Annotated in this window: 36 protein-coding genes, 1 other RNA gene and 1 other annotated feature (1 of these 38 running past the window's edge); of the genes, 21 read left to right on the forward strand and 16 right to left on the reverse strand. The window is 51.5% G+C overall.

Annotated elements, in window-relative coordinates:
* From cof to amtB, 6 genes are all read left to right on the forward strand, one after another.
* Nucleotides 1-283: the end of an HMP-PP phosphatase gene (cof, locus tag A1SC_RS01050; protein WP_001515892.1), read on the forward strand. The gene continues 536 nt to the left of window position 1, outside the view; the window shows 283 of its 819 coding nt (coding positions 537-819); its start codon lies beyond the left edge, outside the window; its stop codon occupies nucleotides 281-283.
* Nucleotides 284-435: 152 nt separating this feature from the next.
* Complete coding sequence (gene decR / locus A1SC_RS01045) at nucleotides 436-894, forward strand: DNA-binding transcriptional regulator DecR (RefSeq protein ID WP_000884589.1); 459 nt, start codon at nucleotides 436-438, stop codon at nucleotides 892-894.
* A gap of 29 nt (nucleotides 895-923) precedes the next feature.
* Nucleotides 924-2,696, forward strand: a complete 1,773-nt coding sequence (locus tag A1SC_RS01040; RefSeq protein ID WP_016263000.1) for a SmdA family multidrug ABC transporter permease/ATP-binding protein — start codon at nucleotides 924-926, stop codon at nucleotides 2,694-2,696.
* A complete protein-coding gene (locus A1SC_RS01035; RefSeq protein WP_001256183.1) occupies nucleotides 2,689-4,470 on the forward strand; it encodes a SmdB family multidrug efflux ABC transporter permease/ATP-binding protein in 1,782 nt (593 codons plus the stop codon). The genes A1SC_RS01040 and A1SC_RS01035 overlap by 8 nt, the downstream gene beginning before the upstream one ends.
* A 180-nt stretch (nucleotides 4,471-4,650) precedes the next feature.
* Nucleotides 4,651-4,989 (forward strand): P-II family nitrogen regulator, encoded by a 339-nt coding sequence (glnK, locus tag A1SC_RS01030; RefSeq protein ID WP_000780338.1) that lies wholly within the window; start codon nucleotides 4,651-4,653, stop codon nucleotides 4,987-4,989.
* Between the two features lie 29 nt (nucleotides 4,990-5,018).
* Entirely contained in the window at nucleotides 5,019-6,305 is a 1,287-nt protein-coding gene (gene amtB, locus A1SC_RS01025) for an ammonium transporter AmtB (protein ID WP_000685045.1), read from the forward strand.
* A 181-nt stretch (nucleotides 6,306-6,486) separates the two neighbouring features.
* Here the strand turns inward: amtB and tesB are convergent, their stop codons facing one another.
* On the reverse strand, nucleotides 6,487-7,347 hold the full coding sequence (gene tesB, locus A1SC_RS01020) for an acyl-CoA thioesterase II (protein ID WP_000075873.1): 861 nt from the start codon (nucleotides 7,345-7,347) through the stop codon (nucleotides 6,487-6,489).
* Nucleotides 7,348-7,565: 218 nt separating this feature from the next.
* Here tesB and A1SC_RS01015 point away from each other — a divergent pair, with 218 nt between their 5' ends.
* Entirely contained in the window at nucleotides 7,566-8,138 is a 573-nt protein-coding gene (locus A1SC_RS01015) for a YbaY family lipoprotein (protein WP_000779815.1), read from the forward strand.
* Between the two features lie 30 nt (nucleotides 8,139-8,168).
* On the opposite strand, the gene A1SC_RS01010 is transcribed toward A1SC_RS01015, so the two are convergent.
* Nucleotides 8,169-8,480: an MGMT family protein gene (locus A1SC_RS01010; protein ID WP_000409903.1), complete on the reverse strand. Its 312-nt coding sequence runs from the start codon at nucleotides 8,478-8,480 to the stop codon at nucleotides 8,169-8,171.
* 162 nt (nucleotides 8,481-8,642) lie between these two features.
* Here A1SC_RS01010 and ffs point away from each other — a divergent pair.
* An RNA gene (ffs, locus tag A1SC_RS22945) (signal recognition particle sRNA small type) lies at nucleotides 8,643-8,739 on the forward strand.
* A gap of 120 nt (nucleotides 8,740-8,859) precedes the next feature.
* Entirely contained in the window at nucleotides 8,860-9,213 is a 354-nt protein-coding gene (locus A1SC_RS01005; RefSeq protein ID WP_000878149.1) for a DUF1428 domain-containing protein, read from the forward strand.
* A gap of 36 nt (nucleotides 9,214-9,249) precedes the next feature.
* Here the strand turns inward: A1SC_RS01005 and A1SC_RS01000 are convergent, their stop codons facing one another.
* The 7 genes from A1SC_RS01000 to acrA all read right to left on the reverse strand — a co-directional run bounded on the left by A1SC_RS01000 (nucleotide 9,250) and on the right by acrA (nucleotide 17,812).
* On the reverse strand, nucleotides 9,250-10,800 hold the full coding sequence (locus A1SC_RS01000) for an EAL domain-containing protein (protein WP_001515896.1): 1,551 nt from the start codon (nucleotides 10,798-10,800) through the stop codon (nucleotides 9,250-9,252).
* A gap of 163 nt (nucleotides 10,801-10,963) precedes the next feature.
* A complete protein-coding gene (locus tag A1SC_RS00995) occupies nucleotides 10,964-11,434 on the reverse strand; it encodes a YlaC family protein (RefSeq protein ID WP_001515897.1) in 471 nt (156 codons plus the stop codon).
* Between the two features lie 114 nt (nucleotides 11,435-11,548).
* Nucleotides 11,549-12,100 carry a maltose O-acetyltransferase gene (gene maa / locus A1SC_RS00990; RefSeq protein ID WP_016263001.1) on the reverse strand — a complete coding sequence of 184 codons (552 nt, stop codon included), beginning with the start codon at nucleotides 12,098-12,100 and terminating at the stop codon, nucleotides 11,549-11,551.
* A 171-nt stretch (nucleotides 12,101-12,271) separates the two neighbouring features.
* Nucleotides 12,272-12,490: an HHA domain-containing protein gene (locus A1SC_RS00985; RefSeq protein ID WP_001280991.1), complete on the reverse strand. Its 219-nt coding sequence runs from the start codon at nucleotides 12,488-12,490 to the stop codon at nucleotides 12,272-12,274.
* A 4-nt stretch (nucleotides 12,491-12,494) separates the two neighbouring features.
* A complete protein-coding gene (gene tomB / locus A1SC_RS00980; RefSeq protein ID WP_000344801.1) occupies nucleotides 12,495-12,890 on the reverse strand; it encodes an Hha toxicity modulator TomB in 396 nt (131 codons plus the stop codon).
* 556 nt (nucleotides 12,891-13,446) lie between these two features.
* On the reverse strand, nucleotides 13,447-16,596 hold the full coding sequence (gene acrB / locus A1SC_RS00975) for an efflux RND transporter permease AcrB (protein WP_001132495.1): 3,150 nt from the start codon (nucleotides 16,594-16,596) through the stop codon (nucleotides 13,447-13,449).
* Nucleotides 16,597-16,618: 22 nt separating this feature from the next.
* Nucleotides 16,619-17,812, reverse strand: coding sequence for a multidrug efflux RND transporter periplasmic adaptor subunit AcrA (gene acrA, locus A1SC_RS00970; RefSeq protein WP_001515899.1), 1,194 nt, complete (start codon nucleotides 17,810-17,812; stop codon nucleotides 16,619-16,621).
* Between the two features lie 141 nt (nucleotides 17,813-17,953).
* On the opposite strand from acrA, the gene acrR reads away from it, so the two are divergent.
* Together acrR and mscK are read left to right on the forward strand one after the other, a co-directional pair.
* Nucleotides 17,954-18,607, forward strand: coding sequence for a multidrug efflux transporter transcriptional repressor AcrR (gene acrR, locus A1SC_RS00965; RefSeq protein ID WP_016263002.1), 654 nt, complete (start codon nucleotides 17,954-17,956; stop codon nucleotides 18,605-18,607).
* 121 nt (nucleotides 18,608-18,728) lie between these two features.
* On the forward strand, nucleotides 18,729-22,091 hold the full coding sequence (gene mscK / locus A1SC_RS00960) for a mechanosensitive channel MscK (RefSeq protein ID WP_000177768.1): 3,363 nt from the start codon (nucleotides 18,729-18,731) through the stop codon (nucleotides 22,089-22,091).
* Nucleotides 22,092-22,294: 203 nt separating this feature from the next.
* Here the strand turns inward: mscK and rsmS are convergent, their stop codons facing one another.
* Together rsmS and priC are read right to left on the reverse strand one after the other, a co-directional pair.
* On the reverse strand, nucleotides 22,295-22,462 hold the full coding sequence (rsmS, locus tag A1SC_RS00955; protein WP_000051145.1) for a pleiotropic regulatory protein RsmS: 168 nt from the start codon (nucleotides 22,460-22,462) through the stop codon (nucleotides 22,295-22,297).
* A gap of 13 nt (nucleotides 22,463-22,475) precedes the next feature.
* On the reverse strand, nucleotides 22,476-23,003 hold the full coding sequence (gene priC / locus A1SC_RS00950) for a primosomal replication protein N'' (RefSeq protein WP_000858960.1): 528 nt from the start codon (nucleotides 23,001-23,003) through the stop codon (nucleotides 22,476-22,478).
* Between the two features lie 69 nt (nucleotides 23,004-23,072).
* On the opposite strand from priC, the gene A1SC_RS00945 reads away from it, so the two are divergent.
* The 8 genes from A1SC_RS00945 to hemH all read left to right on the forward strand — a co-directional run bounded on the left by A1SC_RS00945 (nucleotide 23,073) and on the right by hemH (nucleotide 31,193).
* The gene (locus A1SC_RS00945; protein ID WP_001188908.1) at nucleotides 23,073-23,441 is read left to right on the forward strand and encodes a DUF454 family protein; all 369 of its coding nucleotides are present in this window, start codon (nucleotides 23,073-23,075) and stop codon (nucleotides 23,439-23,441) included.
* Nucleotides 23,442-23,602: 161 nt separating this feature from the next.
* Complete coding sequence (gene apt / locus A1SC_RS00940) at nucleotides 23,603-24,154, forward strand: adenine phosphoribosyltransferase (RefSeq protein ID WP_001515901.1); 552 nt, start codon at nucleotides 23,603-23,605, stop codon at nucleotides 24,152-24,154.
* A gap of 118 nt (nucleotides 24,155-24,272) precedes the next feature.
* Nucleotides 24,273-26,204 (forward strand): DNA polymerase III subunit gamma/tau, encoded by a 1,932-nt coding sequence (gene dnaX / locus A1SC_RS00935; protein ID WP_000122048.1) that lies wholly within the window; start codon nucleotides 24,273-24,275, stop codon nucleotides 26,202-26,204.
* Nucleotides 25,537-25,601: a sequence feature (DnaX frameshifting element), on the forward strand. It overlaps the preceding gene by 65 nt.
* A 52-nt stretch (nucleotides 26,205-26,256) precedes the next feature.
* On the forward strand, nucleotides 26,257-26,586 hold the full coding sequence (locus A1SC_RS00930) for a YbaB/EbfC family nucleoid-associated protein (protein ID WP_001515903.1): 330 nt from the start codon (nucleotides 26,257-26,259) through the stop codon (nucleotides 26,584-26,586).
* On the forward strand, nucleotides 26,586-27,191 hold the full coding sequence (gene recR, locus A1SC_RS00925; protein ID WP_001195021.1) for a recombination mediator RecR: 606 nt from the start codon (nucleotides 26,586-26,588) through the stop codon (nucleotides 27,189-27,191). Before A1SC_RS00930 ends, recR begins: the two co-directional genes overlap by 1 nt.
* Before the next feature lie 110 nt (nucleotides 27,192-27,301).
* On the forward strand, nucleotides 27,302-29,176 hold the full coding sequence (htpG, locus tag A1SC_RS00920; protein ID WP_000678206.1) for a molecular chaperone HtpG: 1,875 nt from the start codon (nucleotides 27,302-27,304) through the stop codon (nucleotides 29,174-29,176).
* Between the two features lie 219 nt (nucleotides 29,177-29,395).
* Nucleotides 29,396-30,040, forward strand: coding sequence for an adenylate kinase (gene adk / locus A1SC_RS00915; protein WP_001313630.1), 645 nt, complete (start codon nucleotides 29,396-29,398; stop codon nucleotides 30,038-30,040).
* A 190-nt stretch (nucleotides 30,041-30,230) separates the two neighbouring features.
* The gene (gene hemH, locus A1SC_RS00910) at nucleotides 30,231-31,193 is read left to right on the forward strand and encodes a ferrochelatase (protein WP_016263003.1); all 963 of its coding nucleotides are present in this window, start codon (nucleotides 30,231-30,233) and stop codon (nucleotides 31,191-31,193) included.
* Here hemH and aes read toward each other — a convergent pair.
* On the reverse strand, nucleotides 31,168-32,136 hold the full coding sequence (aes, locus tag A1SC_RS00905; RefSeq protein WP_016263004.1) for an acetyl esterase: 969 nt from the start codon (nucleotides 32,134-32,136) through the stop codon (nucleotides 31,168-31,170). The genes hemH and aes overlap by 26 nt on opposite strands.
* A 151-nt stretch (nucleotides 32,137-32,287) precedes the next feature.
* On the opposite strand from aes, the gene gsk reads away from it, so the two are divergent.
* The gene (gene gsk / locus A1SC_RS00900; RefSeq protein ID WP_000671588.1) at nucleotides 32,288-33,592 is read left to right on the forward strand and encodes an inosine/guanosine kinase; all 1,305 of its coding nucleotides are present in this window, start codon (nucleotides 32,288-32,290) and stop codon (nucleotides 33,590-33,592) included.
* Nucleotides 33,593-33,709: 117 nt separating this feature from the next.
* On the opposite strand, the gene ybaL is transcribed toward gsk, so the two are convergent.
* Nucleotides 33,710-35,386, reverse strand: coding sequence for a YbaL family putative K(+) efflux transporter (ybaL, locus tag A1SC_RS00895; protein WP_000546244.1), 1,677 nt, complete (start codon nucleotides 35,384-35,386; stop codon nucleotides 33,710-33,712).
* A 238-nt stretch (nucleotides 35,387-35,624) separates the two neighbouring features.
* A complete protein-coding gene (gene fsr / locus A1SC_RS00890) occupies nucleotides 35,625-36,845 on the reverse strand; it encodes a fosmidomycin MFS transporter (RefSeq protein WP_001251628.1) in 1,221 nt (406 codons plus the stop codon).
* A gap of 220 nt (nucleotides 36,846-37,065) precedes the next feature.
* Between fsr and ushA the strand changes: the two genes are divergently transcribed.
* Complete coding sequence (gene ushA, locus A1SC_RS00885) at nucleotides 37,066-38,718, forward strand: bifunctional UDP-sugar hydrolase/5'-nucleotidase (protein WP_001515906.1); 1,653 nt, start codon at nucleotides 37,066-37,068, stop codon at nucleotides 38,716-38,718.
* 36 nt (nucleotides 38,719-38,754) lie between these two features.
* On the opposite strand, the gene ybaK is transcribed toward ushA, so the two are convergent.
* The gene (ybaK, locus tag A1SC_RS00880) at nucleotides 38,755-39,234 is read right to left on the reverse strand and encodes a Cys-tRNA(Pro)/Cys-tRNA(Cys) deacylase YbaK (protein ID WP_000186624.1); all 480 of its coding nucleotides are present in this window, start codon (nucleotides 39,232-39,234) and stop codon (nucleotides 38,755-38,757) included.
* A 202-nt stretch (nucleotides 39,235-39,436) separates the two neighbouring features.
* Nucleotides 39,437-40,231: a TraB/GumN family protein gene (locus A1SC_RS00875; RefSeq protein WP_016263005.1), complete on the reverse strand. Its 795-nt coding sequence runs from the start codon at nucleotides 40,229-40,231 to the stop codon at nucleotides 39,437-39,439.
* Nucleotides 40,232-40,444: the final 213 nt, after the last annotated feature.

The raw sequence follows: 40,444 nt of genomic DNA on the forward strand, positions 1-40,444 counted from the left end.
CCTGGAAGTACTGCCGGTGGGGTGCAATAAAGGCGCAGCGCTGGTGGTGCTGACCCAATATTTAGGTTTTTCGCTGCGCGACTGCATGGCCTTTGGCGATGCGATGAACGATCGTGAAATGTTAGGCAGCGTCGGCAGCGGCTTTATTATGGGCAATGCGATGCCGCAACTTCGCGCGGAACTCCCCCATTTACCGGTGATTGGACACTGCCGAAATCAGGCTGTCTCTCACTATTTGACGCACTGGCTGGACAATCCACATCTACCTTATTCCCCCGAATAACGAGATCCCTTCCAGCGCCGGGCAATAGCCCGGTTTTTTTTGCTTTGAATTTGTCATTTTGTGCAGTGGCGTTTAAACCGCACAGAATAAATTGTCGGTATTTGACCTTTAAAATAGAATGAAAAGAGAAAATAATTCTCTGTGGGTGGGCTATGTTAGATAAAATTGATCGTAAGCTGCTGGCCTTGCTACAGCAGGATTGTACCCTCTCTTTGCAGGCTCTGGCAGAAGCCGTTAATCTGACAACCACGCCTTGCTGGAAGCGTCTGAAACGGCTGGAGGATGACGGTATCCTTATCGGCAAAGTTGCCTTACTGGACCCGGAAAAAATTGGCCTCGGGCTGACCGCTTTTGTACTGATTAAAACGCAACATCACAGCAGCGAATGGTATTGCCGCTTTGTCACGGTGGTAACGGAAATGCCAGAAGTGCTGGGGTTCTGGCGCATGGCCGGTGAATACGATTATCTGATGCGTGTCCAGGTTGCCGACATGAAACGCTACGACGAGTTTTATAAGCGTCTGGTAAACAGCGTGCCAGGGCTGTCGGACGTTACTTCCAGTTTCGCGATGGAACAGATTAAATACACCACTTCTTTACCCATCGAATAAATATCCAAAATCAGGTCAGGACACAACGCGTGCGATTATTTGCTCAACTAAGCTGGTATTTCCGTCGGGAATGGCGTCGCTATCTCGGGGCTGTGGCCTTGCTTGTCATTATCGCGATGCTGCAACTGGTTCCGCCGAAAGTAGTCGGGATTGTGGTCGATGGCGTGACGGAACAACACTTTACGACCGGACAGATCCTGATGTGGATCGCCACTATGGTGCTGATTGCAGTCGTGGTTTATCTCCTGCGTTATGTCTGGCGTGTACTGTTGTTCGGTGCGTCTTATCAACTGGCTGTTGAACTGCGTGAAGATTATTACCGCCAGTTAAGCCGCCAGCATCCAGAATTTTACCTGCGTCACCGGACGGGGGACTTAATGGCCCGCGCGACGAATGACGTTGATCGCGTGGTATTTGCCGCCGGGGAAGGGGTGCTGACGCTGGTGGATTCGCTGGTGATGGGCTGCGCGGTGCTGATTATGATGTCAACGCAAATTAGCTGGCAGTTGACCTTAATAGCGCTGCTGCCGATGCCGGTGATGGCGATCATGATCAAACGTAATGGCGACGCTTTACATGAGCGTTTTAAGCTGGCGCAGGCGGCGTTTTCCAGCCTCAACGACCGCACCCAGGAGAGCCTCACCAGTATCCGTATGATTAAAGCCTTTGGTCTGGAAGATCGCCAGTCGGCGCTATTTGCCGCAGATGCCGAGGACACTGGCAAGAAAAACATGCTTGTGGCACGTATTGATGCCCGTTTCGATCCGACCATCTATATCGCTATTGGGATGGCGAATTTACTGGCGATTGGTGGGGGAAGCTGGATGGTTGTGCAGGGCAGTTTAACGCTGGGACAGCTCACCAGTTTTATGATGTATCTTGGCCTGATGATCTGGCCGATGCTGGCGCTGGCATGGATGTTTAACATTGTGGAACGCGGCAGCGCGGCGTACAGCCGTATTCGAACGATGCTGGCGGAAGCGCCGGTCGTCAAAGATGGTAGCGAAAGTGTGCCGGAAGGACGCGGTAAACTGGATGTGAATATTCGCCAGTTTACCTATCCGCAAACTCACCATCCTGCGCTGGAAAACGTCAGTTTCGTATTGAAGCCCGGTCAGATGCTGGGCATTTGCGGGCCGACCGGTTCCGGCAAAAGTACCGTGCTGTCACTCATTCAGCGTCATTTCGACGTCAGCGAGGGGGATATTCGCTTTCATGATATTCCTCTGACGCAGCTACAACTCGACAGTTGGCGTAGCCGCCTGGCAGTCGTCAGTCAGACGCCGTTCCTTTTTTCCGATACCGTGGCGAATAACATTGCGCTGGGTTGCCCGAATGCTACCCAGCAAGAGATTGAGCACGTAGCGCGTTTGGCCAGTGTGCATGACGATATTCTTCGTCTGCCGCAAGGTTACGACACAGAAGTGGGCGAACGTGGCGTGATGCTTTCCGGTGGCCAAAAACAGCGTATCTCCATTGCCCGGGCGTTACTGGTGAATGCGGAAATCCTCATTCTGGATGATGCGCTTTCTGCGGTGGACGGACGCACAGAGCACCAGATCCTGCATAACCTGCGCCAGTGGGGACAGGGGCGAACGGTCATCATCAGCGCCCATCGTCTTTCTGCACTGACAGAAGCCAGTGAAATAATTGTGATGCAGCACGGGCATATCGCTCAACGCGGCGATCATGATGTGCTGGCGCAACAAAGCGGCTGGTATCGCGATATGTATCGCTATCAACAACTGGAGGCGGCGCTTGACGATGCCCCTGAAATTCACGAGGAGGCCGTTGATGCGTAGTTTTAGCCAACTGTGGCCGACTCTGAAGCGCCTGTTAGCATACGGTTCGCCGTGGCGTAAGCCGCTGGGTATTGCGGTTCTGATGATGTGGGTTGCAGCAGCGGCAGAAGTGAGTGGGCCGCTGCTCATCAGCTATTTTATCGACAATATGGTGGCGAAAAATAATCTGCCGTTGAAGATGGTTGTTGGTCTGGCGGTGGCGTATGTTGGGCTGCAACTGCTTGCCGCCGGACTGCACTACGCGCAGTCGTTGTTGTTTAACCGGGCGGCGGTTGGCGTTGTACAACAGTTGCGTACCGATGTGATGGATGCTGCGCTACGCCAGCCATTAAGTGAGTTTGATACCCAGCCGGTCGGGCAGGTCATTTCCCGCGTCACCAATGACACAGAAGTGATCCGCGATCTCTACGTTACCGTGGTAGCAACCGTTTTGCGTAGCGCCGCACTTGTGGGGGCGATGCTGGTGGCGATGTTCAGTCTCGACTGGCGAATGGCGCTGGTGGCAATAATGATCTTCCCGGTCGTGCTGGTGGTGATGGTGATATACCAGCGTTACAGTACGCCGATTGTCCGCCGCGTGCGCGCCTATCTGGCGGATATCAACGACGGTTTTAACGAAATCATCAATGGCATGAGCGTTATCCAGCAGTTCCGTCAGCAGGCGCGATTTGGTGAACGTATGGGGGAGGCCAGCCGTTCGCACTATATGGCGCGAATGCAAACCCTGCGGCTCGACGGCTTTTTACTGCGACCACTGCTTAGTCTGTTTTCATCGCTCATTCTTTGCGGTTTGTTGATGCTGTTTGGTTTCTCTGCCAGTGGCACTATTGAAGTGGGCGTGTTGTATGCGTTTATCAGCTATCTGGGGCGACTTAACGAACCATTAATCGAACTGACCACGCAACAGGCAATGCTGCAACAGGCTGTTGTCGCAGGTGAGCGTGTATTTGAACTGATGGACGGGCCGCGCCAGCAATATGGCAATGATGATCGCCCGTTACAGAGCGGCACCATTGACGTCGATAATGTGTCGTTTGCCTATCGTGATGACAATCTGGTACTGAAAAACATTAATCTGTCTGTGCCTTCGCGCAACTTTGTGGCGCTGGTCGGGCATACCGGCAGTGGCAAAAGCACTTTGGCAAGTTTGCTGATGGGCTATTACCCGCTAACGGAAGGCGAGATTCGTCTCGACGGCCGTCCGTTAAGTTCGCTAAGTCACAGCGCGCTGCGCCAGGGCGTGGCAATGGTGCAGCAAGATCCGGTTGTGCTGGCGGATTCCTTCCTGGCGAACGTTACGCTGGGGCGTGATATCTCCGAAGAACGCGTCTGGCAAGCGCTGGAAACGGTGCAACTGGCAGAGCTGGCGCGCAGTATGAGCGATGGCATTTATACGCCGTTGGGCGAGCAGGGGAATAATCTCTCAGTCGGGCAAAAACAGTTGCTGGCGCTGGCGCGCGTGCTGGTAGAAACACCGCAAATCCTGATCCTTGATGAAGCAACCGCCAGTATTGATTCCGGTACTGAACAGGCGATTCAGCACGCCCTGGCGGCGGTGCGCGAACATACTACGCTGGTGGTGATCGCTCACCGCTTATCGACCATTGTTGATGCCGACACCATTCTGGTGCTTCATCGTGGACAAGCCGTGGAGCAGGGGACGCACCAGCAACTGCTTGCGGCTCAGGGACGTTACTGGCAGATGTACCAACTGCAACTTGCAGGAGAAGAACTGGCTGCCAGCGTACGTGAAGAGGAATCGTTGAGCGCCTGATTAGCGCAAAATTTCATCGTTGGTGCAAAAATGCAACGCACTGTGCACTGTCATAGTGCGTTTTTGTTTTCAATCACCTTTGCGTCCTGCTTTCCCTCTCGTTTTTCATTTCTGGCACACCGCTTGCAATACCTTCTTCGTGTAGCAGAACCATTACCGAATTCTGACCGGAGGGGATCTATGAAGCTGGTGACCGTGATAATCAAACCATTCAAGCTGGAAGACGTTCGTGAAGCGTTATCTTCCATTGGCATCCAGGGCCTGACCGTCACTGAAGTGAAAGGTTTCGGGCGTCAGAAAGGGCATGCTGAGCTGTACCGTGGCGCGGAATACAGCGTCAATTTCCTGCCAAAAGTAAAAATCGATGTGGCGATTGCCGATGATCAACTCGATGAAGTGATCGATATCGTCAGCAAGGCGGCTTACACCGGAAAAATTGGCGACGGCAAAATCTTTGTCGCTGAATTGCAACGCGTCATTCGTATCCGTACCGGCGAAGCCGACGAAGCGGCGCTGTAATCTCTGGCACACAGCAACAGGACTGAAAAATGAAGATAGCGACGATAAAAACTGGGCTTGCTTCACTGGCGATGCTGCCAGGACTGGTAATGGCTGCTCCTGCGGTGGCAGATAAAGCCGACAATGCGTTTATGATGATTTGTACTGCGCTGGTGCTGTTTATGACTGTTCCGGGTATCGCGCTGTTTTATGGTGGCCTGATTCGCGGTAAAAACGTGCTGTCGATGCTGACACAGGTGACCGTGACCTTTGCATTGGTTTGTATTCTCTGGGTGGTTTACGGCTACTCACTGGCGTTTGGCGAGGGCAACAACTTCTTTGGCAACATTAACTGGTTAATGTTGAAAAATATCGAATTGACCGCGGTAATGGGCAGTATCTATCAGTATATCCACGTGGCGTTTCAGGGATCGTTTGCCTGTATTACCGTTGGCTTGATCGTCGGGGCGCTGGCGGAGAGGATTCGCTTCTCGGCAGTGTTAATCTTCGTGGTGGTGTGGTTGACGCTCTCTTACATTCCGATTGCGCATATGGTCTGGGGAGGCGGTTTGCTGGCTTCCCACGGTGCGCTGGATTTTGCCGGTGGCACAGTGGTGCACATTAACGCCGCAATCGCCGGTCTGGTAGGCGCGTATCTGGTCGGTAAACGCGTGGGCTTTGGCAAAGAGGCGTTTAAACCGCACAACCTGCCGATGGTCTTTACCGGAACTGCCATTCTTTATATCGGGTGGTTTGGTTTTAACGCCGGGTCTGCGGGCACGGCAAACGAAATTGCGGCACTGGCGTTTGTTAACACCGTGGTAGCAACGGCGGCGGCAATTCTTGGCTGGATCTTCGGTGAATGGGCACTGCGCGGTAAACCTTCTCTGCTGGGGGCTTGCTCTGGTGCGATTGCCGGTCTGGTCGGCGTGACGCCTGCCTGTGGTTACATTGGTGTTGGCGGCGCGTTGATTATCGGCGTGGTAGCTGGTCTGGCAGGCTTGTGGGGCGTTACTATGTTGAAACGTCTGCTGCGGGTGGATGATCCCTGCGATGTCTTCGGTGTACACGGCGTTTGCGGTATTGTCGGCTGTATCATGACCGGAATTTTTGCCGCCAGTTCGCTGGGCGGTGTGGGCTTCGCGGAAGGTGTGACGATGGGCCATCAGGTGTTGGTACAACTGGAAAGTATCGCCATTACGATCGTCTGGTCTGGTGTGGTGGCGTTTATCGGCTACAAACTGGCGGATTTGACGGTTGGCCTGCGTGTACCGGAAGAACAGGAACGTGAAGGGCTGGACGTCAACAGCCACGGCGAAAATGCCTATAACGCGTAACCTGCAATCAAATACAAATTTGCCTGATGCGCTGTGCTTATCAGGCCGACAATAAAAATCACAATTTATTGAATTTACAAGAATTGGTAGGCCGGATAAGGCGTTTACGCCGCCACCGGCATCAACAAAAGCACGTTACCAACAATCTGACAGCCGGACGGTTTTCACCTCCGGCTGTTTTTTAATTGTGATTACGCATTACCCCTTCCTGAACGGTCGAGGCAATCAGCATGCCGTCCTGGGTATAAAACTCACCACGCACAAATCCGCGGGCACTGGACGCTGACGTGCTCTCCACGCTATACAGCAGCCATTCGTTTAAATTAAACGGTCGATGGAACCACATGGAATGGTCGATGGTAGCAATTTGAATCCCCGGTTCGAGAAAACCGATGCCGTGCGGCTGTAAAGCTACTGGCAAGAAATTGAGGTCAGAGGCATAACCGAGCAGGTATTGATGAACGCGCAGATCATCCGGCACGCTGCCGTTCGCGCGGATCCACACCTGACGATGGGGGGCTGCGACGTGGCCTTTCAGTGGGTTATGAAACTCCACCGGACGGACTTCCAGCGGACGATCACAGATAAATTTATCTTTCAGCACTGGCGGTAACAAGTGGGCCAGCGACTGGGCGATTTGCGTTTCCGAAGGCAGACCATCAGGCGCAGGGGCTGGAGGCATCTCTTTTTGGTGTTCGAAACCCGCTTCCGGTGCCTGGAAAGAGGCCGTCATATAAAAGATCGGTTTGCCGTTTTGAATAGCAGCCACACGACGGGCGCTGAAACTGTTGCCGTCGCGCAGCGTTTCGACATCGTAAATAATCGGCTTTTTACTGTCGCCAGGGCGAAGAAAGTAGCTGTGGAACGAATGCACCAGACGCTCTTCGGGAACTGTCTCTTTTGCAGCATACAGCGCCTGACCCACGACCTGGCCACCAAACACCTGGCGTAAACCTAAATCTTCACTCTGGCCGCGAAAGAGTCCTTCCTCAATTTTTTCCAGATTCAACAATGTCAGTAAATTTTTTAAGGCCTGACTCATATTAACTCTCCAGTAACAAAGCTGCCGCAGCAAGCCAAAGTGAGTTGAGTATAACGCAATTTTGTTACTGGTCCGATGGGTGCAATGGTCTGAATTACTGGCTAAATGCAGGCGTTAATACGTGACATGTGCCACACTTATTGACGTTACTATTTTGTTAACCACTCTTCCGGCGAGGAAAGTTAGCCCGCTGGTGCATTGATAATAAGGAGAAGTGAATGAAACTCGTGCACATGGCCAGTGGTTTAGCGGTTGCGATTGCGTTGGCGGCTTGCGCGGATAAAAGCGCGGATATCCAGACGCCAGCACCGGCTGCAAATACGTCTATTGCAGCGACACAGCAACCTGCTATACAACAACCGAATGTTTCCGGTACGGTCTGGATCCGTCAGAAAGTCGCACTGCCGCCTGACGCCGTGCTGACCGTGACACTTTCTGACGCGTCGTTAGCGGATGCGCCTTCTAAAGTTCTGGCGCAGAAAGCAGTACGTACCGAAGGTAAACAGTCACCGTTCAGTTTTGTTCTGCCATTTAACCCGGCAGACGTTCAGCCGAATGCGCGTATCCTGTTGAGTGCGGCGGTTACCGTCAACGACAAACTGGTGTTTATCACCGATACCGTTCAACCGGTGATCAATCAGGGCGGAACCAAAGCTGACCTGACATTAGTGCCGGTTCAGCAAACCGCCGTGCCGGTTCAGGCCAGCGGTGGCGCAACAACCACTGTACCGTCGACTTCCCCGACACAAGTGAATCCGTCTTCGGCAGTTCCAGCACCTACGCAATACTAAGCGCCATTAACCCTCTCCGTCCGGAGAGGGTTAATAAATCCAGCGATAACGCTGCAAGTCGATTTGCCCGCTTCCCGATACCATCACACCTTCTGCCAGCAACGCCTGCCGCTGACGCTGTAAATCTGGGCCGGTTAACGAAATTGTGCCATGGCGATTAACCACCCGGTGCCAGGGCAAGGTGCTGCCTTCGGGTAGGCGCTTTAACACAGCGCCTACCTGGCGCGCGGCGCGGGGTGATCCTGCCAGTTTTGCGACATCACCGTAGGTGGTGACATAGCCTTCGGGAATAGCGGCTACGATTTGCCAGACGCGTTGGGGAAATGAATCTTCTTTTTCCATCTTTTCTTCCTGAGGTAATTTTTCAGCATAATCTGGAAAAACGCCTGAGTGAAGCCGCATTGCGCAAGAAAGCAGCATCTGGCACGCAATGGGTTGCAATTAGCAGGGGCAGCAGTGATAATGCGCCTGCGCGTTGGTTCTCAACGCTCTCAATGGGGGCTCTGTTGGTTCTCCCGCAACGCTACTCTGTTTACCAGGTCAGGTCCGGAAGGAAGCAGCCAAGGCAGATGACGCGTGTGCCGGGATGTAGCTGGCAGGGCCCCCACCCATTTTTGTTTCCCCGCCGTTTCGTCAAAAAATCTCAATGTGGCTAAACTTTAATCACGACTGACGCTGCAGGAATTGCCTGACTGCGCAGTACGCTTCGGAGGAGTTTCTGATGAAGTATGTTGATGGGTTTGTTGTTGCTGTTCCTGCCGAAAATAAGGATGCCTACCGGGAAATGGCCGCAAAGGCCGCGCCACTGTTTAAAGAGTTTGGCGCGCTTCGCATTGTCGAATGTTGGGCCAGCGATGTGCCAAACGGCAAAGTGACCGATTTTCGCATGGCAGTGAAAGCGGAAGAGAATGAGGAAGTGGTGTTTAGCTGGATTGAATATCCTTCAAAAGAGGTCCGCGACGCTGCCAATCAAAAAATGATGTCTGACCCACGGATGAAAGAGTTCGGTGAATCAATGCCGTTTGATGGCAAACGGATGATTTACGGTGGGTTCGAGTCAATCATCGACGAGTAGCGTGACGGGCTGTGCGGCGTGCCGCCAGCCCCTAATTCAGAGATGCTGTTTTGCCCAGATAATGAAATCTTCTTTTGGCAAAGCTTTGCTGTACAACCAGCCCTGACCGTAGTGCACACCATGCTGGCGTAGCCACTCTTCCTGTTTGCTGGTTTCGATGCCTTCCGCCACCATTTTCAGCTTCAGCGTTTTTGCCATTTCGATGATATGCGGGGTGACATTTTTATATTCCAGTGCGTCAACGAAGGATTTATCTATTTTCAGAATATCGACATCCAGATCCTGCAAATAACTTAAGCTCGAATAACCAGTACCGAAATCATCCAGATAAATATCATGACCGGCTTCCCGGTAGCGAGAAATGATCGGAGCGCTGGTTTTCGGATCGGCAAACTCGCGCTCTGTGAGTTCAAGCGCGATCTGTTTAGGGTTAACCTGGTAGTGGTTGATCATTTTCCCCAGGAGTTGCGGAATTTTTTCCGATGTGAGCACAGTAGATTCCAGATTGATTGAAATATGCTGGTTCGGGTGTTGTCGCAGCCAGTCGCCCATATCTTCAAATACGTTTCTTATAATCAGCAGCGTCAGTGGTTCAGAAAGACCCGTTTGCTGTGCCAGCGGGATGAAACTATCCGGTGACAACCAGCTACCGTCCGTCTGTGGCCAACGTGCCAGTGCTTCGGCACCGACAATTTTGCCATTGGCTAAGGAGACAATCGGCTGATAATGTACGCAAATATCACGGTTTTCGATGGCATCTTGCAGTCGGTGATGCGGTGACTGGAGGCGGCGCAAAATACGAAGCACAAATATCGCTGCCAGCAGACCAATTAATAACCCAACAGGTAACCAAATAAAGACCTGCCGATACCAGCTTGTTTGCAACATTTTCGTTGGAGCCCAGGTGATGATGGAAATATTCATCTCCGGGAGGGGCTGGATGTCGTAAATAATTCCATTATTTTCGATATGCTCACCGGGCGTTTTTTGTAGTTGGGTAATAATGCCCCGGGCAATTTCATCGCTGCTGGTTATGACAGTATTATGGGCATTGCCAATAATGGCGGCATCAATTTGCCATGAGCTATAAGGAATTACGTCGATAAAGGAGGCAGGATCGATCATTACTACGTAATGTGCGGTTCCCATAGCAACCATGTAACGGGTGATACCTAAGTCGTTGTGCGAGGTTAACCAGACACGATAACCCTCTTTTGAAATCCTCCCCGGCTCCGGGAAGGTATCCGGTGGGCTTTCGTGTTCCAGAGAAGAGCACTGGGGAATGTTGTTATCGATATAGACCACTTCCTGAATATAGCGATAGCTGTATGAAACCCGGCGCATTTCCATGAGATGTTCTTCACTACAGGCTCCACCTTGCCATCTTTCCAGCTCTTGCAGCGCATCTTTTCCTTGCATCGCCACTTTATTGGCCCGAATAGCGACACGGGAAGAATAGGTATTCAACTCCTCAATAAATGACGCTTCTACCTGCTGATGGGCCAACCAGACGCTTAAGCCGACAGGCAGCAGTACTGAAAGTATAAGTACACCTGAAATCAGGCTGACCAGATGTCGTGTTCTCACCAGCATGTCCTTATTAACACAGTGTAGGGAAAGTATATCTGATCGTGAAAAAAGGCTGGCAAGAGATCAGTGGTTAGGACGGGGATTTCATGCAGTGACAGGTGGCAACGATCGTTGTCAATTGACCAGGCGTAGAGGTTTACGCCTGGTGGGAAAACCTAACTTAAGATGTTACTTCGGTGCGGGTGAGGGTGAATATATCGTAAAAAGACAGTTCACCTTTACGGGCGATCATTTTTTGCAGTTGTTCTTTGTGGATATTCGCGACACGCGGCGAGTTCAGTATGGCTTCAACCAGCGCAGCAGGGACAAATCGCGTGTTATACCATTCGCCGTTATAGCAAACCCGAAAATCGAGCACGTCGATATCTTCATAGCGGTAGCGTGGGTAGACATCGAAAAAGAAGAAACCGTTAAGCAGGATGAATAACACAACCAGTAGCCAGACTGAATCTGACAGCGTTTGGGACTGCAACATTACCGCCAGTGTGGCAAAAAAAGCAACATACATGCCGATAAACAGCCCCGGATGTTTGCGGATAAAACTGATACTAAAGCGGGGTTTGTTGTCGCGTTTTTCGCGCGTATTCAGAGAATCAATCGTTTCGGTTAGCAGGCGTTGTATTTCAGTCATCTTTTGCCTTCGTGGTATCTGCAACTTTCCAGTGAACACCCTATTTTAGCGTGGGAATGATATGAAGAAAGTAACAGGTTTGCCACAATTTTGCATAACAGTTGCAAATTGTAGTTACAACTTTTTAATGATTCTGGCTGGGTTGCCGCCCACGACGACGTTGTCCGGGATATCTTTTGTGACGACCGCACCTGATGCCACTACGACGTTATCGCCAATGGTAACGCCCGGGTTAATGATGGCACGCCCCCCAATCCAGACGTTATTACCGATAGTCACCGGTTTCCCCAGTTCACCACCAGCATTACGTTCTACAGGATCGACAGGGTGTGTAGCGGTATAAATATGAACGCCCGGAGCCAGAATGCAATTATCGCCAATACGAATAGGGCAGACATCAAGCATTACGCAATCGAAGTTTGCGTAAAACCCTTTACCGAGGAAAATGTTATAGCCATAGTCGCAACGAAAGGAAGGCTCAATATACGCATCCGCAACCTGGCCGAGTAAATCGGTGAGAATTTGTTGGCGTAGTGATTGATCTTCCGGCGCGGAATGGTTGTATTGGTGAATAAGCTGACGAGTGCGCAGGCGATCGCGAGATAAAGTCTCATCTGCCGAGCAATACAACTCACCAGCAATCATCTTTTCTTTTTCTGTGCTCATTACAAACATCCTGGTTGCTGAAAATGCGGCAACACAGTAATGCAAAAAGCCAATGAAGAGAACGTTCCCGTTACTTCTGTGTGATGGAGATCACATGAGGAATGCCTTCATGGAAAAAATAGAATATACTTAATAAACAGACTGTTATAGCCTGATTTTATACTAATTGAGTTATCGAATAAATTTCCACACCGAGGAAGGGATCTTGTCGTAAAGCTTATTCATGGTCAATTCTGCAAGGCGGTGATCTGCGGCTGAGTAAAATACCGCCAGTTCATTATCTGATAATTCGTATTTATTTTTCTCGATAACACGTTCCAGCGTGTCAATTGTCTGACAACGACGCAAACGCATCAAATAATCGGTTTTTGTTAAAGGTTTATCGGACATACTTCTACCCATGGTTGTAATAATTCGAACAAGATAAACTTGCAGGATTCTCTTTCGTGGCATTCACGAAACAACGGAACAGTCGGTTACCTGACTTCCGCCATTTCTGGAGATCCTGCATATTAATACCATAACTACTGAACAACATAAAGGTGTCGTCCAGATATTCATCTATCTGCTCAATGAGCTTATTGTCTTCATTATACTTAATTTTGTAATTAAGCGCGAAGGTTGCAATATGCTCAATGAGTTCATTAAGTTGCAGATTGATAGCCGAGGTAGGGTCGTTAACCCAACCATGATTGCTTTCTTCAAGGTTTGCAAGACAGTCATGATACAGGGTTTCGCAAAGAAACTTAAGCTGTGCAATATCATGTCTTTTTGGTGAGTATTCATCCATAACGCGTCCCCTTCTTAGCGATTGAACTAACGGACACCTTTCGGGATGGGAAAACTTACTGACCTGGACTTGCCCTCACATTTGTTAGATTAACTATAATCCACTCTTTGAAGGTTTTCATCGCATTATTACGAAAAATTACAATTAGGAGGAGGAGAGGGAAAAGGCTTACTTCTTCATCCTGGCACCAACCACGTAAAGCCTAAAGCAGTTAGTTTGATGCTATTCATAACGTAATCAGGATTCTCGCATCGCGGCTGATAAAATGGTATGGGAATTTGTCACACTAATACCCAGGATTGCTCTGATTATGATGTAATTGACATGAATAAATAAAGAATTGCCGCAAATAATTAAGAATAGCCTCTAGATGTCTATGGGTTATTATACCTATTAGCGCGACTTAATATAAATTAACTAACAATAGGCATTTTTTATGAATTTTATGCCGCGTTAAAACTACCCTCCGTTTGAAACCTTAGCTGTAAACATTGTGACTTTAAGATTATACGTATTAAAAAGGCCGCTTGCGCGGCCTTAGTGATTACGAGTTTTATCAATGATGATCGACAGTATGGTTGTGTTCGATATCTTCATTCTTGCGGCTAAAGCGGCGGCGAACCACCACAAAGAACACCGGAACGAAGAAGATCGCCAGTACCGTTGCGGTCACCATGCCGCCCATTACACCAGTACCAACTGCGTTCTGTGCGCCGGAACCAGCACCAGTACTGATAACCAGCGGCATAACACCGAGGATAAACGCCAGTGAAGTCATCAGGATCGGACGTAAACGCATTCGCACCGCATCCAGAGTAGCTTCAATCAGACCTTTACCTTCTTTATCCATCAAGTCTTTGGCGAATTCGACGATAAGTATCGCGTTCTTCGCTGACAACCCAATGGTTGTGAGCAGGCCCACCTGGAAGTAAACGTCGTTGGTTAAGCCACGGAAGGTGGCTGCCAGCAATGCACCGATAACCCCCAGCGGAACAACCAGCATAACGGAGAACGGAATTGACCAGCTCTCATACAGTGCCGCCAGACACAGGAACACGACAATCAACGAAATCGCGTACAGCGAAGGTGCCTGGTTACCGGAGAGGCGTTCCTGATAGGACATCCCCGTCCAGTCGTAGCCAACCCCCGTAGGCAGCTTACTCGCCAGTTGTTCCATCAGCGCCATCGCTTCACCGGTACTCTTACCCGGTGCCGCCTGACCTAAGATCTCCATGGATGGCAGACCGTTGTAACGTTCCAGACGCGGCGAACCGTATTCCCAATGTGAAGAGGAGAACGCTGAGAATGGCACCATCTGACCATCAGCAGCACGAACATACCAGTTACCGATATCTTCCGGCAGCATGCGGTATTTCGCTTCTGACATTACGTAAACTTTCTTCACACGACCGCGGTCGATAAAGTCGTTCACGTAGCTGCCGCCCCATGCAGCCCCCAGGGTGGTGTTAATGTCGTTAATAGAAACACCCAGTGCCTGAGCTTTTTCCTGGTCGATATCAATCTTAAACTGCGGCGTATCTTCCAGGCCGTTCGGACGCACGCTGGTCAGCAGATCAGGGTGCTTCGCTGCTTCGCCCAGCAACTGGTTACGTGCCTGGGTCAGTTTTTCGTGGCCGAGGCCCGCCTGGTCAATCAGCTCAAAGTCAAAGCCGGTTGCCGTACCCAGTTCCACAATCGCTGGCAGGTTAAAGGCGAACACCATCGCATCTTTAATTTGCGAGAAGGCACGCGTTGCACGCGTGGTAATCGCTTCAACTTTGTTCTCATCACCCGGACGGTCAGCCCAGTCCTTCAACGAAACGAACGCAATACCCGTGTTCTGACCACGTCCCGCAAAGCCGAAGCCGTTAACGGCGAACACCGATTCAACGTTGTTCTTTTCTTTGGTCAGGTAGTAATTCGTCACCTCGTTGAGCACTTTTTGCGTGCGTTCTTGTGTTGCACCTGCAGGCAGTTGGACCATGGTCATAAACACGCCCTGGTCTTCATCTGGCAAGAAGGAGCTTGGCAGACGCACGAACAGATAGGCCATGCCGACAACAATGATCAGATACAGCACCAGGTAACGCCCCGTACTGCGCAGAATACCGCCTACGCTGTCGGTATAGTGGTGCGTGCTCTTTTCGAACATGCGGTTAAACCAGCCGAAGAAGCCTTTTTTACCTTCCCCATGATCGCCTTTAGCGATAGGTTTTAGCATGGTCGCACAAAGCGCCGGAGTCAGGATCAACGCCACCAGTACTGACAATGCCATTGCGGAAACAATGGTAATGGAGAACTGACGATAGATTGCACCAGTTGAGCCGCCAAAGAAGGCCATCGGTATAAATACAGCCGACAGCACCATCGCGATACCAACCAGTGCGCCCTGAATCTGCCCCATTGACTTACGAGTGGCTTCTTTCGGCGGCAGACCTTCTTCTGCCATCACACGTTCAACGTTTTCTACCACAACGATGGCGTCATCCACCAACAGGCCGATAGCGAGCACCATCCCGAACATTGTTAGCGTGTTTATCGAGAAACCAAAGGCAGCAAGGACGGCAAATGTTCCCAGCAATACCACCGGTACAGCAATGGTCGGAATCAACGTCGCGCGGAAGTTCTGCAAGAACAGATACATTACCAGGAACACGAGGATGATTGCTTCGACCAGGGTTTTCACTACTTCGTGAATGGAGATTTTCACGAACGGCGTAGTGTCGTATGGATAAACGATTTTCAGACCCGACGGGAAAAACGGCTCCATCTTCGCCAGTTCAGCCCGGATTGCTGAGGCGGTATCCAGCGCGTTTGCACCGGTCGCCAGCTTGATACCCAGACCAGAAGCCGGTTGTCCGTTAAATTCCGCGATGATGTCGTAGTTTTCACCACCCAGCTCAATTTTCGCCACATCACGCAGCAGTACGCGGGAACCATCCTGATTCACTTTCAGCAGAATTTTGCCGAACTCTTCAGTGGAGGTCAGACGCGTCTGAGCAATAATAGAGGCGTTAAGCTGCTGGCCTTTAACCGGCGGCGTACCACCGAGCTGACCGGCAGCTACCTGGGCGTTCTGTGCTTTGATTGCGGTAATAACATCAACCGGCGTTAACTGGTATTTGTTCAGTTCATTCGGGTTCATCCAGATACGCATCGCGTACTGGGAACCGAACAACTGAACGTCACCGACGCCCGATGTACGGCTGATGGCATCTTTCATATTTGCCGCTACGTAGTCAGAGATATCCTCCTGCGTCATGGTGCCGTCGGTGTTGATAACGCCGACAACCATCAGGAAGCTACTGGAAGATTTCTCAACACTCACCCCTTGCTGCTGTACTTCCTGCGGCAGTAACGGCATTGCCAGTTGCAGTTTGTTCTGCACCTGAACCTGCGCGATATCCGCATCAGTACCAGACTCAAAGGTCAGAGTGATCTGCACAGTACCCGTGGAGTCACTATTGGATGACATGTACATCAGGTTATCGATACCGTTCATATTCTGTTCGATAACCTGTGTAACAGTATCCTGCACTGTTTTTGCATCAGCGCCAGGATAGGAAGCGGAGATCGTTACTGCCGGCGGTGCAATCGTAGGATATTGCGCCACCGGCAGTTTGAGGATCGCCAGCCCCCCTGCCAACATGATGATGATGGCGATCACCCACGCAAAAATCGGGCGATCAATAAAGAAATTAGGCATGTCTTAACGGCTCCTGTTTAAGTTAAGACTTGGACTGTTCAGGCTGAGCACCGCTTGCGTCTTGCTGGTTGTTATCAGCGGTTATCTCTTGTGCTTTCACCTGGACACCAGGACGCACTTTCTGCAGCCCACTTACTACTACGCGTTCGCCTGCTTTCAGACCCTCAGTCACCAGCCACTTATCGCCAATGGCCTGGCTGGCGACGATCGGACGAGTTTCCACTTTGTCATCCGCGCCAACCACCAGTACGGTAGCTTCGCCGCGTGGTGTACGAGTTACCCCTTGTTGCGGAACTAAAATGGCGTTTGGATTAAGCCCTTCTTCCAGACGTGCACGCACGAACATACCCGGTAGCAGGGTGTGATCCGGGTTCGGGAAAATGGCGCGTAACGTGATAGATCCGGTGGTCTGATCGACGGTAACGTCAGAGAACTCCAGCGTACCATCCTGCGGGAACTTAATACCGTCACTGGTGATCAGCGACACTTTAGCTTTGCCGTTCTCTTGCTTCAGTGTGCCGTTAGCGAGTTCCTGTTTCAGACGCAGGAAGTCGTTACTGGACTGAGTCACATCAACGTAGATCGGATCAAGTTGTTGCACGGTTGCCAGCGCAGTCGCCTGACCGTTTTGCACCAATGCGCCTTCCGTCACGTTCGATTTACCAATACGGCCGGTAATCGGAGAGGTGACTTTGGTATAAGCCAGATTGATTCGTGCGGTTTCAACCGCCGCTTTCGCCGCAGTGACAGCAGCATTTGCCTGTTGTGCATCTGCCAGTGCCTGATCGTACTCCTGCTTACTGATGTACTGAGTACCCAGCAGCTTCTGGTAACGATTAACAGTCAACTGCGCGATATTGGCTGCTGCTTGCGCTTTAGCCAGATCGCCTTTTGCACTATCGTAAGCTGCCTGGTAGGTAGCAGGATCAATCTGATAGAGAGATACCCCCGCTTCGATGTCGCTACCTTCTTTGAAATTACGCTTCAGGATGATCCCGCTAACTTGAGGACGAACTTCTGCGATCCGGAAAGCACTGGTGCGGCCCGGAAGCTCGGTTGTGATCTGCAGAGGTTCAGTTTTGACTGTTACTACCCCAACGGCGGGCATCTGCTGGCCACCTTGTTGGGCCTGTTTGTCGTCACATCCTGTAAGCGCTAAGCTGCCTGAGAGCATCAGAACGATCGCCAGAGGCGTAAACCCTCTGTTTTTGTTCATATGTAAACCTCGAGTGTCCGATTTCAAATTGGTCAATGGTCAAAAGTCGATAAACCCATTGCTGCGTTTATATTATCGTCGTGCTATGGTACATACATTCATAAATGTATGTAAATCTAACGCCTGTAAATTCACTAACATATGGCACGAAAAACCAAACAAGAAGCGCAAGAAACACGCCAACACATCCTCGATGTGGCTCTACGTCTTTTCTCACAGCAGGGGGTATCATCCACCTCACTGGGAGAGATTGCAAAAGCAGCAGGCGTTACGCGTGGTGCAATCTACTGGCATTTTAAAGATAAGTCGGATTTATTCAGTGAGATCTGGGAGCTGTCAGAATTCAATATTGGTGAACTAGAGCTTGAGTATCAAGCAAAATTCCCTGGCGATCCACTCTCTGTGTTAAGAGAAATACTAATTCATGTTCTTGAATCGACGGTGACAGAAGAGCGGCGGCGCTTATTGATGGAGATTATATTCCATAAATGCGAATTTGTCGGAGAAATGGCAGTCGTTCAGCAGGCACAACGTAATCTCTGTCTTGAAAGTTATGACCGTATAGAACAAACGTTAAGACATTGTATTGAAGCGAAAATGCTGCCCGCGGATTTAATGACGCGTCGCGCAGCAATTATTATGCGCGGCTATATTTCCGGTTTAATGGAAAATTGGCTGTTTGCCCCGCAATCTTTTGATCTCAAAAAAGAAGCCCGCGATTACGTTGCTATATTGCTGGAAATGTATCTCCTTTGTCCCACGCTTCGTGCACCTGCCGCCAACGAAAAATCCTGAATCAGACTCCAGGATTTATCCTGGACATTTTCGCTGTTGCTATTCTGGTTCTCCACGCCGTGCTATTCTAGCCGCTTGACTATTTCAGGTCGTTCTTCAGGTTCAGAAACCTTCACTCGTCATGACTATGTTCCAGTATTACAAACGATCACGACATTTTGTTTTTTCAGCATTTATTGCTTTTGTTTTGGTCTTGTTATGCCAGAACACGGCCTTTGCGCGGGCGTCATCGAATGGTGATCTACCGACGAAAGCGGATCTACAGGCACAACTTGACTCGCTTAATAAACAAAAAGATCTTTCTGCCCAGGATAAGCTGGTACAGCAAGATGTTACTGACACATTAGCCACTCTTGAGAAAATCGAGCGTGTAAAAGAAGAAACGGTGCAATTACGGCAAAAAGTTGCCGAAGCACCAGAGAAAATGCGCCAGGCGACTGCTGCGTTAACTGCGCTTGGCGATGTGGATAACGACGAAGAAACCCGTAAGACGTTGAGTACGCTGTCGTTACGTCAGTTGGAGTCTCGCGTTTCGCAGGCGCTGGACGAGTTGCAAAACGCACAAAACGATCTGGCTTCTTATAACAGCCAGTTGGTTTCATTACAGACGCAGCCCGAACGCGTGCAAAATGCGATGTATACCGCCTCGCAGCAGTTGCAACAAATTCGCAGCCGTCTGGATGGCACTGAGGTTGGTGAGGCGGCTTTACGTCCCAGCCAGAAAGTGTTGATGCAGGCGCAGCAGGTTTTGCTGAATGCCGAGATTGACCAGCAACGTAAAAGCCTGGAAGGGAACACCGTCTTACAGGATACCCTACAAAAGCAACGCGATTACGTGACGGCGAACAGCACGCGTCTGGAACATCAACTGCAACTGTTGCAGGAGGCGGTGAACAGCAAGCGCCTGACATTAACTGAAAAAACAGCGCAGGAAGCGGCAACGCCGGACGAAGCTGCGCGTATTCAGGCTAACCCGCTGGTGAAGCAGGAACTGGAAATTAACCAGCAATTAAGTCAGCGTCTGATTAGCGCCACAGAAAACGGCAATCAGTTGATGCAGCAAAACATCAAAGTTAAAAACTGGCTGGAGCGGGCGCTGCAATCGGAACGCAATATTAAAGAGCAGATTTCTGTCCTGAAGGGCAGCCTGCTGTTGTCCCGTATTCTTTACCAACAACAACAAACGCTGCCGTCGGCGGATGAACTGGAAAACATGACCAACCGCATCGCGGATTTGCGTCTCGAACAGTTCGAAGTCAACCAGCAACGTGATGCACTGTTCCAGAGCGATGCTTATGTGGCCAAACTGGAAGAGGGCCATGCTAACGAAGTCAACGATGAAGTCCGTGACGCACTGTTGCAAGTGGTAGATATGCGTCGTGAACTGCTGGATCAGCTAAACAAACAGTTGGGTAACCAACTGATGATGGCCATTAACCTGCAAATCAACCAGCAGCAGTTAATGAGCGTGTCGAAAAACCTGAAATCTATCCTGACCCAACAAATTTTCTGGGTGAACAGTAACCGTCCGATGGACTGGGACTGGATTAAGGCGTTCCCGCAAACGTTGCAGGATGAATTCAAGTCGATGAAAATTACGGTGAACTGGGAAAAAGCCTGGCCCGCCGTATTTATCGCTTTCCTTGCCGGTTTACCGCTGCTGTTAATTGCCGGGCTGATCCACTGGCGTCTGGGTTGGCTGAAAGCGTATCAGCAAAAACTGGCTTCCGCCGTAGGTTCCCTGCGTAACGATAGCCAGCTCAACACACCAAAAGCGATTCTTATCGACCTGATTCGCGCGCTGCCGGTATGTCTGATTATTCTCGCCGTTGGTCTGATTCTGCTGACCATGCAGCTCAACATCAGTGAATTACTGTGGGCGTTCAGCAAAAAACTGGCGATTTTCTGGCTGGTGTTTGGCCTGTGCTGGAAAGTGCTGGAGAAAAACGGCGTTGCGGTTCGTCACTTTGGTATGCCAGAGCAACAGACCAGCCACTGGCGTCGGCAGATTGTTCGCATCAGCCTCGCGTTGTTGCCAATCCATTTCTGGTCTGTGGTAGCAGAACTCTCCCCGCTGCATTTGATGGATGATGTGCTGGGGCAGGCGATGATTTTCTTTAACCTGCTGCTGATCGCCTTCCTGGTATGGCCAATGTGCCGTGAAAGCTGGCGTGATAAAGAATCCCACACCATGCGTCTGGTCACCATTACCGTGCTGTCGATCATCCCGATTGCGCTGATGGTGCTGACTGCAACAGGCTATTTCTACACTACGCTGCGCCTCTCCGGGCGTTGGATTGAAACGGTGTATCTGGTAATCGTCTGGAACTTGCTGTACCAGACAGTGCTGCGTGGGTTAAGCGTGGCGGCACGGCGTATCGCCTGGCGTCGTGCGCTGGCGCGTCGGCAGAATCTGGTGAAAGAAGGGGCCGAAGGTGCCGAGCCGCCGGAAGAGCCAACCATCGCGCTGGAGCAAGTCAACCAGCAGACGTTGCGTATTACGATGTTGCTGATGTTTGCGCTGTTTGGTTTGATGTTCTGGGCGATTTGGTCCGATTTAATCACCGTATTCAGCTATCTCGACAGCATCACCCTGTGGCATTACAACGGCACTGAAGCCGGGGCTGCGGTGGTGAAAAATGTGACGATGGGCAGCCTGCTGTTTGCGATTATCGCCTCAATGGTGGCCTGGGCGCTGATCCGCAACCTGCCAGGTTTGCTGGAAGTGCTGGTGCTGTCGCGGCTGAATATGCGTCAGGGCGCGTCGTATGCCATTACGACCATCCTTAACTACATCATCATAGCCGTTGGCGCGATGACCGTGTTTGGGTCGCTTGGCGTATCGTGGGATAAACTCCAGTGGCTGGCGGCGGCATTATCGGTAGGTCTGGGTTTTGGTTTACAAGAGATCTTCGGTAACTTTGTCTCGGGTTTGATCATCCTGTTCGAACGTCCGGTGCGCATTGGCGATACAGTAACCATCGGCACTTTCTCCGGGACGGTCAGTAAGATCCGTATTCGTGCTACCACCATTACAGATTTCGATCGCAAAGAAGTGATTATCCCGAACAAAGCGTTTGTTACCGAGCGTCTGATCAACTGGTCGTTAACCGACACCACCACCCGTCTGGTGATCCGCCTCGGTGTGGCTTACGGTTCTGATCTGGAAAAAGTACGCAGAGTACTGCTTCAGGCGGCGGCGGAGCATCCAAGGGTGATGCACGAACCCATGCCGGAAGTCTTCTTCACTGCGTTTGGTGCCAGCACGCTGGATCATGAGCTGCGTTTGTATGTTCGTGAACTGCGTGACCGCAGCCGCACTGTCGATGAACTGAACCGCACCATTGATCAGTTGTGCCGCGAAAACGACATCAACATTGCCTTTAACCAGCTTGAAGTGCATCTGCACAACGAGAAGGGCGATGAAGTGACTGAAGTGAAGCGCGACTACAAAGGCGATGATCCGACGCCTGCGGTAGGGTAATAACAAAAGGGGCAGCATTGAGTTGCCCCGAGATTACTGACAAAGTGCGCGTTGTTCATGCCGGATGCGGAGTGACCGCCTTATCCGGCCTACAAAACCGCGAAAATTCATTATATTGCAGGAGCGGTGTAGGCCTGATAAGCGTAGCGCATCAGGCAGTTTTGCGTTTACCAGCAATCTGCGGGGACATTTAGCGGCCCCATTTATTTATCACTTTTCGCCTCATCATCGTGCGTTAATTTCTTTTCATAATCGCGTTTTACAATATCCAGTGCGCGCAGCACGGTGCGGGCTGGGATCTGATTTTCTTCCAACAGAACAATCAAATCGACGGCCAGTTTCACATCGTCAGGGGCATTTTCCAGTGACATATTTTCTCCATTGTTAGCGAGTTAAACGCGCTAACCTGTTTTCGATTTTTTCCAGCGCATGGCGGCACCGAACCAGGCGTGCTTCATAGGCTTCAACCTCACGATGCAGCGTCTGCTGCTCGACTAAATCGGTCGCCTGTGCCAGACGTGCTTTACGCTCGGCAACCATCTCACGTAGCCGCCGCTCAAACTCCTGATGCTGAATGCGTTTACGCTGCCAGCGGGCGATTTTCGGCGGCGCGCTGTCCCATTCGCGCAGCGACCAGGACGCCGCTTCACGGGCAATTGCTTCCAGTTGAGCTGCCAGATGTTCCGCCAGCCAGGCCACTTGTGGCAGTTGTTGCCGTTCGACCGCGTGATGAAGCGCGGTCAGGTTGTCCCCAGCCTCAGCCAGACACGCCTGTAACGTCGTCGCGCGAGTCTGAAAAAGATGCCGGTCGAAACGGGCGCTTAGCGTGCCAAACTGCGCCACCGGGGCACAACGCTGGCGCAGCATGGCGAGCTGACCTTCCAGTTTTTCCAGCAGCAGGGTAGTTTTCACGATAAGACCTCAATGAAAATGATAATTGTTATGCTAAAGTAGCCACTCTGTAAGCTGACAACACTTAATATGCAACGAATCATTTTAATCATCATTGGCTGGCTGGCGGTAGTGCTGGGTACGCTGGGCGTGGTATTACCGGTATTACCGACGACGCCGTTTATCCTGCTGGCTGCCTGGTGTTTTGCTCGTTCTTCCCCGCGCTTTCACGCCTGGTTGCTGTACCGCTCATGGTTTGGTAGCTATTTACGCTTCTGGCAGAAATATCATGCAATGCCACGCGGTGCAAAGCCCAGAGCGATTTTACTGATCCTCGTAACCTTTGCGATTTCGTTGTGGTTTGTACATATGATGTGGGTACGCATCCTGCTATTGATCATCCTCGGTTGTTTGTTGATTTTTATGTGGCGAATCCCGGTGATTGATGAAAAGCAATAAAAACGGCGAAGCACAACAATCGCTGTTGCAATTATCGCCCACAGCCAGTACATTCTGGCGTTTTCGAGCACAGGCGCAGGCGGTCAAAGGTTAAACAAAAGTTACTTTTGATACGTTTAAAACGCGCCGTGAGTACCACCGTAACAAGCAGGCATACACTTATGACCGCGACTGCACAGCAGCTTGAGTATCTCAAAAATAGCATCAAAAGCATTCAGGACTACCCAAAACCCGGCATTCTGTTCCGTGATGTCACCAGCTTACTGGAAGACCCGAAAGCTTACGCTCTCAGCATCGACCTGCTGGTTGAGCGTTACAAAAATGCGGGTATTACCAAAGTTGTGGGCACCGAAGCACGTGGCTTCTTGTTTGGTGCTCCGGTAGCATTGGGCCTGGGCGTAGGTTTTGTACCGGTACGTAAACCGGGCAAATTGCCGCGCGAAACCATCAGTGAAACTTACGAACTGGAATATGGCACCGATAAACTGGAAATCCATGTTGATGCCATTAAACCAGGCGACAAAGTGTTGGTCGTAGACGATTTGCTGGCAACTGGCGGCACCATTGAGGCGACCGTGAAGCTGATCCGTCGTCTGGGTGGCGAAGTCACCGACGCTGCGTTCATCATTAATCTGTTCGATCTCGGCGGTGAACAGCGTCTCGAAAATCAAGGCATCACCTGTTATAGCCTTGTCCCGTTCCCGGGCCACTAATTTTTGCCAGCCCGCGTCGTGGGCAGTACAAGATGTACATTCAGCCTCGCCGTTCTGACGGGGCTGTGTTAGCATTACCCCTTCGTGAATCCACCTTCCAGCGTTTCAGAGCCTGCCAATGAGTTATCAGGTCTTAGCCCGAAAATGGCGCCCACAAACCTTTGCTGACGTCGTCGGCCAGGAACATGTGCTGACCGCACTGGCGAACGGCTTGTCGTTAGGGCGTATTCATCATGCTTATCTTTTTTCCGGCACCCGTGGCGTCGGAAAAACCTCTATCGCCCGACTGCTGGCGAAGGGGCTAAACTGCGAAACCGGCATTACCGCAACGCCGTGCGGCGTATGCGATAACTGCCGTGAAATCGAGCAGGGGCGCTTTGTCGATCTGATTGAGATCGATGCCGCCTCGCGCACCAAAGTCGAAGATACCCGCGACCTGCTGGATAACGTCCAGTACGCGCCAGCGCGTGGTCGTTTTAAAGTTTATCTGATCGACGAAGTGCATATGCTGTCGCGCCACAGCTTTAACGCACTGCTAAAAACCCTTGAAGAGCCACCGGAGCACGTCAAGTTCCTGCTGGCAACGACCGATCCGCAGAAATTGCCGGTGACGATTTTGTCACGCTGTCTGCAATTTCATCTCAAGGCGCTGGATGTCGAGCAAATTCGCCATCAGCTTGAGCACATCCTCAACGAAGAACATATCGCTTACGAGCCGCGGGCGTTGCAATTGCTGGCGCGCGCCGCTGAAGGCAGCTTGCGAGATGCCTTAAGTCTGACCGACCAGGCGATTGCCAGCGGTGACGGTCAGGTTTCAACCCAGGCGGTCAGTGCGATGCTGGGTACGCTTGACGACGATCAGGCGCTGTCGTTGGTTGAAGCGATGGTTGGGGCCAACGGCGAGCGTGTAATGACGCTGATTAACGATGCCGCAGCCCGTGGTATCGAGTGGGAAGCGTTGCTGGTGGAAATGCTCGGCCTGCTGCACCGCATTGCGATGGTCCAGCTTTCGCCTGCCGCGCTGGGTAACGACATGGCGGCCATCGAACTGCGGATGCGTGAACTGGCGCGCACCATACCGCCGACGGATATTCAGCTTTACTATCAGACGCTGTTGATTGGTCGCAAAGAATTACCGTATGCGCCGGACCGCCGCATGGGCGTTGAGATGACGTTGCTGCGCGCGCTGGCATTCCATCCGCGTATGCCGCTACCCGAACCGGAAGCGCCGCGCCAGTCCTTTGCGCCCGTCGCGCCAACGGCGGTAATGACGTCATCGCAAGTGCCGCCGCAGCCGCAATCAGCGCCGCAGCAGGTACCGACCGTACCGCTCTCAGAAACCACCAGCCAGGTGCTGGCGGCGCGTCAGCAACTGCAGCGCGCACAGGGAGCGACCAAAGCAAAAAAGAGTGAACCGGCAGCCGCTACCCGCGCGCGGCCGGTGAATAACGCTGCGCTGGAAAGACTGGCTTCGGTCACCGATCGCGTTCAGGCGCGTCCGGTGCCATCGGCACTGGAAAAAGCGCCAGTCAAAAAAGAAGCGTATCGCTGGAAGGCTACCACCCCGGTGATGCAGCAAAAAGAAGTGGTCGCCACACCGAAGGCGCTGAAAAAGGCGCTGGAGCATGAAAAAACGCCGGAACTGGCGGCAAAGCTGGCGGCAGAAGCCATTGAACGCGATCCGTGGGCCGCTCAGGTGAGCCAACTTTCGCTACCAAAACTGGTCGAACAGGTGGCATTAAATGCCTGGAAAGAGGAGAACGGCAACGCGGTATGTCTGCATTTGCGTTCCTCCCAGCGGCATCTGAATAACAACGGTGCACAGCAAAAACTGGCTGAAGCGTTGAGCACATTAAAGGGTTCAACGGTTGAACTGACTATCGTTGAAGATGATAATCCCGCGGTGCGCACGCCGCTGGAGTGGCGTCAGGCGATATACGAAGAAAAACTTGCGCAGGCGCGCGAGTCCATTATTGCGGATAATAATATTCAGACCCTGCGTCGATTCTTCGATGCGGAGCTGGATGAAGAAAGTATCCGCCCCATTTGATCGTAAGCACAGCTTATGATCGTCATCCTTAACGTGATTGAGAGAGAAACCTATGTTTGGTAAAGGCGGTCTGGGCAACCTGATGAAGCAGGCCCAGCAGATGCAAGAAAAAATGCAGCAGATGCAGGAAGAAATCGCGAAGCTGGAAGTGACCGGTGAATCCGGCGCAGGTCTGGTGAAAGTGACCATCAACGGCGCGCACAACTGCCGTCGTGTTGAGATCGATCCAAGCTTGCTGGAAGATGACAAAGAGATGTTGGAAGATCTGGTAGCTGCGGCATTCAACGACGCAGCACGTCGCATCGAAGAAACTCAGAAAGAAAAAATGGCCTCTGTTTCCTCCGGAATGCAGTTGCCACCAGGCTTTAAGATGCCGTTCTGATGCAAACCAGCCCGCTGTTAACACAGCTTATGGAAGCACTGCGCTGTCTGCCGGGCGTTGGCCCGAAGTCGGCGCAGCGTATGGCGTTCACGCTGCTTCAGCGCGATCGTAGCGGCGGGATGCGTCTGGCGCAGGCGCTCACCCGGGCGATGTCGGAAATCGGTCACTGCGCCGATTGTCGCACCTTTACCGAACAGGACGTGTGTAACATCTGTTCAAATCCGCGTCGTCAGGAAAATGGCCAAATCTGCGTGGTGGAGAGTCCGGCGGACATCTACGCCATTGAGCAGACCGGGCAGTTTTCAGGCCGCTATTTTGTGTTGATGGGGCACTTGTCACCGCTGGATGGCATTGGCCCGGACGATATCGGTCTCGATCGCCTGGAACAGCGTCTGGCAGAGGAAAAAATCACTGAAGTGATCCTCGCAACTAACCCGACGGTCGAAGGTGAAGCTACTGCTAACTATATTGCCGAGCTTTGCGCGCAATATGACGTTGAAGCCAGTCGAATTGCGCATGGCGTACCGGTTGGCGGCGAACTGGAAATGGTTGATGGCACCACGCTGTCACACTCCCTTGCCGGACGCCATAAGATTCGTTTTTAAGCAAACGAGAGCAGGATCACCTGCTCTCGCTTGAAATTATTCCCCCTTGTCCCCATCTCTCCCTCATCCCGTTTTTAACCTTAAAAATGGCATTATTGAGGTAGACCTACATGAAAGGACAAGAAACTCGTGGTTTTCAGTCAGAAGTGAAGCAGCTTCTGCATCTGATGATCCATTCTCTCTATTCCAATAAAGAAATTTTCCTGCGTGAGCTTATCTCTAACGCCTCCGATGCGGCGGACAAGTTGCGTTTCCGTGCGCTCTCTAATCCGGATCTGTACGAAGGTGATGGCGAACTGCGCGTTCGTGTCTCTTTCGATAAAGACAAGCGCACGCTGACCATCTCTGATAACGGCGTGGGGATGACCCGTGATGAAGTGATCGATCATCTGGGTACTATCGCTAAATCCGGCACCAAATCATTCCTCGAATCGCTGGGTTCCGACCAGGCAAAAGATAGCCAGTTGATCGGCCAGTTTGGTGTTGGTTTCTACTCTGCGTTTATCGTTGCCGATAAAGTGACCGTGCGCACCCGTGCGGCAGGCGAAAAACCAGAAAACGGCGTGTTCTGGGAATCTGCGGGCGAAGGTGAATACACCGTTGCCGACATCACCAAAGAAGATCGCGGTACTGAAATCACCCTGCATCTGCGTGAAGGTGAAGATGAGTTCCTTGATGACTGGCGCGTACGCTCCATTATCAGCAAATACTCTGACCATATCGCGCTGCCGGTAGAGATCGAAAAACGCGAAGAGAAAGACGGCGAAACCGTTATTTCCTGGGAGAAAATCAACAAAGCGCAGGCGCTGTGGACGCGTAACAAGTCGGAAATCACTGACGAAGAGTACAAAGAGTTCTACAAACATATCGCCCACGACTTTAACGATCCGCTGACCTGGAGCCACAACCGCGTCGAAGGTAAGCAGGAGTACACCAGCCTGCTGTACATCCCGTCGCAGGCACCGTGGGATATGTGGAACCGCGATCACAAACATGGCCTGAAACTGTACGTACAACGCGTGTTCATCATGGACGACGCAGAACAGTTTATGCCGAACTATCTGCGCTTCGTGCGTGGTCTGATTGACTCCAGCGATCTGCCGCTGAACGTTTCCCGTGAAATCCTTCAGGACAGCACGGTAACGCGTAACCTGCGCAATGCGCTGACCAAACGCGTTCTGCAAATGCTGGAAAAACTGGCGAAAGACGATGCGGAAAAATACCAGACCTTCTGGCAGCAGTTTGGCCTGGTGCTGAAAGAAGGTCCGGCAGAAGATTTCGCCAACCAGGAAGCGATTGCCAAACTGCTGCGTTTTGCTTCTACCCATACCGACTCTTCTGCGCAGACCGTGTCTCTGGAAGACTATGTTTCCCGCATGAAAGAAGGGCAGGAGAAAATCTACTACATCACCGCAGACAGCTATGCGGCAGCGAAAAGCAGCCCGCATCTGGAATTGCTGCGTAAGAAAGGCATCGAAGTCCTGCTGCTTTCCGACCGCATCGATGAGTGGATGATGAACTATCTGACTGAGTTCGACGGTAAACCGTTCCAGTCTGTGTCTAAAGTTGATGAGTCGCTGGAAAAATTGGCTGACGAAGTCGATGAAAGCACGAAAGAAGCAGAAAAAGCGCTGACGCCGTTTATCGATCGTGTGAAAGCACTGCTGGGCGATCGTGTGAAAGATGTGCGTCTGACTCACCGTCTGACCGATACGCCAGCGATCGTTTCGACCGACGCCGACGAAATGAGCACCCAGATGGCGAAACTGTTCGCCGCGGCGGGTCAGAAAGTGCCGGAGGTGAAATATATCTTCGAACTGAACCCGGATCACGTGCTGGTGAAACGTGCGGCAGATACTGAAGATGACGCGAAGTTCAGCGAATGGGTAGAACTGCTGCTGGATCAGGCGCTGCTGGCAGAACGCGGTACGCTGGAAGATCCGAACCTGTTTATTCGTCGTATGAACCAGCTTCTGGTTTCCTGATGTAATACCGGATGTAACGCGATTGCGTTTCTCCGGCCTGAACGTTGAATACGATGCCGGATGACCTTAACGTCATCCGGCATTTTTTATCACCTTTCCTTAAATTATCCCCCCCTTAACCGTTTCAGCCCAAGGTGCCTTTCTTGAGGCAATCGCCTGTTGGTGGTATCGTTTATCGCTTTTTCAAAAAATTCGACACATTTTAAGGGGATTTTCGCAATGCGTATCATTCTGCTTGGCGCTCCGGGCGCGGGGAAAGGGACTCAGGCTCAGTTCATCATGGAGAAATATGGTATTCCGCAAATCTCCACTGGCGATATGCTGCGTGCCGCGGTCAAATCTGGCTCCGAGCTGGGTAAACAAGCAAAAGACATTATGGACGCTGGCAAACTGGTCACCGACGAACTGGTGATCGCGCTGGTTAAAGAGCGCATTGCTCAGGAAGACTGCCGTAACGGTTTCCTGTTGGACGGCTTCCCGCGTACCATTCCGCAGGCAGATGCGATGAAAGAAGCGGGTATCAATGTTGATTACGTTCTGGAATTTGACGTACCGGACGAACTGATCGTTGATCGTATCGTAGGTCGCCGCGTTCACGCGCCGTCTGGCCGTGTTTATCACGTTAAATTCAATCCGCCGAAAGTAGAAGGCAAAGACGACGTTACCGGTGAAGAGCTGACCACCCGTAAAGACGATCAGGAAGAAACCGTGCGTAAACGTCTGGTTGAATACCATCAGATGACTGCACCGCTGATCGGCTACTACTCCAAAGAAGCAGAAGCGGGCAACACCAAATACGCGAAAGTTGACGGCACCAAACCGGTTGCTGAAGTTCGCGCGGCTCTGGAAAAAATCCTCGGCTAATCTAAGTCACCATTGATTTGCACTCTGCCTGATAAGGCGTTCACGCCGCATCAGGCATGGTACATGTCAGCAGATCTACTTTCGGGCAGGTCTGCTTATCCTCCTCAGGCAATACCTCTCACAGCAATTAGTTCTTATTCCTCACTTTTCCGCTACAATTATCAACAAGTTGAATCGATAAGAGGCGGTAATGCGTCAGACAAAAACCGGTATCCTGCTGGCAAACCTGGGGACACCCGATGCCCCCACTCCTGAAGCGGTAAAACGTTACCTGAAACAATTTTTAAGCGACAAACGCGTAGTTGATACCTCACGGCTGTTGTGGTGGCCATTGCTGCGCGGCGTGATATTACCGCTGCGTTCGCCGCGCGTGGCGAAACTGTACGCTTCTGTCTGGATGGAAGGTGGCTCGCCGCTAATGGTTTACAGCCGTCAGCAACAGCAGGCGCTGGCACAACGCTTACCGGAAATACCGGTGGCACTGGGAATGAGCTATGGTTCGCCATCACTGGAAAGCGCGGTGGATGAACTGCTGGCGGAGCATGTCGATCATATCGTGGTGCTGCCGCTCTACCCGCAATACTCCTGTTCTACGGTCGGCGCGGTATGGGATGAACTGGCGCGCATTCTGGCGCGTAAACGCAGTATTCCGGGCATTTCGTTTATTCGCGATTATGCCGACGCCCCCTCTTATATTAATGCTTTAGCGAATAGCGTTCGTGCATCATTCGCGCAACATGGCGAGCCGGATCTGCTATTGCTCTCCTATCACGGCATTCCGCAGCGTTATGCGGATGAAGGCGATGACTACCCGCAACGTTGCCGGACAACGACCCGTGAACTGGCTTCAGCACTGGGAATGGCACCGGAAAAAGTGATGATGACCTTTCAGTCACGCTTTGGTCGCGAACCCTGGCTAATGCCTTATACCGATGAAACGCTGAAAATGCTCGGAGAAAAAGGTGTAGGTCATATTCAGGTGATGTGTCCGGGCTTTGCTGCGGATTGTCTGGAGACGCTGGAAGAGATTGCTGAGCAAAACCGTGAAGTCTTTCTCGGTGCGGGCGGTAAAAAATATGAATATATTCCGGCGCTTAATGCTACACCGGAACATATCGAAATGATGGCTAATCTGGTTGCAACCTATTGCTAAAGAATCGAGCGCCGTCGCGTAGAGCATCGTCGGCGGTTTTCATCATCCGTGAATAATGCAAAAAGGCGTGCAGTGTACCGGAGTAGAGTTTGAACTCACAAGGTTGCTGGTGTGCCGCTAACGTCTGGTAAAGCAGGCGACTGTCATCCAGCAGCGGATCAAACTCTGCACCCGCGATAAAGCAGGGCGGCATATCGCGAGTGAGATCATTATTAAACAGGCAGTAATATGGCGACTCGCGGTCTGCTTTGTTACCTAAATAGGCCTCTTCATACATCAGCAAATCCTGTTGCGTTAAACCATCCCAGTCACCGCCCAACAGGCGGCGAGTTACGGAATCTCGTAATCCGTAAAGCCCATACCACAGCAAAACACCAACAACTTTACCGCAATCAATCTGCTTATCTCGTAGCCATAAAGCACTGGCGAGCGCCAGCATCGCGCCCGCGGAATCACCGGCAAAACCTATGCGTGACATATTGATTTGATAATCGCTTGCCTGTCGGTGGAAGTGACAACAGGACGCCACGATTTCCTCTATTGCTTGCGGAAAACGCGCTTCTGGTGAAAGGGTGTAATTGATACCAACCACCGTACACTGAGTGTAGTTCGCCAGCAGCCGCATAATGCGATCGTGGGTATCGAGATTGCCGAGAATAAAACCGCCGCCATGCAGATAAAACAGCGTCGCGGTGCTGTCTGCGTCCGGCGAGTAGAGCCGTGTTTCCACCTGGCCATAAGGCGTAGGGACTGCGTAAGCTCTGGTTGCCATTTCTGGAGCGTCAGCATTCCAGAATCGACGCTCAAGTGTGTAATGCTGCCGTTGCTCAGTAATCGTTCCCGCTGCGGGCCAGGGCGGTAAATCGGGCTGGAGAGTATTAACAACGGCCTTCATTTCAGGAGAAATAAGTTCCAGCACGGATAATTTGTTTTCCGTCTTCATTAAAAAACTCCTTTCAAATAACGCCATTGTAAGGAACCACTGCCATGAAAATGCGATCTCACCTGCTGATATTGAAACTGCCTGCGTCTCGCGCGTTCAGGCATGATTGTGTTAACATTCGCCGCTCAGTTAACCACCCGTAAAAACAACCATGAAATTTCCCGGTAAACGTAAATCCAAACATTACTTCCCTGTAAACGCACGCGATCCGCTGTTGCAGCAAATCCAACCAGAAAACGAAACCAGCGCCGCCTGGGTGGTGGGTATCGACCAGACGCTGGTGGATATTGAAGCGAAAGTGGATGATGAGTTCATTGAGCGTTATGGATTAAGCGCCGGGCATTCACTGGTGATTGAAGATGATGTTGCCGAAGTACTTTATCAGGAACTGAAACAGAACAACCTGATAACCCATCAGTTCGCGGGTGGCACCATTGGTAACACCATGCACAATTACTCCGTGCTGGCGGATGACCGTTCGGTGCTGCTGGGCGTAATGTGCAGCAATATTGAAATTGGCAGCTACGCCTACCGTTACTTGTGTAACACCTCCAGTCGAACCGATCTTAACTATCTGCAAGGGGTGGACGGCCCGATTGGTCGTTGCTTTACGCTGATTGGTGAGTCTGGCGAACGTACCTTTGCTATCAGCCCGGGTCATATGAACCAGCTACGTGCGGAAAGTATTCCGGAAGATGTCATTGCCGGAGCGTCGGCGCTGGTATTAACGTCCTATCTGGTGCGCTGCAAGCCGGGTGAACCGATGCCGGAAGCGACCATGAAAGCCATTGAATATGCCAAAAAATACAACGTGCCGGTGGTGCTGACGCTGGGAACCAAATTTGTTATTGCGGAGAACCCACAGTGGTGGCAGGCGTTCCTCAAAGAACACGTTTCTATTCTGGCGATGAACGAAGAGGAAGCGGAAGCGTTGACCGGAGAGAGCGATCCGCTGCTGGCATCTGATAAGGCACTGGACTGGGTAGATCTGGTGCTGTGCACCGCGGGGCCAATTGGTTTATATATGGCGGGCTTTACTGAAGACGAAGCGAAACGCAAAACCCAGCATCCGCTATTGCCGGGGGCCATACCCGAATTTAACCAGTATGAGTTTAGCCGCGCCATGCGGCACAAAGATTGCCAGAATCCGTTGCGTGTCTATTCGCACATTGCACCATATATGGGCGGGCCGGAAAAAATCATGAACACCAACGGAGCCGGAGATGGGGCGCTGGCAGCGTTGTTGCATGACATTACCGCCAATAGTTATCACCGCACCAACGTGCCAAATTCCAGTAAGCATAAATTCACCTGGCTAACCTATTCGTCGTTAGCGCAGGTGTGTAAATACGCTAACCGCGTCAGTTATCAGGTTTTGAACCAGCATTCACCACGCTTAACACGCGGGCTGCCGGAGCGTGAAGACAGTCTGGAAGAGTCTTACTGGGATCGTTAAACCAGCGAACTGATGACTGTCGGATGCGGCGTAAACGCCTTATCCAACCTACGGAAGATGGCACGCGTAGGCCGGATAAGATGCGTTAGCATCGCATCCGGCAATGATGTCAATATATTACCCCGTCACCACCTCACCAGCCGGTGGCGCTTCCAGCAGTTCCAGCATAGTACGGGCAATTTCGCGTTCACCCATCACCACCTGATTTGCTCCACGTTCGGAGATATACGCCACCTCATCGTCATAATGGGCACGGGCGATAATCTCAATATCCGGGTTTTGGGTGCGAGCAGAGGCCACAATCTCACCGGCTTCGTAACCGTTGGGAATGGTCAGAATCAGCCATTTCGCGCATTTCAGATGCGCCAGGTGCATTATCTCTTCGTTAGCAGCGTTGCCTAATACTGCGCGAACCCCGCGTTCACGCAACTCATCAACACGGGTTCGTGATGTTTCAATCACCACTAACGGAATATCAGACGCGAGCAATTTTTCCCCCAGCAGGCTGCCCACGCGACCATAGCCCACCAGTATCGCGTGGTTGCAAATATCCACCGGGATCTGTTTCTCTTCTTCGATAGCCTCTTCCAGCGTCTGCTCTTCCAGTGTTTCGGTCTTCGCCAGATATTTCTCCAGCAGCGCGAACAGCACCGGGTTGAGCATAATCGACAGGATCGCGCCTGCCAGCACCAGGTTTTGCCCTGCCTGCGGCAGCAGATTCAGCGCCATCCCCAGACCTGCCAGGATAAAGGCGAACTCACCAATCTGCGCCAGGCTGGCGGCAATGGTTAACGCTGTACGCTGGGAGTGACCAAACAGACGAACCAGGAAAAGCGCTGCCACTGATTTACCAAACAGAATAATCGCCAGCGTAGCCAGCACCGCCAGCGGTTGCTGAATCAGGATCAGTGGATCAAACAACATGCCTACAGAGACAAAGAACAGCACCGCAAACGCATCGCGCAACGGCAGCGTATCATGCGCTGCGCGGTGACTAAGTTCGGATTCGTTAAGCACCATTCCGGCAAAGAATGCGCCCAGCGCGAAGGAGACGTCAAACAGTTCTACTGCACCAAAAGCAATGCCTAATGCCAGCGCCAGCACCGATAAGGTAAACAATTCACGCGAACCGGTTGCTGCGCTCCGCGCCATAATCCACGGCACCAGACGGCGGCCCACCAGCATCATAATGGCGATAAATGCGACCACCTTGCCGATGGTGATCCCCATATCAACCGCCAGCGTGGCAAAGCCAACATCGCCTTGTTCCATCATCCCCGCTACCGCCGGCAACAATACCAGCGTAAGAACCATCACCAAATCTTCCACAATCAGCCAGCCAATGGCGATTTGCCCGCGCTGACTGTCTATCAATTGCCGTTCTTCAAGCGCGCGTAGCAGTACCACGGTACTGGCGGTGGAAAGGCACAGGCCGAACACGATGCCGGTCATCAACGACCAGCCGATCACGGCAGAGAGAGCCATGCCCAGCAACGTCGCCACGGCTATCTGGGCAATCGCGCCGGGAATGGCGATCGACTTTACCGCCATTAAATCCTTTAGCGAAAAATGCAGGCCGACGCCGAACATCAGCAGAATAACGCCCAGCTCCGCCAGTTCCGGTGCCAGTTTAGTATCAGCAACAAAACCTGGGGTAAAGGGGCCAGCCAGCACACCCGCTAACAGATATCCCACCAGAGGAGAAATACGCAGTTTATTGGCCAGCATGCCGAGGATAAAGGCAAGCACAAGGCCGCCAACAATTGTGGTGATAAGCGGGGTGGCGTGATGCATTCCGTCTCCTTTTCCTGGTGGTAGTTGTCCATATTTTGGCCGGGAAAACCAAAATTACAGGTAATAGTTTATGACAATTTCATTGATGATGTTTATGAATAATTGTTGAATTTTGCAGAAAAATGGAATTAGCCGCAAAAAAAGCACGGATCGGAAAAGTGATGAGGTGTATGAAGAGGAAAGGCTTATGGCTACTGCAAAATGAAGCAGCCAAAGTTTACCTTTGGCTGCCGGGAATTCAGGATTTATGCCGATTATCAGGTAAGAATATGGTCAACATTCCCAGAAGCGGCAGGAAAGCACAGATTTTATAAACTAACTCGATGCTGGTATGGTCAGCGAGAAGCCCCAGAACCGCTGCGCCAAGGCCTCCCATCCCGAAAGCAAAACCGAAAAAGAGTCCAGAAACCATGCCGATACGCCCCGGAAGTAGCTCCTGGGCGTAGACCAGAATGGCGGAAAACGCCGAGGCGAGGATAAATCCAATAATCACCGTTAAAATACCCGTCCAGTACAGGCTGGCGTAAGGTAAAATCAAGGTAAACGGCGCAACGCCGAGGATAGAACCCCAAATTACATATTTTCTACCAATTCTGTCCCCCACAGGCCCGCCAATGACGGTTCCCGCCGCGACGGCAAACAGGAAGGCAAACAGATGAAGTTGGGCATTCTGGATAGATAAACCGAACTTTTGCATCAAATAAAAGGTGTAATAGCTGCTGATGCTCGCCATATAGAAATATTTCGAGAAAATCAGGATTAACAAGATGCTGACTGCCAGTACCACTTTGTCGCGTGGCAGCGGGTTAACAATCACTTCTTTCGGTTTGCTTTTACTCATTTGGTGTTGCGCGGCGTACCAGCGGCTGATTTGCGCCAGTACTACGATAGCCAGCAGTGCTGCCAGTACAAACCATGCGACGTTGCCTTTGCCGTAAGGTGCGATGATCACCGCCGCCAGCAATGGCCCCAACGAACTACCAAAGTTACCGCCTACCTGGAAGATAGATTGTGCCAGGCCATGACGCCCCCCAGACGCCATACGCGCCACGCGGGAAGATTCCGGGTGAAAGACCGATGAACCTGTACCGACCAGCGCCGCCGCCAGCAGAACCGCACCAAAACTGTCCGCCAGCGCCAGAAGCACCAGGCCGCTCAGGGTAAAGCACATGCCAATCGGCAGCGACCACGGCATCGGGTATTTATCGGTCCAGTAGCCGACCACCGGTTGCAGCAGAGAGGAAGCGAGCTGGAACGTCAGGGTAATCATGCCAATCTGCATAAATGTCAGAGAAAATTCAGACTGAAGCAGAGGATAAATCGCCAGAATTAGCGATTGGATCATGTCGTTCAGCAGATGCGAGAGGCTGATTGCGCCTAAAATACCAAACGATGTGCGTGCCTTAGTGGTTGACGCAGCCGCGCCCGCCACAGGCTGGGTTTGTTCACTCATTGCCATAGGAAAGTCACTTTTTCAGGGTTGCGATGTAAAGAATTATCTTATTTGTGATTATTACCTGACTAACATACCTGCATGCGCTGTCTTAAGGAAGTCTCAATGCTTAATACAGAATTTCCATTTTTGTATGTAGATTTACCATCACCACACACAGATTTGTCTATTATGTCGCGTCATACTAATTTTCAACACGTTGATATCTGGTCAGGGAGAGAGAAATATGAAGTTTTTGCAGCGGGGTGTGGCATTAGCATTATTAGCCGCATTTACACTGGCGAGTGAAACCGCCCAGGCTTATGAGCAGGATAAAACCTACAAAATTACGGTGCTTCATACCAACGATCACCACGGTCATTTCTGGCGTAATGAATATGGCGAATATGGTCTGGCGGCGCAAAAAACGCTGGTGGATGGTATCCGCAAAGAAGTCGCTGCTGAAGGTGGTAGCGTGCTGTTACTTTCTGGTGGCGACATTAACACCGGTGTACCGGAATCCGACTTACAGGATGCTGAACCTGATTTTCGCGGCATGAATCTGGTGGGTTATGACGCGATGGCGATCGGTAATCATGAATTTGATAACCCGCTCGCCGTATTACGTCAGCAGGAAAAGTGGGCTAAGTTCCCGTTGCTGTCCGCCAATATCTATCAAAAAAGTACCGGCGAGCGCCTGTTTAAACCCTGGGCGTTGTTTAAGCGTCAGGATCTGAAAATCGCGGTTATTGGTCTGACGACTGATGACACGGCGAAAATTGGTAACCCGGAATATTTCACTGACATTGAGTTTCGTAAACCTGCCGACGAAGCGAAGCTGGTGATTCAGGAACTGCAACAGACAGAGAAGCCGGACATTATTATCGCCGCCACGCATATGGGGCATTACGACAATGGTGAGCACGGTTCAAATGCTCCGGGCGATGTAGAGATGGCGCGCAGCCTGCCTGCCGGATCGCTGGCGATGATCGTCGGTGGTCACTCGCAAGATCCGGTCTGTATGGCGGCGGAAAATAAAAAACAGGTCGATTATGTTCCTGGTACGCCTTGTAAACCGGATCAACAAAACGGCATCTGGATTGTGCAGGCGCATGAGTGGGGGAAATACGTGGGGCGGGCTGATTTTGAGTTCCGCAATGGCGAAATGAAAATGGTCAACTACCAGTTGATTCCGGTGAATCTGAAGAAGAAAGTGACCTGGGAAGACGGGAAAAGTGAACGTGTGCTTTACACCCCGGAAATCGCTGAGAACCAGCAAATGATCTCGCTGTTATCGCCGTTCCAGAACAAAGGCAAAGCGCAACTGGAAGTGAAAATTGGCGAAACCAATGGTCGCCTGGAAGGTGACCGCAGCAAAGTCCGTTTTGTGCAGACCAATATGGGACGATTAATTCTGGCGGCACAAATGGATCGCACAGGCGCTGACTTCGCGGTGATGAGCGGCGGCGGGGTTCGCGACTCCATTGAGGCTGGTAATATCAGCTACAAAAACGTGCTGAAAGTGCAGCCGTTCGGCAATGTGGTGGTGTATGTGGATATGACGGGTAAAGAGGTGATTGATTACCTGACCGCCGTCGCGCAAATGAAGCCGGATTCCGGTGCCTATCCGCAATTTGCCAACGTCAGCTTTGTGGCGAAAGACGGCAAACTGAACGACCTGAAAATCAAAGGCGAAGCAGTCGATCCGGCGAAAACTTACCGCATGGCGACATTAAACTTCAATGCCACCGGTGGTGATGGTTATCCGCGCCTTGATAACAAACCGGGTTATGTGAATACCGGCTTTATTGATGCTGAAGTGCTGAAAGGCTATATCCAGAAAAACTCGCCGCTGGATGCGAGCGCATATGAGCCGAAAGGTGAGGTAAGCTGGCAGTAATCTGAAAGTGCCGGATGTGCGCATCCGGCACAATGCTTAATCGCGGCGAGCAATATCGGCAAATTTCGCATCGAGGATCTTCGCCAGATCGCCTGCTGCCAGTTCGATATCTAACCCGCGTTTACCACCAGAAACATAAATGGTGGCAAATTCTTGCGCGGGGGCGTCGATGATCGTCGGCAGACGTTTTTTCTGCCCCAGTGGGCTAATTCCCCCAACCAGATACCCCGTGGTGCGTTGTGCCACCATCGGATCGGCCATCTCCACTTTCTTGGCACCCAGCGCCTTTGCCACCTTTTTAAGATCCAGTTGACCTGCGACTGGCGTAACGGCTACCGCCAGATGTTTCATATCGCCGTTCACCGCGACAAGCAGCGTTTTGTAGACCTGATCCGCATTTAAACCTAATTTTTTGACCACTTCATCGCCAAAATTAGTTTCAGCCGGATCGTGATCGTAGGTATGAATCTGGAAAGAAATCTTGTTTTTTTCGAGTAATTTAACTGCGGGTGTCATCGTAATTTTCCTGCCTCAAACAAAAAACGGAGAAAGCATACGCCTGATGGCGGCCCAAAAAAAAGAGTCATCTTGCCTAAGAGTATTGGCAGGATGGTGAGATTGAGCGACAATCGACTTACACCGTCGCTTAAAGTGACGGCATAATAATAAAAATATGAAATTCCTCTTTGACGGGCCAATAGCGATATTGGCCATTTTTTTAGCGCAGCATCTGCGGCAAATTCCCTTCTCCATATAAGTGCAGTGCGCCAACCGCGACCACATAGCACCCCGGCGGCATAGCGCGTAATTTATCCCGCCAGGCAAGATTGCGCTGGTGCATCAGCACATCGTACAGCGACTGACTGAATGTATTGGGCAGCGTTATTTCATTATCTTGCGGTGGCGCATTCAGCCACCAGCTCATCATTTGTTGCAACAACCGGGCGTTGGTATGCCAGTGGGTCAGAGTATCGTCCAGCAGTGCCAGTCCGTTGTCGGGAAGCTGGAGCAACATGGCAATCTGATTTTCTGCCCCTTCCAGTTCAATCACGGGCTTATGTTGTTGCTTCGCTACCTGCAATAACTGGTAATCGATACCATATTCTGCCCGCAGCCCCAGTTTTTGCGCCTGTGTCGCCTGAAGAACCATCGCAATTTGCCACAGCGGTTGAGTAGAAAACAGCGAGGGAGAAATGCCCATCTCCTGGCTAATGTGTTGCAGGTTTTGCATCTGTTCTTCGCTGATACGCTCTTCCAGCGCCTCGCAGGAAGGGAGATTGGCAAATGGGGTATCGCTGGTGGAAACATCCGCCTCGACGATAAGCGCATCGGCTTGTTTGAGTTTTTTGAGCAGCCGGGCGGGCAGGGGAGCCATATCGTGGCTACCCATATGAATACTGCCAATGAGATGAAAATGACGATTACCGGAAAGAGAGATATCGATAGCAGGCCAGGTGTAATGATTACCGCGCAGCGCAGCCCAAAGTGTTTTTACCCGGTACAACAGATCCATACGACCTCCCTTTGTGAAATATCATGCTAGCGCGCGGGGAGGAATGGCGCAAATGGAGTTGATTGTTGCACTTGTGCACAGTGCTTTGTCCAGTAAACCGGACAAGGCGTTCACGCCGCATCCGGCCCTGAGCACTATTGCCTGATGCGACGCTGACGCGTCTTATCAGGCCTACAAACTTGTGCCCGAACCGTAGGCCGGATAAGGCGTTCA

The sequence above is a fragment of the Escherichia sp. KTE52 genome, assembly GCF_000408325.1.
GTDB lineage: Bacteria > Pseudomonadota > Gammaproteobacteria > Enterobacterales > Enterobacteriaceae > Escherichia > Escherichia marmotae.

What these genes read in the sequence shown, in the direction of transcription:
- A1SC_RS00985 (WP_001280991.1), bottom strand. Translation starts at nt 12,490, where the DNA reads ATGTCCGATAAACCTTTAACAAAAACCGATTATTTGATGCGTTTGCGT.
- ybaK (WP_000186624.1), bottom strand. Translation starts at nt 39,234, where the DNA reads ATGACACCCGCAGTTAAATTACTCGAAAAAAACAAGATTTCTTTCCAG.
- A1SC_RS00945 (WP_001188908.1), top strand. Translation starts at nt 23,073, where the DNA reads ATGCAACGAATCATTTTAATCATCATTGGCTGGCTGGCGGTAGTGCTG.
- tomB (WP_000344801.1), bottom strand. Translation starts at nt 12,890, where the DNA reads ATGGATGAATACTCACCAAAAAGACATGATATTGCACAGCTTAAGTTT.
- A1SC_RS01015 (WP_000779815.1), top strand. Translation starts at nt 7,566, where the DNA reads ATGAAACTCGTGCACATGGCCAGTGGTTTAGCGGTTGCGATTGCGTTG.
- hemH (WP_016263003.1), top strand. Translation starts at nt 30,231, where the DNA reads ATGCGTCAGACAAAAACCGGTATCCTGCTGGCAAACCTGGGGACACCC.
- recR (WP_001195021.1), top strand. Translation starts at nt 26,586, where the DNA reads ATGCAAACCAGCCCGCTGTTAACACAGCTTATGGAAGCACTGCGCTGT.
- mscK (WP_000177768.1), top strand. Translation starts at nt 18,729, where the DNA reads ATGACTATGTTCCAGTATTACAAACGATCACGACATTTTGTTTTTTCA.
- A1SC_RS00930 (WP_001515903.1), top strand. Translation starts at nt 26,257, where the DNA reads ATGTTTGGTAAAGGCGGTCTGGGCAACCTGATGAAGCAGGCCCAGCAG.
- tesB (WP_000075873.1), bottom strand. Translation starts at nt 7,347, where the DNA reads ATGAGTCAGGCCTTAAAAAATTTACTGACATTGTTGAATCTGGAAAAA.
- dnaX (WP_000122048.1), top strand. Translation starts at nt 24,273, where the DNA reads ATGAGTTATCAGGTCTTAGCCCGAAAATGGCGCCCACAAACCTTTGCT.
- aes (WP_016263004.1), bottom strand. Translation starts at nt 32,136, where the DNA reads ATGAAGACGGAAAACAAATTATCCGTGCTGGAACTTATTTCTCCTGAA.
- fsr (WP_001251628.1), bottom strand. Translation starts at nt 36,845, where the DNA reads ATGGCAATGAGTGAACAAACCCAGCCTGTGGCGGGCGCGGCTGCGTCA.
- amtB (WP_000685045.1), top strand. Translation starts at nt 5,019, where the DNA reads ATGAAGATAGCGACGATAAAAACTGGGCTTGCTTCACTGGCGATGCTG.
- adk (WP_001313630.1), top strand. Translation starts at nt 29,396, where the DNA reads ATGCGTATCATTCTGCTTGGCGCTCCGGGCGCGGGGAAAGGGACTCAG.
- acrR (WP_016263002.1), top strand. Translation starts at nt 17,954, where the DNA reads ATGGCACGAAAAACCAAACAAGAAGCGCAAGAAACACGCCAACACATC.
- A1SC_RS00875 (WP_016263005.1), bottom strand. Translation starts at nt 40,231, where the DNA reads ATGGATCTGTTGTACCGGGTAAAAACACTTTGGGCTGCGCTGCGCGGT.
- decR (WP_000884589.1), top strand. Translation starts at nt 436, where the DNA reads ATGTTAGATAAAATTGATCGTAAGCTGCTGGCCTTGCTACAGCAGGAT.
- apt (WP_001515901.1), top strand. Translation starts at nt 23,603, where the DNA reads ATGACCGCGACTGCACAGCAGCTTGAGTATCTCAAAAATAGCATCAAA.
- ushA (WP_001515906.1), top strand. Translation starts at nt 37,066, where the DNA reads ATGAAGTTTTTGCAGCGGGGTGTGGCATTAGCATTATTAGCCGCATTT.
- ybaL (WP_000546244.1), bottom strand. Translation starts at nt 35,386, where the DNA reads ATGCATCACGCCACCCCGCTTATCACCACAATTGTTGGCGGCCTTGTG.
- glnK (WP_000780338.1), top strand. Translation starts at nt 4,651, where the DNA reads ATGAAGCTGGTGACCGTGATAATCAAACCATTCAAGCTGGAAGACGTT.
- A1SC_RS01035 (WP_001256183.1), top strand. Translation starts at nt 2,689, where the DNA reads ATGCGTAGTTTTAGCCAACTGTGGCCGACTCTGAAGCGCCTGTTAGCA.
- A1SC_RS00995 (WP_001515897.1), bottom strand. Translation starts at nt 11,434, where the DNA reads ATGACTGAAATACAACGCCTGCTAACCGAAACGATTGATTCTCTGAAT.
- A1SC_RS01005 (WP_000878149.1), top strand. Translation starts at nt 8,860, where the DNA reads ATGAAGTATGTTGATGGGTTTGTTGTTGCTGTTCCTGCCGAAAATAAG.
- acrA (WP_001515899.1), bottom strand. Translation starts at nt 17,812, where the DNA reads ATGAACAAAAACAGAGGGTTTACGCCTCTGGCGATCGTTCTGATGCTC.
- gsk (WP_000671588.1), top strand. Translation starts at nt 32,288, where the DNA reads ATGAAATTTCCCGGTAAACGTAAATCCAAACATTACTTCCCTGTAAAC.
- acrB (WP_001132495.1), bottom strand. Translation starts at nt 16,596, where the DNA reads ATGCCTAATTTCTTTATTGATCGCCCGATTTTTGCGTGGGTGATCGCC.
- rsmS (WP_000051145.1), bottom strand. Translation starts at nt 22,462, where the DNA reads ATGTCACTGGAAAATGCCCCTGACGATGTGAAACTGGCCGTCGATTTG.
- htpG (WP_000678206.1), top strand. Translation starts at nt 27,302, where the DNA reads ATGAAAGGACAAGAAACTCGTGGTTTTCAGTCAGAAGTGAAGCAGCTT.
- maa (WP_016263001.1), bottom strand. Translation starts at nt 12,100, where the DNA reads ATGAGCACAGAAAAAGAAAAGATGATTGCTGGTGAGTTGTATTGCTCG.
- A1SC_RS01010 (WP_000409903.1), bottom strand. Translation starts at nt 8,480, where the DNA reads ATGGAAAAAGAAGATTCATTTCCCCAACGCGTCTGGCAAATCGTAGCC.